Annotated in this window: 58 protein-coding genes; 24 read left to right on the top strand and 34 right to left on the bottom strand. The window is 49.9% G+C overall.

All coding sequences use genetic code 11. The annotated features are described in order from the left end of the window. The 7 genes from HZB31_08165 to HZB31_08135 all read right to left on the bottom strand — a co-directional run. Positions 1-3,139: hypothetical protein (locus HZB31_08165; protein MBI5847908.1), on the bottom strand; the 3,139-nt coding region annotated here is incomplete at its 3' end. A gap of 377 nt (positions 3,140-3,516) precedes the next feature. Then, the gene (locus tag HZB31_08160) at positions 3,517-3,795 is read right to left on the bottom strand and encodes a helix-turn-helix transcriptional regulator (protein MBI5847907.1); all 279 of its coding nucleotides are present in this window, start codon (positions 3,793-3,795) and stop codon (positions 3,517-3,519) included. A gap of 9 nt (positions 3,796-3,804) precedes the next feature. After that, a complete protein-coding gene (locus HZB31_08155) occupies positions 3,805-4,077 on the bottom strand; it encodes a type II toxin-antitoxin system mRNA interferase toxin, RelE/StbE family (protein ID MBI5847906.1) in 273 nt (90 codons plus the stop codon). A gap of 207 nt (positions 4,078-4,284) precedes the next feature. Next, entirely contained in the window at positions 4,285-4,953 is a 669-nt protein-coding gene (locus tag HZB31_08150; GenBank protein ID MBI5847905.1) for a CPBP family intramembrane metalloprotease, read from the bottom strand. A 54-nt stretch (positions 4,954-5,007) separates the two neighbouring features. Continuing rightward, positions 5,008-5,319 (bottom strand): type II toxin-antitoxin system PemK/MazF family toxin, encoded by a 312-nt coding sequence (locus tag HZB31_08145; protein MBI5847904.1) that lies wholly within the window; start codon positions 5,317-5,319, stop codon positions 5,008-5,010. Position 5,320: 1 nt separating this feature from the next. Continuing rightward, on the bottom strand, positions 5,321-5,569 hold the full coding sequence (locus HZB31_08140) for an AbrB/MazE/SpoVT family DNA-binding domain-containing protein (protein ID MBI5847903.1): 249 nt from the start codon (positions 5,567-5,569) through the stop codon (positions 5,321-5,323). Positions 5,570-5,681: 112 nt separating this feature from the next. Beyond that, positions 5,682-7,175 carry a hypothetical protein gene (locus HZB31_08135; protein ID MBI5847902.1) on the bottom strand — a complete coding sequence of 498 codons (1,494 nt, stop codon included), beginning with the start codon at positions 7,173-7,175 and terminating at the stop codon, positions 5,682-5,684. Between the two features lie 207 nt (positions 7,176-7,382). On the opposite strand from HZB31_08135, the gene HZB31_08130 reads away from it, so the two are divergent. Beyond that, positions 7,383-9,131 (top strand): FAD-dependent oxidoreductase, encoded by a 1,749-nt coding sequence (locus tag HZB31_08130; protein MBI5847901.1) that lies wholly within the window; start codon positions 7,383-7,385, stop codon positions 9,129-9,131. Between the two features lie 122 nt (positions 9,132-9,253). On the opposite strand, the gene HZB31_08125 is transcribed toward HZB31_08130, so the two are convergent. Continuing rightward, positions 9,254-9,727 (bottom strand): VOC family protein, encoded by a 474-nt coding sequence (locus HZB31_08125; GenBank protein MBI5847900.1) that lies wholly within the window; start codon positions 9,725-9,727, stop codon positions 9,254-9,256. Positions 9,728-9,905: 178 nt separating this feature from the next. Here HZB31_08125 and HZB31_08120 point away from each other — a divergent pair, with 178 nt between their 5' ends. Next, positions 9,906-10,379: a response regulator gene (locus HZB31_08120; protein MBI5847899.1), complete on the top strand. Its 474-nt coding sequence runs from the start codon at positions 9,906-9,908 to the stop codon at positions 10,377-10,379. Positions 10,380-10,490: 111 nt separating this feature from the next. On the opposite strand, the gene HZB31_08115 is transcribed toward HZB31_08120, so the two are convergent. After that, on the bottom strand, positions 10,491-11,141 hold the full coding sequence (locus HZB31_08115) for a LysE family transporter (GenBank protein ID MBI5847898.1): 651 nt from the start codon (positions 11,139-11,141) through the stop codon (positions 10,491-10,493). A gap of 251 nt (positions 11,142-11,392) precedes the next feature. Between HZB31_08115 and HZB31_08110 the strand changes: the two genes are divergently transcribed. Together HZB31_08110 and HZB31_08105 are read left to right on the top strand one after the other, a co-directional pair. Then, positions 11,393-11,911 carry a hypothetical protein gene (locus HZB31_08110; GenBank protein MBI5847897.1) on the top strand — a complete coding sequence of 173 codons (519 nt, stop codon included), beginning with the start codon at positions 11,393-11,395 and terminating at the stop codon, positions 11,909-11,911. After that, positions 11,905-12,552: a TPM domain-containing protein gene (locus HZB31_08105; protein MBI5847896.1), complete on the top strand. Its 648-nt coding sequence runs from the start codon at positions 11,905-11,907 to the stop codon at positions 12,550-12,552. The genes HZB31_08110 and HZB31_08105 overlap by 7 nt, the downstream gene beginning before the upstream one ends. A 31-nt stretch (positions 12,553-12,583) precedes the next feature. Here the strand turns inward: HZB31_08105 and HZB31_08100 are convergent, their stop codons facing one another. The 8 genes from HZB31_08100 to HZB31_08065 all read right to left on the bottom strand — a co-directional run bounded on the left by HZB31_08100 (position 12,584) and on the right by HZB31_08065 (position 19,845). After that, positions 12,584-13,495, bottom strand: coding sequence for a nitroreductase family protein (locus HZB31_08100; protein MBI5847895.1), 912 nt, complete (start codon positions 13,493-13,495; stop codon positions 12,584-12,586). 17 nt (positions 13,496-13,512) lie between these two features. After that, the gene (locus HZB31_08095; GenBank protein ID MBI5847894.1) at positions 13,513-14,166 is read right to left on the bottom strand and encodes a SagB/ThcOx family dehydrogenase; all 654 of its coding nucleotides are present in this window, start codon (positions 14,164-14,166) and stop codon (positions 13,513-13,515) included. Next, positions 14,163-14,342: a hypothetical protein gene (locus HZB31_08090; protein MBI5847893.1), complete on the bottom strand. Its 180-nt coding sequence runs from the start codon at positions 14,340-14,342 to the stop codon at positions 14,163-14,165. Before HZB31_08090 ends, HZB31_08095 begins: the two co-directional genes overlap by 4 nt. A gap of 72 nt (positions 14,343-14,414) precedes the next feature. Then, positions 14,415-16,145: a PAS domain-containing protein gene (locus HZB31_08085; GenBank protein ID MBI5847892.1), complete on the bottom strand. Its 1,731-nt coding sequence runs from the start codon at positions 16,143-16,145 to the stop codon at positions 14,415-14,417. Then, positions 16,142-16,840 (bottom strand): response regulator, encoded by a 699-nt coding sequence (locus HZB31_08080; GenBank protein ID MBI5847891.1) that lies wholly within the window; start codon positions 16,838-16,840, stop codon positions 16,142-16,144. The genes HZB31_08085 and HZB31_08080 overlap by 4 nt, the downstream gene beginning before the upstream one ends. A gap of 126 nt (positions 16,841-16,966) precedes the next feature. Beyond that, positions 16,967-18,040 carry a 3-methyl-2-oxobutanoate dehydrogenase subunit VorB gene (locus HZB31_08075; protein MBI5847890.1) on the bottom strand — a complete coding sequence of 358 codons (1,074 nt, stop codon included), beginning with the start codon at positions 18,038-18,040 and terminating at the stop codon, positions 16,967-16,969. A 93-nt stretch (positions 18,041-18,133) separates the two neighbouring features. Beyond that, entirely contained in the window at positions 18,134-19,303 is a 1,170-nt protein-coding gene (locus HZB31_08070; protein ID MBI5847889.1) for a class I SAM-dependent rRNA methyltransferase, read from the bottom strand. Between the two features lie 2 nt (positions 19,304-19,305). Beyond that, positions 19,306-19,845 carry a DUF4337 domain-containing protein gene (locus HZB31_08065; protein MBI5847888.1) on the bottom strand — a complete coding sequence of 180 codons (540 nt, stop codon included), beginning with the start codon at positions 19,843-19,845 and terminating at the stop codon, positions 19,306-19,308. A gap of 170 nt (positions 19,846-20,015) precedes the next feature. Here HZB31_08065 and HZB31_08060 point away from each other — a divergent pair, with 170 nt between their 5' ends. Further along, positions 20,016-20,876 carry a cytochrome c3 family protein gene (locus HZB31_08060; GenBank protein ID MBI5847887.1) on the top strand — a complete coding sequence of 287 codons (861 nt, stop codon included), beginning with the start codon at positions 20,016-20,018 and terminating at the stop codon, positions 20,874-20,876. A gap of 18 nt (positions 20,877-20,894) precedes the next feature. Continuing rightward, entirely contained in the window at positions 20,895-21,356 is a 462-nt protein-coding gene (locus HZB31_08055; protein MBI5847886.1) for a hypothetical protein, read from the top strand. A gap of 68 nt (positions 21,357-21,424) precedes the next feature. On the opposite strand, the gene HZB31_08050 is transcribed toward HZB31_08055, so the two are convergent. The 5 genes from HZB31_08050 to HZB31_08030 all read right to left on the bottom strand — a co-directional run bounded on the left by HZB31_08050 (position 21,425) and on the right by HZB31_08030 (position 23,926). Continuing rightward, on the bottom strand, positions 21,425-21,940 hold the full coding sequence (locus HZB31_08050; GenBank protein ID MBI5847885.1) for a redoxin domain-containing protein: 516 nt from the start codon (positions 21,938-21,940) through the stop codon (positions 21,425-21,427). After that, on the bottom strand, positions 21,940-22,113 hold the full coding sequence (locus HZB31_08045) for a hypothetical protein (protein MBI5847884.1): 174 nt from the start codon (positions 22,111-22,113) through the stop codon (positions 21,940-21,942). The genes HZB31_08050 and HZB31_08045 overlap by 1 nt, the downstream gene beginning before the upstream one ends. Before the next feature lie 48 nt (positions 22,114-22,161). Further along, positions 22,162-22,308, bottom strand: a complete 147-nt coding sequence (locus tag HZB31_08040; protein MBI5847883.1) for a hypothetical protein — start codon at positions 22,306-22,308, stop codon at positions 22,162-22,164. A gap of 195 nt (positions 22,309-22,503) precedes the next feature. Further along, positions 22,504-22,782 (bottom strand): rhodanese-like domain-containing protein, encoded by a 279-nt coding sequence (locus tag HZB31_08035; GenBank protein MBI5847882.1) that lies wholly within the window; start codon positions 22,780-22,782, stop codon positions 22,504-22,506. A gap of 85 nt (positions 22,783-22,867) precedes the next feature. Further along, on the bottom strand, positions 22,868-23,926 hold the full coding sequence (locus HZB31_08030) for an amidohydrolase family protein (GenBank protein MBI5847881.1): 1,059 nt from the start codon (positions 23,924-23,926) through the stop codon (positions 22,868-22,870). A 343-nt stretch (positions 23,927-24,269) separates the two neighbouring features. Here HZB31_08030 and HZB31_08025 point away from each other — a divergent pair, with 343 nt between their 5' ends. The 5 genes from HZB31_08025 to HZB31_08005 all read left to right on the top strand — a co-directional run bounded on the left by HZB31_08025 (position 24,270) and on the right by HZB31_08005 (position 30,191). Continuing rightward, positions 24,270-25,727, top strand: a complete 1,458-nt coding sequence (locus HZB31_08025; GenBank protein MBI5847880.1) for a tetrathionate reductase family octaheme c-type cytochrome — start codon at positions 24,270-24,272, stop codon at positions 25,725-25,727. A 69-nt stretch (positions 25,728-25,796) separates the two neighbouring features. Further along, positions 25,797-26,114: a hypothetical protein gene (locus tag HZB31_08020; GenBank protein ID MBI5847879.1), complete on the top strand. Its 318-nt coding sequence runs from the start codon at positions 25,797-25,799 to the stop codon at positions 26,112-26,114. 61 nt (positions 26,115-26,175) lie between these two features. Beyond that, entirely contained in the window at positions 26,176-27,804 is a 1,629-nt protein-coding gene (locus HZB31_08015; GenBank protein ID MBI5847878.1) for a DUF3373 family protein, read from the top strand. A 170-nt stretch (positions 27,805-27,974) separates the two neighbouring features. Further along, positions 27,975-29,876 carry a molecular chaperone HtpG gene (gene htpG, locus HZB31_08010; GenBank protein ID MBI5847877.1) on the top strand — a complete coding sequence of 634 codons (1,902 nt, stop codon included), beginning with the start codon at positions 27,975-27,977 and terminating at the stop codon, positions 29,874-29,876. Between the two features lie 114 nt (positions 29,877-29,990). Further along, complete coding sequence (locus HZB31_08005; protein MBI5847876.1) at positions 29,991-30,191, top strand: cold-shock protein; 201 nt, start codon at positions 29,991-29,993, stop codon at positions 30,189-30,191. Positions 30,192-30,271: 80 nt separating this feature from the next. On the opposite strand, the gene HZB31_08000 is transcribed toward HZB31_08005, so the two are convergent. From HZB31_08000 to HZB31_07980, 5 genes are all read right to left on the bottom strand, one after another. Beyond that, positions 30,272-30,514, bottom strand: coding sequence for a hypothetical protein (locus HZB31_08000; GenBank protein ID MBI5847875.1), 243 nt, complete (start codon positions 30,512-30,514; stop codon positions 30,272-30,274). Between the two features lie 87 nt (positions 30,515-30,601). Beyond that, positions 30,602-30,979 (bottom strand): hypothetical protein, encoded by a 378-nt coding sequence (locus tag HZB31_07995; GenBank protein MBI5847874.1) that lies wholly within the window; start codon positions 30,977-30,979, stop codon positions 30,602-30,604. Positions 30,980-31,112: 133 nt separating this feature from the next. Further along, positions 31,113-31,568 (bottom strand): hypothetical protein, encoded by a 456-nt coding sequence (locus tag HZB31_07990; protein ID MBI5847873.1) that lies wholly within the window; start codon positions 31,566-31,568, stop codon positions 31,113-31,115. A 55-nt stretch (positions 31,569-31,623) separates the two neighbouring features. After that, positions 31,624-32,214 (bottom strand): UbiX family flavin prenyltransferase, encoded by a 591-nt coding sequence (locus HZB31_07985; protein MBI5847872.1) that lies wholly within the window; start codon positions 32,212-32,214, stop codon positions 31,624-31,626. After that, positions 32,211-33,071: a UbiA family prenyltransferase gene (locus tag HZB31_07980; protein ID MBI5847871.1), complete on the bottom strand. Its 861-nt coding sequence runs from the start codon at positions 33,069-33,071 to the stop codon at positions 32,211-32,213. Before HZB31_07980 ends, HZB31_07985 begins: the two co-directional genes overlap by 4 nt. Before the next feature lie 48 nt (positions 33,072-33,119). Here HZB31_07980 and uvrA point away from each other — a divergent pair, with 48 nt between their 5' ends. From uvrA to dapB, 6 genes are read left to right on the top strand one after another with little or no spacing between them, the layout of a single operon-like run. Then, positions 33,120-35,630, top strand: coding sequence for an excinuclease ABC subunit UvrA (gene uvrA / locus HZB31_07975; GenBank protein ID MBI5847870.1), 2,511 nt, complete (start codon positions 33,120-33,122; stop codon positions 35,628-35,630). A 31-nt stretch (positions 35,631-35,661) separates the two neighbouring features. Further along, a complete protein-coding gene (locus tag HZB31_07970; protein ID MBI5847869.1) occupies positions 35,662-36,696 on the top strand; it encodes an FAD:protein FMN transferase in 1,035 nt (344 codons plus the stop codon). Beyond that, on the top strand, positions 36,680-37,057 hold the full coding sequence (locus tag HZB31_07965; GenBank protein ID MBI5847868.1) for a NusG domain II-containing protein: 378 nt from the start codon (positions 36,680-36,682) through the stop codon (positions 37,055-37,057). Before HZB31_07970 ends, HZB31_07965 begins: the two co-directional genes overlap by 17 nt. Further along, positions 37,041-37,574, top strand: a complete 534-nt coding sequence (locus tag HZB31_07960; protein MBI5847867.1) for a Gx transporter family protein — start codon at positions 37,041-37,043, stop codon at positions 37,572-37,574. The genes HZB31_07965 and HZB31_07960 overlap by 17 nt, the downstream gene beginning before the upstream one ends. Before the next feature lies 1 nt (position 37,575). Continuing rightward, positions 37,576-37,764: a DNA gyrase inhibitor YacG gene (locus HZB31_07955; protein MBI5847866.1), complete on the top strand. Its 189-nt coding sequence runs from the start codon at positions 37,576-37,578 to the stop codon at positions 37,762-37,764. Beyond that, complete coding sequence (gene dapB, locus HZB31_07950; protein MBI5847865.1) at positions 37,761-38,564, top strand: 4-hydroxy-tetrahydrodipicolinate reductase; 804 nt, start codon at positions 37,761-37,763, stop codon at positions 38,562-38,564. Before HZB31_07955 ends, dapB begins: the two co-directional genes overlap by 4 nt. A 114-nt stretch (positions 38,565-38,678) precedes the next feature. Here the strand turns inward: dapB and HZB31_07945 are convergent, their stop codons facing one another. Continuing rightward, positions 38,679-38,837: a rubredoxin gene (locus tag HZB31_07945; protein ID MBI5847864.1), complete on the bottom strand. Its 159-nt coding sequence runs from the start codon at positions 38,835-38,837 to the stop codon at positions 38,679-38,681. Positions 38,838-38,986: 149 nt separating this feature from the next. On the opposite strand from HZB31_07945, the gene scpB reads away from it, so the two are divergent. The 4 genes from scpB to HZB31_07925 all read left to right on the top strand — a co-directional run bounded on the left by scpB (position 38,987) and on the right by HZB31_07925 (position 41,519). Then, complete coding sequence (gene scpB / locus HZB31_07940) at positions 38,987-39,517, top strand: SMC-Scp complex subunit ScpB (protein MBI5847863.1); 531 nt, start codon at positions 38,987-38,989, stop codon at positions 39,515-39,517. Continuing rightward, entirely contained in the window at positions 39,517-40,710 is a 1,194-nt protein-coding gene (locus HZB31_07935; GenBank protein MBI5847862.1) for a LysM peptidoglycan-binding domain-containing protein, read from the top strand. Before scpB ends, HZB31_07935 begins: the two co-directional genes overlap by 1 nt. A gap of 97 nt (positions 40,711-40,807) precedes the next feature. Next, positions 40,808-41,182 (top strand): fluoride efflux transporter CrcB, encoded by a 375-nt coding sequence (gene crcB / locus HZB31_07930; protein ID MBI5847861.1) that lies wholly within the window; start codon positions 40,808-40,810, stop codon positions 41,180-41,182. A 10-nt stretch (positions 41,183-41,192) separates the two neighbouring features. Continuing rightward, on the top strand, positions 41,193-41,519 hold the full coding sequence (locus tag HZB31_07925) for a DUF190 domain-containing protein (protein MBI5847860.1): 327 nt from the start codon (positions 41,193-41,195) through the stop codon (positions 41,517-41,519). Positions 41,520-41,543: 24 nt separating this feature from the next. Here HZB31_07925 and HZB31_07920 read toward each other — a convergent pair whose 3' ends face one another. The 5 genes from HZB31_07920 to HZB31_07900 are packed head-to-tail and all read right to left on the bottom strand — an operon-like array spanning position 41,544 to position 44,654. Then, positions 41,544-42,155, bottom strand: coding sequence for a GIY-YIG nuclease family protein (locus HZB31_07920; protein MBI5847859.1), 612 nt, complete (start codon positions 42,153-42,155; stop codon positions 41,544-41,546). A gap of 27 nt (positions 42,156-42,182) precedes the next feature. Further along, a complete protein-coding gene (locus HZB31_07915) occupies positions 42,183-42,350 on the bottom strand; it encodes a hypothetical protein (GenBank protein MBI5847858.1) in 168 nt (55 codons plus the stop codon). After that, complete coding sequence (locus tag HZB31_07910) at positions 42,347-43,810, bottom strand: M48 family metalloprotease (protein MBI5847857.1); 1,464 nt, start codon at positions 43,808-43,810, stop codon at positions 42,347-42,349. The genes HZB31_07915 and HZB31_07910 overlap by 4 nt, the downstream gene beginning before the upstream one ends. Positions 43,811-43,838: 28 nt before the next feature. Next, positions 43,839-44,396: a LemA family protein gene (locus tag HZB31_07905; protein ID MBI5847856.1), complete on the bottom strand. Its 558-nt coding sequence runs from the start codon at positions 44,394-44,396 to the stop codon at positions 43,839-43,841. A gap of 9 nt (positions 44,397-44,405) precedes the next feature. Next, positions 44,406-44,654, bottom strand: a complete 249-nt coding sequence (locus HZB31_07900; GenBank protein MBI5847855.1) for a hypothetical protein — start codon at positions 44,652-44,654, stop codon at positions 44,406-44,408. A 234-nt stretch (positions 44,655-44,888) separates the two neighbouring features. Between HZB31_07900 and HZB31_07895 the strand changes: the two genes are divergently transcribed. From HZB31_07895 to priA, 3 genes are all read left to right on the top strand, one after another. Further along, positions 44,889-45,089 (top strand): cold-shock protein, encoded by a 201-nt coding sequence (locus HZB31_07895; GenBank protein MBI5847854.1) that lies wholly within the window; start codon positions 44,889-44,891, stop codon positions 45,087-45,089. 140 nt (positions 45,090-45,229) lie between these two features. Next, positions 45,230-45,547, top strand: a complete 318-nt coding sequence (locus tag HZB31_07890; protein ID MBI5847853.1) for a pyrimidine/purine nucleoside phosphorylase — start codon at positions 45,230-45,232, stop codon at positions 45,545-45,547. 38 nt (positions 45,548-45,585) lie between these two features. After that, positions 45,586-47,490: a primosomal protein N' gene (gene priA / locus HZB31_07885; GenBank protein MBI5847852.1), complete on the top strand. Its 1,905-nt coding sequence runs from the start codon at positions 45,586-45,588 to the stop codon at positions 47,488-47,490. Between the two features lie 62 nt (positions 47,491-47,552). Here priA and HZB31_07880 read toward each other — a convergent pair whose 3' ends face one another. Further along, positions 47,553-49,769 (bottom strand): DUF3365 domain-containing protein, encoded by a 2,217-nt coding sequence (locus HZB31_07880; protein ID MBI5847851.1) that lies wholly within the window; start codon positions 49,767-49,769, stop codon positions 47,553-47,555. Positions 49,770-49,974: the final 205 nt, after the last annotated feature.

Below are 49,974 nucleotides of genomic sequence, written 5' to 3'. Positions count from 1 at the left end.
TCCCAAAATCGGATACTTTCGCAAACGTCGGGCCTACATTATCAGAGCTCGTGACTGCATAGACAATTTTCAAAGCCTCATCTTCAGCTGAACGCAACCACCGCAAACGTTCCGCCACTTGAACAAAATGCTCGCCGTCTCGCCAAAGCTGTCGCAATGATCGGAATTGTTTGTCGCCTTCAACTGGACGGCCACACTGAAATAAAAGAATAGCGTAATCAAGCCTTAATTGCGGCGTAATCCGGTAATTTGTCGCATTCAACTGCTCAATCAATTCCAACTGTTGCCTAAATACGTAAGGATGATTCAAAGAAATTAGATCGTAACTCAGCCTAATAACCAGCATATTTCCTCTTCCCGCCGGATGTGCTAACACATGCAGAGCTCTCTCTCGATTCAGCTCTGAAACATCCGTTAAGGCCATTCCAGAAGCGAAGTCACTCCCTTCAGTAAGTTCCTTCCATGCCATAACCAAAACATCGATCGCATTTGCCGGTTCGACATCTCGAAGCGTCTGAGGGGTCTGCTTAAACAATATCGACAATGCCTGTTCGGAAAGACTCCCCAGCTGTGATCTGCGATATACAGCCTCATTCGAAATAAGTGTTGAAAAAAGAATTCCAAGCGCCTCTATGCAAAGTTCAATCGCAAGCCCAGTAGAATGTCGAGCGCTCTCCAATAGATTTTTTACATAGGTTTCTATGACGAATGAATTGGTCGGGCTCTCTGCATACGCTTTACGCGTAACATCATTCGCCAATTTACGCAATTCAATTATACGCTCGATCGGGGCTCCCTTCTCCGACTCAACCTCTGATAGATCCAGATAAGCGTTAGCAAGCGAATTAAACAAATTAACGTTCGATTCAAAACCTGACTCGTAATCGATGAAGTTAAGTGCATACTCGATGTCTGCAATTGCTCGGTTGAGAAGAGTTTCCCTATCATCAAGAGTTACGCCAAAGATTCTTTCGTCCAACTTCGCAATTCGACGTCGAGAGACAGCTGTGTGATGACGAAATACTCGACTTGTGTCGCAGAGTGAGCGCGGCATTTTATCAAGAGCTTCAAGTACCTCTCGCCAAATCGAGACAAAGCTGCCGTGCCCGTGATCAGGATCGATTTTAAAAATAGCCGTAGCGAAATCCTCTCCTATGGATCGATATGCGCGCTCCCCTAAAACAGGTTTTAATGAAACCTCCCGCAGTATCAAGAAACGTAAATGCTCGGCATCCTTAGCATCGGAAAAACCGAGATCCTCACGCATCTTAAAATCATAAAATAGTGCGTTAATCAGAAACCGGCCTAAAATATCATGAACAAGAGCCCAGTGTTTCTCTCCATTTGTAGATATTCGCACCAAACCCAACGCAGCAAGACTTGATTTATTGTCTTCAAGAAGATATGACACGGGCCACTTGCCCTTAGATGCCGGCAACAGCGCTTCAGGTAGCGGAAGCCGCTCTGAACTTAAGGCGGCAATTTCAAGAATAGCTTCCTGAATTGTTCGATCGACAGCATTTTCTTTGAAAGAGCGGTAAATCCACTGTTGAATTGATTCCGAAAGATCATATTGACCTTGAATCCAGAAAGATAATGTAACCCAAAATGAGGAGGTCCCTTCGAGATAGCGCACAGTATGGTCTCTGTAAAATTCATCCCACTGCCAATCATGGCGCTGCTTTCCATAAACGCGTAAAAACTGATTAAGATGACGACCAAGCTCATGAGCTTCGGGCTGATCCAGGGCATGATTCAGTTCTGCTAAGGGTTTGAAGATCGAAGAGGTGAGGTAGGGCAGGGAGCGCAGAGGTCCCGTGACAACGATGATGCAGACCGGACGCCCTGATTTTTCCATCTCATTTCGGAAACGAATAAGTTCACTATCTCGATACTGCCAGTGTAGACTGTCAAATACTATTAACCAAGGCGTCTCATAACGGCGTAAGGCAACTTCTCGCTTGTGCTCATGCGATTGATTAACATCAGGAATAGCTGTTGAAGCTGCATTGCGACTTAGCTGCATCTCAACAGTTTTATGCACGCGGCTCAGCAAATTCACTACAGCTAACGTTTCGGGCTCAAATGGTACTGATTTAGCCATTAAAACTGGATATCCTTCTCTCGCAAATTCCCAAGCAAGCATTCGTAAAAGCGTTGTTCCGCCGGCACCCGATTCGGATGAGATATATGCGACACAATTCTCCTCAGCCCCAACAGTATCAAGTTTCTTAAGACAATCACGTAATTTCAATCTACACTGCATATCGCGAATCCATGGCAAATTAGCGGCAAAAGGCCGCCAAGAAGCCTCAGGGTTTCGAAAAAATGCTATAAAATCTTCCTCGGAGAGTTCCTCAGGCATGAGTGGTATCAAATCTCGTTCCTCAATAAGAGAATAATGCTCTAAGATAGGCCGTTCAGGCTCATCCGTTTCGGTTATATCAACCTTGTGCAGGCCTCCGCTAACGTCGCGAATGCGAATGACATGTCGGGCCTCGGGATATGTAGTGCCATAACGGGACAGAATATCCTCAACGACAGGGATTACGGGCATATTGACAAGGTTTATTGCAAGATAGCTATCCGATTCTCCAAGCCACTCCTGCAACATGACAGCAGCATCCGGCACATTCGTGACAAAAGTAAGATACGAGCGAAACCCAGCAGACCAAAGATCTTGCAGCTCCACTGGAATTGGCTTTTCGTCAGCAGAAATGACAAGAATATCACGCACGGTAGACCTTCGCAATTCTTCCAGCATCGTCATTTGCCTCAACTTATCCGCGAAGCCCGAAGAGGCGGGAGCAGCCTGTCGGCCATTCAATAGATAGATAGGTAAGCATCTTTGTGGCAAGGGGATACGCGATGGATCACTATCAATAATTCGGATGAAGCCTCGTTTGCGTATCAGCGGCTTACCAGAGATTTCTCCTTCCTCCAAGGCTTCTATTAGCTCTGGGGAGTAGACCTCCGAGATAACCATACGCCATGGTAAACCCAGAAAAGCAACGAGAGCCTCTTTGCTGCGAAAATCTTTAGGCAAAGACCTAATCCAAAGCGCAACATCTCTACTTTCAAGCTTGGATAACAGGTTGTCAGAAATCCGATCAATAGATATTATTTTGTTTTTGATCACATCATCCCCCTGAGTAGTCAAACAGTTTCAATCTATCCTATCTAATTCGCACAAAATTAAAGGGCAAAAAGGGCATATTATCTTCATTAAAACAGCCTTGTTTGTATATAAATTTAATGAGGTAATATATCATGAGCTTAAAGGTTAATTCAGTTTTTCCGGCATTGAGATAAAACAAAGTAATCCTGTAAGTCTGCCGCTCCTTCGTATCCACAGGGCAGCCATATCGCCCACACGCTGCCAATACTCATTAAGGAAGAGTTACATTGGGGTCAGACTTGCCTATTGACATTTAAGCTCGTCGCCCATCTTTCTGCACTCCACAATTCAGCTTTTTAGTGTCCATAACCACAGTGCGGGTCACGAACTGTCCCGTGTCAGGCAGCTCTCTCAATCTCTGCGGCCTCATATTCCGGAAACATGATGATCGCGGGATGGACGCCGAATGCCTTTGCCAACTGCTCAACCCGCTTCTTGCCTATTTCTACCCGATTATTTTCCAGAAGGCTCAGGTTCGTTGCGCTGATGCCGGAACGTTTGGCAAGCTCCTCCTGGGTCCACCCCTTCAGGTCACGAAGCATCCGGATAACTTCGCCTGAAGTCAGTCCGCCATGCGGCTTGGCCGGGACGAACTCATCTTTCTTCTTCGCTTTCATATTTGCCTCCTAATAGTTGTGCGGCGTTATCTCAAGAACTTTCACGGTGACAATTTCCTTTTCCACGGTATAAATAACCCGGTATTGCAAGCTCAAGCGCGATGATCGCTCACCCTGGCGATCTCCTCTCAGTTTCTCGTCGTGAAATCCCGGGAATTCCTTCAGTTTCTCAGGTCCGTGCCGGAAGACAAGGTTTTTCCAGAGCTCGTATTTCTTAACAGTCTCACGCGGAAGCTTGCGGCATGTCTTTTCAATATCCCGATGCTCTCTTATCCGCCACATTATGGTTTATAATAACTTATTAATTTTAATAATACAAGAGTGTCTCGGCAGGTTCCGTACCAGCTCAATCTACCAGCATCTCTTTAATAATAGGAGAGAATCAGGGACATATCCCATTTTCTTGATCGTATCATCGTGGACACTTACCTCTCCCTTGTATTCACAACAACGGTCCTTGCGGCCATGTTGCCGCGCTGCCGCGACATATCACTTTACCCACTGCGCGACTGCCAAGCCCGAAAAATCAATGAACGCATGAGCGACGATGACCGGCCAGAGCGTTTCACGCTTCGCATACCAATAGCCAAAGATCAACCCTGTCGGAATAATCGCCATAATGCCGAGCGGCCCCTGATACAGATGATACAGAAGCCGGATGGCGACGCTCACGTTCACGGCATAGGTTATGTTCTTCATCCTCTTCAATGTTCCTATCACGTATCCGACGACAAGCAGTTCCTCGTAAAGCGGGTTGATTATCGAGACGGCCATAATATGAGCAAAACTGATCTCGCTGCTGGTGAGGGGTGTCTGACTGATGCTCTGCAGATACTCCGGCGATATGCTGTTGAGGACCAAGCAGAGCATGACATACGAGCCGTAGGCAAAGAGGGCCAGCAGAATGCCGGATGCAGTTGCGCGGACCGACGGCCGGATCTTGAAATCAGCGAACTCCCAGCCCCGCTCCTTCAGGAACCAGAGCACAAGGGCGAGCATCACCACCTCAACAACTGTCAACGACGCGAGATGATTTTGCGTGATTGGGGCAGTGTTGCGGGGCATGATGAAATAGATGATCGAGCTGAGAGAGAAATAGCCGAATGAAAAGACGGTGACCAGTATAAACTCGGCGCGTATTGATAAGGCCTTAATCATCTCTTATGCAGGTTAAAGAAACTGTCCACGAACATCAGCTGGTTCCGCACCGGCTCAATCTACCAGCAGCTCTTTGATAATCGCCTTAACTTTTTGAACCTTTTTTTTGTCTATCATACCGAGCCGTTTTACCAGCCGCTTCTTATCGACTGTTCTTATCTGATCCAGAACGATCCACCCGGTCTTATTCTGAAACGCCAGCTTTACCCTTGTCGGATAGTCATGGGATTTGGTCGTCATCGGCGCGATGATGACCGTCTGCAGATTATCGTTCAATTCATCAGGGGATATGATAAGGCAGGGCCTTGTCTTCTTTACATGGCCGATGGTCGGATCAAGGTTAATAAGATAAACGTCGTACTGCATGCTACCACTCCCAGTCCTTCATTTCGATATTCAAAGAATCATCGACAAGCAGCAGATCTTCTTTGCGTTCATGCATTTCCTTAAATGCCCTGGCCCACCCTTCCCTGACTTTTTTCTTTATCGGTTTTATCACAAGCGTATTATTCTCCACTTCAAGTTCAGCCGCTTCATTAAAATTACACTGCCCAAGTATGGACTTTGGAATTCTTATTCCCTTTGAGTTACCGATCGATACAATGCTTACCTTCATCCTGAACCTCCTGGATCTGCCAGACTGATGTAATTATATTGTAATTACAATACCAAAACGATCACCGCACCGTCTACCGAAAGAAATATCTATATGCCAAGCAGGGGTTAGCTTAGGGAAAAAGGGCTTCCTGATCTTTTCTGAGCCGGGCAAGACTTTCATTCACAATCGGGAACCTGCCTGAAAAGATCCTGTTCATCACCGCAGCAAGCTGCCGGAACTTATACGCATCATGATGGGAGTCTCCCTTCAGTTCAGAGGCCCGCCAACTCTGCTCGTCAGATATGCGCAGCTCCACCCCCAGCGTATGCTGCTGGGTCTTCTTGCTGACCCGGTCGCGAAAGGCATAGACCGGTGTGCCGGGTATCATGATCTCGTTTGTGTCGGCAGCATGGTGGATCGGCACAGAGTAGGCGAGCTTGCACTGAAACTTCCGATGTCCGATTGAGGAGTGCTGGTTCTTTGCAGCGTCAACACTTAGGGCCTCATAGAACGTCCGGGCATTGGCAAGCAGATCGCCTTCAGACGGCATTTCGTAGATACCGCCGGACTGAACCAGACTCTGCATCAGTCGGCTCACCGCCTCCTTCATGCTCTCGGGGCTGTCGAAAAGGGTCTGGGTGATCGAATAGGAGGCGGTGTTTTCCTGCAGGATCACGCCCCTCTTCTGGAGCGCGTGGAACAGCTTCAAGGTGTCATACATGTCCCTGAGGATAAAGGTTATTGCCAGGATGTCCCGTATATCATACGCCTCACCCTCCAGGTCCTTGCCGAGTTTAGTGAACATGCTCTCCGGGCTCTTCAGTCTGGCCTTGATCTGGGCGATAGGGACCAGGACACCATCCCCGCTGTTAAAGACGAGGCAGCCCTCGCTTTGATCGAATGCCAGCGATTCCTTCAGCTTATGGAAGAAAGTCGAGACCTTCACAAAGGCCGTCTGTGCAGGCTCGTTGTCAGGGATATGTTTCGGATTGTCCCAGTCATACTGGTACAGGTCGTCAAGGCTCTGGCCCTGAGCCTCAAGAAAGAAGCCGAGCTGGGCATAGTCGTTGATATCCTGGCTGTCCTCTTCAACCGACTTGATAAGATGCGCCATCTTGAGCATTGAACAGGCCATCTGCTGCCAGGCCCCCGGAACGTCGAAGTCTCTGCCCTCATGACCATAAAAGACATGCTGGTATCTCCGCGACGAGGCCATCAGAAAAAGATGGCGCGGGTCTGCGCGTACAAGCTGCCTGAACTCCGTATCCATCAATACCGCCTCGATCTCAGAGAGGGCATTCAGACATTGCCTATAGAGAGCATTGTTGGGGGACTGCAGTCCGGCGAGTCCATTGAGCTGCTTTTTCACAAAGGGGAAGAGCCAGTCGAGGAAATACCGGTACACACGGTCGATGTATCCGCCTGCCCGTTGCTTCTCACTCTCCTGCAGATCATTGGCATGGACAATGTCGAAGCCGCGGTTGCCCATAATCCTTGCAGCCTGCGCAAGGGCTGACACATACTCTTTTGCCGGCAGAAGAAGAAAAGGCGTCATCTCGGTCCTGTCGAGGACCGAACCGAAGATCTCGTGGTGAAGTTCGCTGCCGGATCGCGTTTCGTTCATCTGCATTATTGGGGTCAGTGCAGGCTATTGGCAACAAAATTCAGCCGGCATCTGAATAACCAGTCTCTATTATATCCTATCAGAACTTATTGCTGGATATGCCTGGCGGCCGCTTGACATGGCAGATACTTAATTCCTAAACTCAACAGCATCTTCCCGCAGGACTCGATTGGATGCGGGGAACTACTTGTTGGAGGGCCGGCAATCATGAAGAATTGGCTGGACTTACCGATTACGCGTCGTCAGGCAGTAAAACTTGTTGGTCAGGGCGGGCTTTACACCTTTATCCTCACCCAGTTGTCGGGCTGCGCTTCTTTCATGCCGAAAGGGACAAGCCAATTTCAAGACGCCTACAGAGATCCCCTCACCAATCCGGAAGGCCTCTGCTTTTCTCCGTTTGACCGGACGCTGGGCGATATCGCGCCGAAAGAGTTTGGAGGAGACCGCCCCGAAATCCCCCACGAATATTTGCTGAGCAAAGACAGGTCCGGGCTTAAAAGACTGGCCGATAGTATTAAGGAGGTAGAAAAGACCCGCGTGGTTGTCATTGGAGCCGGAATTGCGGGCATCACCGCTGCCTATGAACTGCGCGGTTATAACCCGGTTATGCTCGAGCAGGGGTCTCGTTTCGGCGGCAATGCGCAGGGCCAGTCATGGCGCGGCACTGACTATTCGACTGCGGCAGCCTATTTCTGCGGCCAGGATGCGGACAGCCCTATTCTTAAGTTCTATCAGGAAATCGGCATTGATAAAATCTGGCGGACCAAGAAAGAAGAAGACCCCGTTTTGCTTAAGGGCAGGCGGTACACCAATTTCTGGAATGGCGAAACAGCACCGGAGGCCAAGGCGCAGTTTTTAAAGCTCAGGAAATACTTTGAAGACGTAAATGAAGAAAAAGAGGGACAGATATATCCTGAAATCCCGCCGACCAATGAGGAAGTCCTGCAGCAGCTCAAGCAATTGGACCGGATGACCTTCAGGAAGCATCTGGAAGAGGTGCTCGGCTCAAAACTCCATCCGCATATAGAGACCGCGCTTGAGCATTATTGCTGGTCTACCTTTGCCTGCACCCTTGATCAAATGAGCGCAGCAGGCGGAATGAACGCGTATGCCGCCGAATTCGGCGATATCTATGTCATGCCCGGAGGCAACGGTGCGATAGCCGAAGCAGCGCTCAGGAAGATGACCGAAACCGTGCCGCTGAGTCAGTTCAGGCCGCGCGCGCTGGTATTCGATCTGCAGGTCAGCAGGCAGGGCGTGCTGGTCTCCTATATCAATCATCTCGGGAAGGCGGTCAAGATCCAGGCTGAAGCGGCCATTGTCGGCTGCCCGAAGTTTGTGGTCAGGAAAATCCTTCGCGATATTGAGCCCGAGCGTATGCAGGCCTTTGAGCATCTCAAATACAATGCCTATCTGGTGGCCAATGTCCTGGTAAACCAACCCTATAAAGAAGATGAATTTTATGATTACTATCTGCTGGGCAACGGCACCGTCGACAACCCCAACATCGAAAAGGCGACTGATGAGCAGGGCATTACCGATGTTATTTATGGAAGCTACGCGCGTCCGGATATAACTGCAAAGGGCCGCCCCGGCCACACCGTTTTAACGCTCTATCGGGGCTTCCCCTATCGTGAAGGACGCAGCAATCTCTACCTAGACAATGCGTTCGACAAATATTACCAACAATTTGAGAGCCAGATCAGGCAGGAGATTCTGCCTCAGCTTAAGCTGGAGCCGTCAAACATCGTGGATATCAGGATTGCGCGATGGGGCCACCCCATGCCGATCCAGAGCCCGGGGTTGATACGCCATGGCATCATTGACAGCCTGCGCAAGCCCTTTAAAGAGCGCGTTTTCTTTGTCCAGCAGGACAACTGGATGTATGCGGCAATCGAAACCTCGATACAGGAAGGCCTGATCTGGGCAAAAGAGGCCAGGGAAAAACTGGGCTGATTCCCCGGCCTCTCAGGCAGAGGCAAAATGCGCTGCGCTATTCCTCAGCCAGGACCTGGAACATACGCTCCCTATCAAAGGGCATTCCCTTAGGAATCATCCGTCCAGGACAATCTGACGCTCTATTTCTTGGCCATAGCCGCGAACATGGCACTGGCACCCTCCTGTATTTCCTGATCTGTCAGGTCCCTCGTATGCGTTGCGAGGCCCCAATTGTACCCGAAGGGATCATTCAGTGAGCCGAAGCGGTCTCCCCAGAACATATCCTGAACAGGCATCTTAACAACGCAGCCTGCATCAAGCGCCTTCTGAAAGGCGTTGTCCACATCTTCAATATACAGATAGAAACTGACCGGTGAACCTCCCGCGGTCTCGGCGCTCTTACAGGGCTCATTCGGACTTTCTTCCCCCATCATGATAATCGAATCGCCGATCAGGATCTCGGCATGCATCACCCCTTTTCCGTCCGGCCCGGGCATAATGTATCGCTCCACAGCGCCAAAGGCCCGCTTATAAAACTCGATGGCCTTGCGTGCATCTTTCAATACGAGCATTGGTGTAACGCTCTGATATCCCTCTGGTCTTGCCTTTATCATTGCTGCCTCCCTGATTAAAATGGGACTCTTTTTTTGAACCGTAAAACGGTTGCTTGTAGCTCTCATTCTATCAGATAATTTCTTTCAATCAAATACGCCGGGAGATTTCTGGGGCTAAAAATCAGCAGCAGGGAACACAGGGCATTGCAGATTGCGGAGCTATTTGATAAGATGGGCTATGAGAAAACCGAGAGCTATCGTATGTGATGATGAGGCCATAATTCTGGATATGTTTCGCACCGTACTTGAAAGAATGGGGTATGAAGTCTTGACTGCAGCTACTCCCATGACATGTTCGTATTATCGTGAACATGCGGAGAGCTGCCCGCAGCATAACCGCTGTGCCGATATTCTCATAACAGATCACAGAATGCCTGCCATGACCGGGCTGCAATTGCTTGAGATGCAGCAGAAGAGCGGATGCAAACTCAGCAGCAGGAACAAGGCGTTGATTACCGGAAATGACCTTTCCGAGCTTAAACTTCAGACAGAGCTTTTGGGCTGCCGGTTTATGCTGAAACCAATGAGAATCTCTGCCATTACCGAGTGGGTCAAGGAGTGTGAAAAACGCTTTGACCTGTCAGAGCCGCTTGCCACAGATCTGTACATGCCGGCTACAGGAAAGCAGCTCTGTGTCTTAAATTCCAAATAGGAGGTTCAAAAATCTCAATTTGGCCGCAGCCTTTCTTCCTGCAGCCCTTCTCTTTGCAGATGCATACGAGTCTCTGACTGAAGGCAAGCCCCTTCGCACAATAAATCAAAGCTAGCAGATATGTAGCAGGGAATGGCAGGAGGTATAGAGGAAATAAAGTGCGGTAAGGATGAGCAGGAGGCCGAAGAAGAGATTGACCCTCCTGAGCGCTTTCGCGGAGATGAACTTCTTGGCCCAGTAGATAAAGAGCGAGAGGGCCGAGAGATAGGAGGCAAGCCCGAGACTGCCGGCTGCAAGAAACGACAGGGCAATCTCGGTATTTAATTCCGTGATCAATCCGACATCCTTAAAAACACGCGCACCCGATAGCCACCAGAGCACCATCACCGGGTTTGTGGCCGAAAGCGTCAGCCCGGACAGAAAAGCCCAGCGTTTTCTCCCGAGATGTGCAGGGGCCTCGACCGTCTCCTGGTCCTTTAATCCGTGCAGAAGACTGAGTATGCCGAGCAGTCCCAGGATTAGACCCCCTGCCAGCCAGAAGACTGCCATGATCCTGTCATTTTCGAGAAAAGGCGCGATCCCGAAAAAGGCGATGATACCGTAAGACAGATCAGCAAAAAAAGCGCCGAACACAACCATGAACGAGGCCTTCAGGTTGCCGTTTATCGACCGCCTTAAGACTTCGATCTGCACGGGACCGGCAGGCACTGCAGCCAGACAGCCCAGACAAAATGCCGCTATAAGAAAGAGAGTGTAGTGCATGATTAAGAAGTTTTTTATTATAACCTAAAGACCCAGGAGGGGATATCTTTGCAAAGCAGTATTTGTATTCTGGGCTGAGCTATAAGCTCTGTCTGACTTGCTGTCTTATCAATTCATATATTCTTTTCAGAAGCAGCGTCTTGTGATATTATGTGCAAAAAAGAGCAAGCCGGAAGTTAGCATACGCTTTTTAACTGCGACATAGTATAACTACTGGCATTAACAGCAAATGCATTCTAAAGGGGACGACGATGAGAATCAGGGAAACGGCAGCAAAGCCGAAAGGAGCGCTTGTCCTCAGTTCGAAGACAGACACGTCCGCACCTGGCGCCGCAGCCCTAAGAAATGCAGACAGCGTCCAACCCAACAGAAAGAACTCACTGACGAACGCAAAGCCTCTGTCGGTCAGAATCAAGGACTTCCTGTTTGCGCCTCCTGAGGAAGGAAAGCTTTCGAATCTTACCGCACTAGTTCTTCTTTCGATCCTGATTGGCGGGATAGTCTTGGTGTATGGCTATATCATCTGGCTTCTCTCTGCATCACCCGGGACGTTTCGAACTATGCTCAAGTTTCTATTGTTCGTTGGCCTTCCCATCCTGCTGCTGTCCCTTTTTGAAACCGGCCGAAAAATTCTCAAAGGTCTGTTTATTGTCCTGCAGGTGCTGCTGTGTGTTCTTGATATGGTCAGCAGTATCAGTGGAGGACGCAGCAGAGGCTTTTCAGGTGGTAGCGGAGAATTTGGGGGGGGAGGAGCCTCAGGTAAATGGTAATGCATAAGGCTGATCGACTTTTCAAAGAAGAGCAGAAGCAGAAGATTGTCCAGGCAACCCGTGAAGCCGAGACGCGTACAACCGGAGAGATCGTGGTAATCGTGGCCAACACCAGCGGAAACTATTACGATCTCAAGGCAGCATCTGCACTGGGATTAAGCGCTGTAATGTCTCTGCTGGTCTGTGTATCCTTATTGCACGTCTCGCTATGGAATTTGCTGACACTGACTGCAGTATTTTTCCCGCTCTCTTTCCTTTATTTTTCGCGAGCCCAGGCAGTGACACTCGACTTGGCGCCGACTCGCCGCATCGAAGGGGCCGTGCGGAATGCTGCCCTGCGGGAGTTTTACGAACACGGGATAGATGAGACAAAGGGACACACAGGCGTGCTATTTTATATTTCGCTGCTCGAGCGGAGAGTGTTCGTGTTGGCTGACAAGGGAATTTACGAGAAGATCACGCAGCAGGTGCTTGATCGTTATGTCTCTGAGGTAGCAACAGGTATCAAGGCTGGTCGAGCCTGCGAGGCATTAATTAAAGCAATTGCCGGAATTGGAGAATTACTTGCTGCCCATTTCCCGGGGCTACCTGACGATAGTAATGAACTTCCCGATTCTGTTCTGAGTGACACCGACCAGTAAAAAGACTTCTTTGAATCCTTTGTCCCGGACCTTAGCACTCGAAATATCGCTGAATGGGGTTCTTGCGTCCGGTTGTGCGCTGATATACTTCGTCGGAATAACCAAGGGCAACGACTGCATGAATCTGCTCTTCAGGCGGAATGCCAAGTGACTGCACAAGAGATGGATCTCTCTTCATTGCGGCAACGGCAAATCCGATAAGGCAGGAACTGAGTCCCATGCTGTGTGCAGCTAGCAGGATATTCTGTGTTGCAAGCAGGGCGTCCTCAGCCGGGCAGCTTGCACCGGGCCTGGAGCCAACAACAATTGCAGCAGTGGATCCATGAAAGAGATGTTCCTTGCCTTCAGTCTGCCACTGTTCAAGCGCCCTCTTCACCTTCCGGTAATAGCCGCGGTAATAGGCATCAAGCTCTCCCTTTCCAATCAGCCTGAGGAAGAGCCGGAGCAGGGTATTGTCTGCCGTGCTGTTTAGTTTTCGGTAATAGGAAGCGACATGTCCGGCAAGGGAAGTCACTGCCTTCCTTGTAGGCAGGACCGTGAAGGTCCAGGCCTGACTGTTTGTACCGGACGGCGCTGTGATACCGATCTTTACAAGGTCTTCGAGCATTGCCAGATCTATCGGTCTGTCAGTAAAGCTTCGGCAGGAGCGGCGTGAGGCCATAAGCTGAACCAGTTCGGATGTGTTATATTTTCCGGGAGCGAGCCACTCTTTCTCTGCAGTAAAGGTCTTATAGCGAGACATCTCTTCATCGATCCCCGCAACACGGATCGCCGTTTGGGGACAGACTGCCTCACAATGTCCGCAGGAGATACAATCCATTCCTGTGACAGCCGCCTTTCCGTCAACGAGCGAGATGGTGCGTGAGGGGCATACGCTGACGCATGCGCCGCAGCCGCTGCAGAGCTCCCGGCCAATTTCTAATCTGTCTTCAGGTATCACCATCTTCTCCGGGAGCGTTTCTACTTTCTGGCATGTCCTACTGATTGCGCCAGGATGATCTTCTGGTCAGGCCGCAGATTCATCGTCCTGGCCAGCGTCTGCCTGTCGACCAGACCTCGCACAACCGTAGCCAGTCTTTCGGAGGCGCAATACAGATAGACGTTCTGGCTGATAAAACCGGTATCTGCAGCCGAGAAGAGTTCCTTCTCCTCTTTCTGTATATTGCCCATCCTTGAGAAGTCAGCCACATAGATAAGGCTGGCATAGGCGTCCTTCACGTAATCCTGCCTGCCGGTCAAGGCGCGGATATCATCTGACTTTATCAGTTTCAATGACTGACTCCCTGCCTCATACAGATAGAGACCTTCAGCCGTAGCAACATAGATGTCGATTTCCTGATGGTCCATTGCTGAGGGGGCAGTACGTTTTCCTGCGGGGCGGTTTATGCCGAAGGCAGCCCAAAGGAGATTGGAAAGCGTCTGTGCAGAAAGCTTTTCCTGACTGAATGAACGGGAAGAGCTCCGGTCCTTCAGCACCTGCATAAGAGGTCTGCCGCCATCTGTCTGCGGCTTGGGCAGCAGGAGAAGCCTGATCTCTTCAGCAGAAATCGGGGGCGCACAGAACAAGGATATTGCAAATACAAGAAACGTGACAAAACAGAATGCCCTTTTCATTGCCGGCCTCCCTTCATCTTCAAGGTCGCATCTGTCAGTCTCTTTTCGACCGCACAATAGATGCCGCCTTCATGGACAGGCGGAATGCATATCATGCCTTCCCAGGTCGCAGACCGGACAGAGCGGGTATCAAACGTCAACCCATTGATTGTTGTTCTTTCAAATTGATCTTTCATACATATCCTCAGAATAATTAATTTTTGCAGCCATACTTCAGACCCGGTGCTGCAGTGCAGCAGGCATCACGGTCAGATAAAGATCCTGATCTTCGTTCCCCTGCCCTGGACGCTCTCTACCTGCATGGACCAGCCATGCGCTTTTACCAGATGCTTGACGATCGCAAGACCGAGACCCGTGCCGCCCATCGTGCGTGAGCGGCCGGGGTCAACCCGAAAGAACCGCTCGCCGAGCCTTGATACGAATTTTTCTGGAACGCCAATACCGGTGTCTTCAACAAACAGACAGGGCCTTCCGTCATCACGGTCAATGCCGAAGGTAACACCGCCCTTTTCGGTAAACTTTATCGCATTGTCTACCAGGTTGGTCAATATCTGGAGCAGGCGGTTTCTGTCCGCAGAGATCTGGAGCAGTTCAGGTCCTGGGTCAACCTCCAGGGTCAGCCCCTTTGCCAAAGCCCTGCCACTAAACATCTCCATCACATTCTCAAAGACATCCCCAATATCGATCAGTGTCTTTTCGACCCTGATCACGCCGAGTTCGATCTTGGAAATGGTCATCAGGTCATCAACAAGGCTGTTTATACGCTCGCTGTTGGCCTTAATGGTCTGAATAAACCTTGCTGCATTGTCACGGTCATCAAGGGCGCCTTCAAGAAGCGTATCGGCAAATCCCCTGATCGCCGTGATCGGTGTCTTCAACTCATGCGATACGTTGGCGACAAAGTCCTTTCTGACCTGTTCGAGCTTCTCGACCTGCGTGATGTCATGGAAGATCGCCACTAAACCGGAGAGCTCATGCTCATGATAAAAGAGCGGCGAAACCCTGACGCTCAAATACTTTTCAGACGGAACATCGATCCTGAAGACCGTCATACCCGGCGCCAAAGTCCTGCGCACCTCGTCCATGATATCAGAAAAAGCATGGTTTCGCACAACCTCCACAAACGGCAGCCCGCTCATGGGAACGTCACCAAAGAATTCACGCGCAGAGGCGCTCGAAAGCGTAATGAACCCCTTGGCATCGATGATCAGAAGGGCGTCCGGCACGCTCCGCAGGATGACATTCAGACGGTTTCTCTCCTCTTCGCTTTCGGCCATCGTGCCCTGCAGTTTTATCGACATTGACGTAAGGTTGTCCGCGATCTCATTAAACTCTCCGGCGTTTTTGAGAAAGAGCCTCTTGTCGATCTCGCCCCGCGAAAGCGACTTCGAAAAATCGGTAATCTGCATAAGCAGCCTGCGCAGATGGTCGGTCTGCCAGACCGAAAAGATCCAGGTCGCAAGGAAGACGGCCAGAACACTGAGGAAGATCTTCATCCTGAGCAGGTTCACGGCATTGTCCACCGCCCCCAGAGGAACTGCCAGGCGTATGAAGCCCTGCCGCTGCCCCTGCGACACCTTTTTTGCCAGATACAGGAAGTCGTGGTCTGTGGTGCCGCTGTGGCGGACTGCCATGCCGGTTTCAAACAGAAGCGCCTGTTCTATCTCAGTGCGGTCAAGATGGTTGTCCATGACAGAAGAATCCGTATCCGAATCTCCTATGACCCTGCCGTCAGGACCGATGATCGTGACCCGCGCGCCGGTATCCTTCTTCAGTTCCCTGCAGAGGCTGTCGAGGTTCGTCCGGTCAAAGGAAATATTCTTTGCAATAAGTCCTGCCTGCACCGCGAGGCTGGCCCTGAGCGTTTCCCGGTAATTGTCTCTTACCGCAGAAGCGATGAAGATCTCGACAAAGGCAACGGCCATTATCATCACAACGGCATAGAGAATAAATATCCGCCTGAACAGGCCCTTTCTCACAGGTCAGCGTCCATATAATATCCTATGCCCCTTCGTGTCCTGATATACCGGGGATCAGAAGGATCATCTTCGATGTGCGTACGAAGGCGTCTGATATGCACGTCCACGGTCCTCGGCTCCACAAACGCTTCGTCCTTCCAGGCTGCATCGAGCAGCTGGTCCCTGCTGAATATCCGGCCTCTTCTTTCAGCAAGGTAGAGCAGAAGCCTGAATTCCGTGGAACTGAGCGCCACAGGCAGATTATTTTTCAAAACCGTGTAGGTTTCCCGGTTGATCTGGAGCTCCCCGACACGGATTGTGCCGTCCGAAGCCATCCTTTCGCCGGCCCGGCGCAGGACAGCCCTGATGCGTGCTGCGAGTTCCCTGGGACTGAACGGTTTTGTCATGTAGTCGTCGGCGCCAGTCTCAAGACCGATGATCCGGTCAACCTCTTCGGACTTTGCCGTCAACATGATTACCGGGATATGTCTGGTTTTAGGATTATTTCTGATGATACGGCATAGTTCCATGCCCTGGATCCCCGGCAGCATAAGGTCGAGGATCAGGCAATCGAAATGGTTTTTTTTGATGCTGGCCAGAGCTTCTTCTCCGTCCGATGCAGAGGAAACTTCAAACCCCTCTTTCTTCAGATTATAGGATACCAGTTCCAGAATATCGGGTTCATCATCTACAACAAGGACTTTCTTTGCTCCCATAAACCTATATTACCTAGCCCCAGCCTGCCGTGCAAGCGTTAAAAAATGCTCGGAACATGCTCGTCTGAGGAGGTCCCGCAACTGCTATCTCACGGATATGAGCAGACATTATGGATTAATGAAGGACTATTGTTTTGCCTGCATTCTGAATGCGGCCCTGAACTTGTCGTACAGCTCTTCGGGGTCAAAGACCGCACCGCCGGGCCGGCCATAAAAAAGAACCTTTGATGTTCCGTTTACGGCAAGTCTTACGTCCTCAACCATCTGGCCGGCGTTCATCTCGACAACCATAAACCGCTTTGCTTTTCCCGAAAGAGAGGCGAGCTGCTTTTCAGGGAATGGAAACAGGGTAACCGGTCTGAAGAGGCCTATCTTCTTTCCTTCCCTGCGAAGCTCCTTGACTGCAGAAAGCGCTATCCGTGCCGCAATGCCATAGGCAACGACGATGAGTTTCGCATCGCTGGTATCATATTCATCAAACATGACCTCTTTTTCCTTCAGAAGGTCATATTTTTTCTGGAGACTGATGTTCCTCTGCTCAAGCTCTCCCTGTCCCATGTAGAGAGTGCGGATAACACGCGGTTTCCTTCCCTTTGCGCCGTCAAGCATCCAGGTTTTTTTCGGAAGCTTCGGTTTTTTGTATGCAGTCGGATGAAAGGGTTCCATCATCTGACCGACAACGCCATCGCCGAGGATCATGACAGGAGTCCTGTACTGATCTGCCTTATCAAAGGCGCGAAGAGTAAGGTCCCACATTTCCTGCAGGCTGAACGGCGAATAGACGAGACACCGGTAGTCACCATGACCGCCGCCCTTTACTGCCTGAAAATAGTCACCCTGGCTTGCCGCAATATTTCCGAGTCCCGGCCCGCCCCTCTGGATGTTCACGATTACCGCCGGAAGCTCAGCACCCGCAAGAAAAGAGATGGCCTCCTGCTTGAGACTCAAACCGGGGCCGCTCGATGAGGTCATGGCACGTGCTCCGGCCGCAGCAGCTCCGTATACCATGTTGATCGCAGCGATCTCCGACTCTGCCTGGATGAAGATCCCAGCGACTTCCGGCATTCTCCGGGACAGATACTCAGGGATCTCGTTCTGGGGCGTTATGGGGTAGCCGGCATAGAACCTGCACCCAGCCGTGACGGCCGCCTCGGCCAACGCTTCATTCCCTTTCATCAGGAGCATATTTTTTTTAGGCATCGTCCATCCTTATGGCGCTCAATGTGGTGAATTATAGCATACGCAGCCGGGCCCATGAGCGCATCCGGCATCTCCTGAGGAGCGCAGCCGCGGTCAGTCAACAAGAAGAAAGGCACACTTGAGATATGCAGTTTCCGGCATAGAAAGGAGCACGGGATGATCAGGTGCCTGAGAACGCAGTTCGATCAGCCTCAGGCTGCGGCGGGCATTCTTTGCGGCAGTGTTCAGCGTATCGACAAACAGCTCTCTGCCCATATGATACGAGCAGGAAGATGAGGCGAGCATGCCGCCAGGTCTGATAAGCCTCATGCAGATCTCATTGACCTCACGATAGGCTTTTGCCGCTTCTTTCAGCTTGCCTGCGCTCTTTACAAAGGCAGGAGGATCAAGGACGATGAAATCGTATCTTCTCTCTCCCTTTCCGAGTTCCTTTTCAAGATAGGCAAAAACGTCTTCAACCGCGTAATCGATCCTGCTGCCGAGATTATTCAGTTCAGCGTTTCGCCGGGCGTGGGCAATCGCCCTGTCTGAGGAATCGACACAGGTAATTTCCGCTCCGGCAGATGCGAGGTGCATTGACCAGCCGCCGTTATAGCAGAAGAGGTCCAGACCCTTCCCTTCCCTGATGTATCGTTTCAGGGAGACCCTGTTGTCCCGCTGGTCAAGGAAAAAACCGGTCTTCTGGCCTTCATAGGGATCGATCTCAAAAGATATGTCGTCCTCACGGACCACCGGAAGACTCTCAAGACTGCCTTTTACAACCTCTTTGTACCGGTCCAGACCCTCAAGAGATCGAACCCGGCCTTCGTTCCTAAGGACAATAATTTCTGGCTTGATAAGTTCATCGAACAGTTCGATTACCAGATCTTTCATGGCTTCCATGCCGCAGGTAAGAAACTGCAGAACAAGGCACGTTCCATAGAGATCGGCAATAAGACCGGGCAGGTAATCGCCTTCGCTGAATACGAGCCGGCAGGCGTCACTGCCGACTGTCAGTCTTTTTCTCAGGGCAATGGCAGCCTGAATCCGCACTCTCAAAAAATCCTTGTCGATGTTCTTTCTTTCGCGCGTAAGAAGCCTGACGGCGATAAGACTGTTGGGGTTGATATATCCGGTACCGAGGAAATCCCCGCGCATGTCATACACTTCGACAAGGGAACCCGGTGTATAGTTTTTGGGGCTCTCATGCAGTTCATTCGAAAAGACCCAGAGATGACCGCCAAGCAGCCGTTTTGTTCTGGTAAGATGGACCTTCTGCATCATGCTTACTTCATGAACAGGAGAAAACCATTGGCAAAATAGACCAGGCCCGCAACGCCGGCGCCGAGACTCACCAGCCAGAGCGGCTTCTTCTTCAGAAGCGCTGCAACCGATGACAGCAGAATCGCGATCTGAAGGAATATGACCGCAACTCCGAAGGCCTGCTGGTGCTTCTGCGCAGTGTCCCTCTTTTCCTCAAAGGCCTTTGCGTCGGCCTGTATCTTCTCCTTCTCGCCTTCATACTTCTTTATTTTATCTCCATAGGAGACGATCTTCTTTGCAAACTCATCCCTCATCACCGGAGTAACCCTGGCGCCCTGCGCCTTCAGCTGAAGTTCCAGCTCCTCCTTCTGGAGTTCATAGAGATAGCCTTTAATGCTCTTTGACTGGTAATAGGCCCACTGGTCTGACGCCATGGTCTGGCTCAGCACGGCCTTTGTGGAATGGCCGCCTCCCTTGAATGTAGAAAGCGTTGCGCAGACCGCAAATATAACGGTTGTAAGTGCAAGGTAATTGAGCCAGCGTTCTTTCTTCTCTTCTGCCATACATACCTCCAGTCGTCTTCGTGAATCCGGAATTTAAGATTATATCGATCTTTTTTGGGTTAAGGCAATCGTTTATGAAATAAACCTCATGCAGAGTTCACCCTGTTTTCATCTTCAACAGCAACAATAGGGCCGCATTCCACCTAAATCCTTATACATGGAGGCAGCGAATGAAAGCAGCAGCGTATGGATGGATGCGGCACATTACTTTTTCTCCAATTCTCCTGTCAGCGTTTCTTCTCTGCGCTGCAAGCGGAAGTGAAGCAGTTCAGGAGGCCATTGATCAGTATCATACTGACTGCATTATGTGCCACCGGACATCTACGCCGGCTTATGACGCGGCAGCAGCAGTGGCACCTGAGCTGGACATGTCCTCAGTCTGCATGGATTGCCACCACTATGGCGAAACCCATCACCCGGTACAATTTACCCCTGACAGGGACATAGACAGCAGGTTTCCGCTGATAGACGGTGAGATGCAGTGTCTTACCTGTCATGAGGCTCACGGGACGAACCTGCTCTCCAACCCCAAACTGCTGCGCGGTGCACCTTATGCTGACCGAAGGGAGATATGCTCACGATGCCATACACTCGATCTTGATCTGAGCTTTAATCCCCATGTCATGAAAGAACCTGACGGGTCCATTCGGACCATTAACAACGGACCGGTCTGCCTCGTCTGTCATGCCGTAGTCCCTGATCAACAAAGCACCCGCATACAGGTCATATTCAGGGCTGATGTGGCATTCATCTGCTGGCGGTGTCATCCGCCAATGCCTGCCGGTTTCTTTAATGCTCATTTTCAGGCCAAGCCGCGCCGCCAGACGCTGGCATTCATGAAGCAGCATGCCAAAGATGAAGGCGTACTGCTTCCGCTGCTCAACAGGGGCAGGATCACCTGTTCAACCTGTCATAATCCTCATCAGGCAGGTATCATCGTAAAAAGCTCTGCTGCAGTCGGCGCAGACACGTACAAGAAACTGCGGCTCAGCAAAGGGCGTATCTGCACAGGCTGTCATCTAAACAAATAACAATACAAGGAGAAAAGCATGAAACAGAGACCTGTGATGATCCTTATGTGGCTGATATTGTTATTGTCACTGCCGCTTATACCGGCCTTTTCAGCTGATCTGCCCGATGGATGGAGAGCACTCAGGGATGATCTGCATATAAACGAAAAGACCGTCACCCGCCTCGACGGTGCTACGGTGAGCGCCTGGCTTTATCTGTTTCCGCACAGGGGTTCTGACGTATTTCAGGCTGCAGAGCAGCAGTTGAAGGGAATGAGGAAAAACAGCAGCGATCTCGAATATATCGGATACCTCTCTGAGATAGACTGCAGGATGAGCCGTTACAGAAGCATTACAACGATATTCTTCAGGGATGACAGCAACATTATCGCTTCACGCCACCGCTCCAGGGCTGACTGGCGGAATATAGAGGACAAAAGCATCTATTATGATATGTATCAATCGGTCTGTAACGAAGAAAAAACGGCTGCCATGTTCTGAAATGGAAAAGGACCGCTGCTTTGCCACTGAAGCGGAGTGAGGATACGGCACTTCAGAAGGCATACCATTCAGCGGGTATGGTGTTCCTTTACCAAAGCACCCACCTTATCTTTTATCTCCTTATCCTGAAAATCCTGTGTACCGACAAAGATATCCCTTACAACGCCCTTCCTGTCTATCATAATTGTTGTCGGCAGGCCCATCGCTGCATATTTTTTTATAAAGACCTCACCTTTGGTATCAAGGAGTACCGGGAAGGTGATACCAGCCTTCTTTGCAGCAGCCCCGGCTTCTTCGGCGCTTCTGTCGACTGTCACGCCAAGCACCGCAAGCCCCTGTCTGCTGAACTGTTCATAGAGACTGTTCAGCGACGGCATTTCGGTAATACATTCCTTGCACCAGCTTGCCCAGAAGTTGATCAGAACTGCTTTTCCCTGATAATCAGAAAGCATATGCCTTCTGCCCTGAAGGTCGGAAAGCTCAAATGCCGGGGCTGCTTCACCGCTACTGACCGAACAGGCCGGCGAGGGGGAAAAGATCACGGCACCGATAAGCAGAACAAGGACAGAGGAGAGCTGCCGCATTATTGACGGGCCCCCTTCCTCTTTTTCTCAACGGCAGAGAGTATTTCATCGGCATCATATCCCCTGATGACGATTCCCTCAACATCGATGACCGGTACCATACTCGAGCCGCCCGTCAGCTTCTTCATTTCCTTTTTTTTTGCTTCGTCCTTTTCAACGTCGTATTCAACCAGATTTACGCCTAATCTCTTAAGGTCCTCACGGGCCTTTCTACAGTACGTTCACCAGGTTGTCATGTAAACGACAACTCTTACATCTCCTGTCTGCCTTTCAACGCGGTCAGCAGTCCCGGCTGCTCTGCCATCACCGGCATACGCAGACGCGCTGAACAACAAAAGAAACATTAACAGAATACCTGTTCGCCTCATGGTCTCCTCCCCTACTCTATCGTTACAGATTTCTTAACAGCAAATAGCAGCTGCAGACGACAATGGCCCACGCAGTAATTATCTGGTCACTGTCTTATAACCCTTTGCAGTCCATTCAGGATAGCCGCCCTGGAAGACCTGCAGATTATGGTATCCTGCTTTCTCGGCTGCGACCGCAGCCTGCGTGGAAAGGCCTCAGCCCGCTCCCCTGCAATAAAACACAAGGGGGACATTTTTGCTCTTTGGTAGCAGCGTGTTGATAGCATTTACTTTCTCGGGCGGGATATTTATCGCTTTCGGTAGGTGTCCCTGTGCAAACTCCTGCTCTGTGCGGGTATCTACGACCACGATCTGCTTCTTTGCATCCATCAGCTTCTTGAGCTCGTCTGCACTGACAATTTTGAAGCCCTCGGCAGAAGCCAGCGTGCAGCTGAACATAAGCAATCCGATCAGCAGGAAAAAGTTCTTTTTCATGGTATATCTCCTTTTGACAGTTTCAATTTTCCTTGACTATTATCGTAACAGATATGCTGCCTATTTTGGCAGTGCCGGACGCCCGCTACTGCAGGAACCGGCCACGAATAACGACATGCGCAACAGACAGGCCGTCAAGCAGCACGAAATCAGCAGGAACACCTTCGGTCAGGACCGAGGCTGCGGAGGAGCGTATCACCTCTTCAAAAGGGATACCGGCTCTGAGAAAGAGCCTGAGTTCCTCGATATAGGCACTGCCATACGGTATGAACTTTGGTCCAGAGTCGCTGCCGGGCAGCAGCCGAACCCTGTGGTTAAATGCCCTGCTGACAGCAGACAGATGGGCATCGACTGTTTTGTCTATGTTCTTTCTTGCAGCGTCGGTCTTTGCGATGGCGTGCAGGCACTGAAATGCATGGACAGTCGGGATGAATGCCACGTTTTTCTCTGCCATTTCGGCAAAGGCTTCATCACTCGTATACAGGCCGTGCACGATGGCCGCTACGCCTGCATCAACCGCCTCCTTCACCGCCTTTTCACCATTGGCATGACAATAGACATCAAGACCTTTTCCCCTTGCATAATCCACGATTCTCATCAGCTCTGCCGCCTCAAAGCCGCCTGCAGAAATCTGGCCTGAGTCGGGTTCGTAAAGGCCGGAATGGATGACCTTGATATAATCAACCGACAAGTCATGGAGTTCATCAATCATCATAAAGGCTTCCTCAACACCATCAACACCCCTGCCGATGGCGGTGCCATATCCTCCCTTCTTAAATATGGCATAGCCTGCAGACCTGATTTCAGGTCTGCCCTTACGCATATCTCTGACCGCTAGCCCATGACATGCTTTATCACCACCTTCAAACGCCCTGCCTATGCCATGTCTGAGGAGCTGCTTTCCTGCGTCTTCTGGCTGGCCCGCTGATTCGCGGGAAAAATGCAGGTGGTAATCACAAAAAAGCGGCGCAATAATACACTGACCGAAATCTTCAATCTCAATGCCGGATCCAGGATTCTGTTCTGCTGAAAAGGACCAGATTATCCCACTACGGATGCTCAGAAGCTGGGCCGATAGATCAATGACATCTGACCTCAATATACCCCTGACTTTGCATATTCTTATCTTTTCTTTCTGTTTCATTCTCACCGGATTTTACCATAGACAGCGTTGTCGGACGCATTGTCTGCTGAGTTTGGCCTTATCAGTCAGAGATCAGGAACGAAACTGCCACACACTATAATTATAAACATCATATATGCTATATCTTACAGTTAATAAACTTATTGACTTCTCAATTACCAGTATGGCAGAGTACAACTGATGAAAAAGTATTCATCAGGAGAATGCATATCTGTTGCAGCAGACAATCCTGTTCCTGCGAATATTCATTCAACATTCCCCTCCTCAGCCGCTGCCAAACAGACAACCATTCATTTCTTATTAACGCATTGTTCGTTGAATGCCCATTGGGCAGGAGGTCTGCATGAAAACTACAGTTCTCGGCATAGTATCAGCGGTTATCATCACCATCTGCATGAATTCCGCTATCTCGCATGCTGTTGACCACGCGCAGTATCTGAAGGGCCCCTTCAAATCTGGCGAGGATGTAACAAAAACCTGCCTGCAGTGCCATGCCAAACAGGCAGAGGATTTCATGAAAACACCTCACTGGAAATGGAAGGGGCTCCCTAAAACGATCAAAGGAATGGAAAACAGCAGGGAAGAATACGGCAAGCTGAACATGATCAACAATTTCTGCATCTCCATACAGGGCGGTGAAAAGTGCGCGAACGAAGAGTTTTGCGCCAAATGCCATCCGAGCTATGGCTGGGTGGATAATACCTTCTCCTTCACGGACAAGACCAAGATAGACTGCCTTATCTGCCATGCAAAGGAGGGAAACTATCGAAAAGGTCTTGCCGGAGAACCTGACCGCAAGCTCATGGAGCAGGGCAAAATGTCACTCACAAAGGCAGCCCAGAGCGTTGCCTCACCAAACCGGGATAACTGCGGCGTCTGCCACTTCTATGGCGGAGGCGGGGATGCGGTCAAACACGGCGACCTGGATTCGACCATGGCAAAACCGACGCGCGACCATGACGTTCATATGGGCGGCATCACAGACATGTCCTGTCAGGGCTGTCACACGGTCAAGGAACATAAGATTGCAGGAGCTTCGACTTTTCTCGCCACCAACGACGGCAGGGTAAGCTGCGAAGACTGCCACAGAGACCCGCACAAGGACTCGGCATCGAAAAAAATCCTCACCCAACATACGCTGACAGTCGCCTGCCAGACATGCCATATACCGGCTTTCGCAAGGGGACAGGCAACCAAGATGCGTTGGGATTGGTCTACCCTCGGCAAAGACATAGAGCCGGAAGAACAGTTCGGCAAAGAGACCTACGCAAAACATAAAGGTAATTTTATCTGGGCAATGAATGTGATCCCGACCTATGCCTGGTATGACGGCAAGATAGAGCGGTATATGAAAGGCGACAAGATCAAAGATCCGGCAAAGATATTATACATATCAAGACCGACCGGAAGCATAACAGACCGCAACGCAAAGATCTACCCCTTTAAAGTTCATACCGGAAAGCAGCCTATGGACAGTCAGTTCAATTATCTTCTCATTCCGCAGACCTATAAGGGCATTTGGGATCATTTTAACTGGGAAAAGGGTCTTATTGACGGAGCCAAGGGCTCGGGACTTCCCTATAGCGGCAAGCATCAATTCGTTGAAACTGCCTTCTACGGGAGCATTAATCATGAGGTAGCCCCAAAGGATCAGGCACTAAAATGCAAAGACTGCCACATGGAAGGCAGACGTCTCGACTGGAAAACCCTCGGCTATGATGGCGATCCAATGAAGGTAGGTATCAGGACCTTCAACGAGTCGTCTTCAATAACCGGGAAGAAAACAGCGGCCCGCAAATAGCGTAATTTTAAAAGGGGTCGGCGGAGAGATTCGCCCTCCCCTTTCCCCATAGAGGGAAAAGGAGGACAGATGAAAGCAAAGCAGTTGTTGACGGTTGCAGTGATGGCGGTATTCTGCATTGGCCTGTTCGCAGGGTTTTCGTTCGCAGAGGAGAAACTAAGCATTAAGGGCAAGATCAAGGACTATGACCTTGAGGCAAAAACGCTTCTCATCAAGACCGAGGACGGCAAAGAGATGAACTTTGTGATTAAGAACGAGAAGGCACTGATAAAGCTCGATGACCGCCTCTTTAAGGATGATGAGGTAAAGATCAGATATACCGTAAAAGACGGCAAAAACGTCATTGACGGTGCAAACGACCTGAAAGGTACAAAGCCCGGCTGTTAGGCAACAGACCAGGCACCCGGGCCGATAATACGGATCGGGCAATATATAATGGAGGTGTAGCATGAGATTATTTTTTGCAGCAATGATCGCTCTGGCCCTTCTGGTCCCTCACCCTGCTTTTGCTCTTGACCAGGCAGACCTCATTAAAAAGATTGAGGATCTGACCAGGGAACTGGACAAGGTAAAACAGCAGATGCAGGAGATCCAGAAAAAGGACGACGTAAAAGAGCAGAGGATTACCAAGGTCGAGAAGAAGACAGATGAGGCAAAGAAGCCTTCCTGGCTCGAGATCGGCGGCGACTATCGCTTCAGACTCGACTCTTTGAAGGGTGATGTACACGATTATATGCAGTATGATCCCACGACCCAGTATGGCCCCCTGCCCTCGCCGATTCCCGGCGTAGCCATGTACACATATTCAAGGCCCGTAAGCAGCTACGAGCCGAAAAACGACACGCTCATGACAAACCGTTTCGGACTGAACCTCAGGGCAAGGGCTACAGAAGATATCACGGTCAAGGCCAGACTGCTCATGTATAAGACCTTTGGCGGAAGCGACTCAAGCGCAGTCTCTGACCAGTTCTTCTCTCCTGAGAAGTCCGGTGTGTTTGACGGCAACGTAAGTCACATCCCCCAGGACAGTGTGCTGCGGGTTGATCAGGCCTTTGCAACCTGGAGCAACATTGCCAACCAGCCGATCTGGTTCTCTGTCGGCAGAAGACCCTCTACCGGCGGAGTTCCCTCCAATCTCAGGCAGAACAGGGAATACAGCGGAAATTCCGGAGTCCCAGCTCTGCTTGTAGACTACGCCTTTGACGGCATGACGCTCGGCGTTGCACCTGACATTGATATCCTTCCAGGCGCCTATGCTAAGCTCTTCTACGGCAGGGGTTTCGACAGTGGCATGAGGCCGATGAACAACGGATTGAAAGATACTGACCTTATTGGCCTGAACGTTGTTCCGTATGACACGGAAAATCTCCGCGTTGAGCTGCAGTGGAACAGGGCCTTTAATATGATGAGCAACCCGCCGATAGCTGCCTGGGGAAATGTGCAGGCAAACGTCGGAGATATAGACCAGTTCGGCAGCCTCGTAATGGGTAAGGTCAATAATATTGGGCCCGGAGACCTAAACCTTTTCGCATCGGCAGCCATGAGCAGGTCCCATCCCAGCGGCAAGACGTATTCTATGCCTTTTGGCTATATGGATATGAACGGAAACGCCATATTCGATGCAGCAGATATGCAGTTTTCCGGTGATTATGGTCTTTTAAACGACGGAACGTCGAAAGAGAACCATACCGGCTCAGCGTTTTATCTCGGCGCACGGTATGATGTCAAAGCCACCGGCACCAAGATCGGACTGGAATACAACCATGGCTCCAAATACTGGATCGCCTTTGCTCCTGCGGCAGATGATATGTGGGCAAGCAAACTCGGCACTAGGGGCGATGTGTATGAGGCCTACCTGATCCAGGAGATCAAGAGCAAGCCGATCTCAAAGCTGGGCAAGGCCTTTGTAAGACTCGGATTTCAGCACTATAATTTCAACTATACCGGCAGCAACGGGTGGCTTGGAGAACCGAGAAAAATCAGCGACTTAAATACCATGAATCCTATGGACACGCAGATGTATCCAACTCTGAGGAAAGCAAACAACATCTATCTTACCTTTGATGTAGAATTCTGAGACATCTGGAGGGGCCGCACAGGCCCCTCCAGCCTTTCCCCTGATCCGCTGAAATCTTTTCACTGTTTCAATCGCATTATCCTTGACATGACAAATTACTTTGTAATATAAATAAGTTAGCACTCAGAGCCGAAGAGTGCTAATAAACATAAAGAAAGAGGTTATGACAGATGACAACCGAGAAGTTCGAATTCAAGACAGAAGTCAACCAGTTGCTGGATCTTATGATCCACTCATTGTATTCCCACAAGGAAATAAGCATCCGGGAACTGCTCTCCAATGCCTCTGACGCCATAGACAAGGCAAGATATGAGTCGCTTACCAATGCTGATATTCTTGAGCAGAAAGGGCAGTGGAAGATCAGGATATCTGCGGACAAGGATGCTGCAACCCTGACGATCAGCGACAACGGCATAGGCATGACCAGGGACGAGGCGATCAAGGCTCTGGGGACCATAGCCCACTCGGGAACAAAAGAATTTCTCGCCACACTGAAGGAAAAGGCGATCAAGGACAGCCCTGACCTGATCGGCCAGTTCGGCGTCGGCTTCTACTCTGCGTATATGATCTGCGACCGCGTCACGCTGCTTTCGCGGAAGGCCGGCTCAAAGGACATGACCGGGATAAAGTGGGAGTCCACAGCCGACGGAACATTCACGGTTGAGGAATTCACAAAAGAGACGCCCGGTACAGACGTCATCCTGCATATTAAGCAGGACGAAAAGGCATACCTGGACGAATGGCAGATCAGGGACGTGGTAAGGAAATACTCCGATTATATCGAATATCCCATCATGCTTGAGGTAGAGAGGGAAGAAGAATCGGCTCTCGACAAGACCCTGAAGGTAAAAGTAAAGAAAGAGGAACAGATCAATACAGGCAAGGCGATCTGGCTCAGGGACAAAGCGGAAATCACCGACAGCGAGCATAGCGAATTTTACAAGCACCTGTCCCATGATTTCTCTGATCCTCTCAAGACCATCCACTATAAGGCTGAAGGCACATCAGAATTCACCTGTCTGCTCTACTTGCCGTCGCATGCGCCGCTCGACATTTTCTACAAAGAGTTCAAGGTAGGACCTGCCCTGTATGTCAGAAAAGTCCAGATCATGGACCACTGTGAAGAGCTTATCCCTTCCTATCTGAGGTTCGTAAAGGGCGTAGTCGATTCGTCAGACCTGCCGCTCAATGTTTCGCGCGAGATCCTCCAAAACAACCGGCAGATTACAGTCATAAAAAACAATATCACGAAGAAAATTCTCGATACCCTCGCTGAAATGAAACAGGCCGATTATGACAAATTCCTAAAATTCTACAATGAGTTCGGCAGAGTAATGAAAGAAGGCCTGCACCTGGACTTCGCAAAGAAAGAGAGCATTGCCGACCTTCTCCTGTTCAGCTCCTCAAAGACAGAGGAGGGCAAATTCAGAACTCTTGATGAATATATTTCTGCCATGAAAGAAGGCCAGACCGATATCTACTTCATAACCGGCCCTTCGCTGCAGGAAATGAAGGCATCGCCGTACCTCGAGGTCTTTGCCGATAAGGACTTTGAAGTGCTCTACATGGCCGATGATATCGATGATTTCATCTTCAGCAGCTTTGAATATAGGGGCAAAAAGTTCAAATCAGTGCTCAAGGGCGACATAAGCCTTGACAAGTCGGCTGATCATGAAGCGGAGAAGAAACAGTTCGGCAAGCTCATGGACTTTATCAGGGAACAGGTAAAGGAGGATGTAAAGGATGTTCGCCTTTCAGGGAGACTTAAAGATTCACCCTGCTGCCTTGTTGGTGACGAAGGCGATCTTGATCCGCGCATGGAAAAAATGCTGAAAGCGATGGGGCAGGAAGTGCCTGAACATAAGAAGGTCCTCGAGATCAATCCGGCCCACCCGCTCTTTGCCTCTATGAACCGCATCTTCGATAAGGACAGCAGCGCACCTGTCCTTGCCCAATACACGTCGCTTCTCCTTGATCAGGCGCTCCTGCTTTCAGGACTGAAGCCGAAGGACCCTGCCCTCTTTGCAAAAAATATCTCGCGCCTCATGGTTGACAGTGCAGAACACTTTTAGGGTAATTACGCTTGATTTCTCCAAAATTCCTGTGCAATAATTTACATCAGGTTTCGGACGTCTCTTAGAATATCGATCCGGAGCCCAAAAATTATCTCAGGAGGAACAAGCAGCATGCAGAAAGGAAAAGTTAAGTGGTTCAACGAGTCCAAGGGTTTCGGGTTCATCACCGGTGAGGATGGAGTGGATGTTTTCGTGCATTTTTCAGAGATCCAGTCCAACGGCTTTAAGACCCTTGCAGAGGGACAGGAAGTCAATTTTGAGGTTGCTGACGGCCCCAAGGGCCCAAAGGCAGTCAACGTAACAGCAGCCTGATATTCGCCTAATATAACTTAAAGCCCCTTCAGATCCTGAAGGGGCTTTGCTTTTTTCACCTTCTTATCTTGCTGCGCTTACTACTTTGTCATTGCCTTCATAAGCCGCTCGTATTTCTCTGCTCCGACACATTCTTTTGCCGCAGGGCACCATGCAATGCAGGAAGGCTTCATGTCGCGTGAAATCTGTTTGCCGCAATTCTTGCACTTCATCTCAGACTCGTCAGACCATATCTCATTTCTGGCATCACACCAGAAGCAGATAATATCCTCCGGTGACGGGCTCCGTATCTCTGCGCTTCCTGGGCATCCTTCCTTGAACATATATCTATTTTACCAGACCACAGGAAAAAGACTATGAGATATATCATATAAAAAAATGACCAGTGATGGTTCGAAGTGATTGCAGCCTCAACGGTCGGGACGGACAAAGCCATCCAGTACGGTTACCAGCAGCTTTCCATCAATGGTCTCCAGAACAGCCTTTTCATGGGTGATGGTCTTCATCTCCCTGTCGCGAAGAACGATGCGTTCCCGTATGTCCGTCTCGACGGTCGCTACCTTGCCGTCATCCCGAATGCTGATTGCCGTATTTTCACGTCTGTACTCATACTGAACGGCCTGAGCATACGTTTTTTCGAGTTCTGCCCGGTAATCGTCGCGGGAAAACTGAACGCTTCCCGGACCCTCCGGAGTCTGCATCGTGAGCGTTATGACAACAAAAGGGGCGAGATGTCTGATTACACCATCAATATCCCTGTTAACCGTAGCACTCTCGACCGCATCCATTACCCCTTTTATGTCGCTTTCAGTAATTTTGACCTGGGATACGGATCTATTGCATCCTGACAGCAGAAAAACCATCCAGAGGACGGCAATGGATACACTCCAGGACCGCAGCACAGTACAGGGGAACACAGCGCTAAAGCTTATCCGGAATAAGCGGCCCGACCGGCGCTTTTTTGCGGGCTTCAATGCCAGAGACAGAGGTCTTCACATTTCCTGAGGAATCGAGTTCAATGACATAGGTCACGGGGATGATATCTGTCTTGCCGCTGTTCTGGATCGAAACATTGCCGGCGCACGTTCTCTTACCGGAGCCTTGATCAAATCCCTGCTCCCGCATATTATCCACGGTAATAACCATCCCCGCCCTGAACATCCTCCATTCCTCATCCGACAATTCAGGACCCGAGATTCCGGCCACTCCGCTCAGGTCCTTTCTGATGTCCTGCCCGACGGCATAAATGACAGCATCAACCGCTTTACTGCCTTCGCACTTGGGAACGGATTGCGAGCAGGAAGATAATAATAGCATCATAAGTGCAATACAAAAAAGGATTACCAGGGTGTGTGACATACTGACGTTTTTTCTCATTTTCCCCCTCCATTCGGGCCATTCAAATGACCGATTGAGTGATTATAAAAAATGCTCAGCTCCAGCGTTTATAAATGTTGTGGTCAATACCCATGGCATCAAGGATCTTGCCTGCCATAAAATCAATTATATCATCGATCGTGCGGGGTGCATGGTAAAAACCCGGGACTGGCGGGGCGATCTTGACCCCAAGCCGGGAAAGCTTCAGCATATTTTCGAGATGGATAGCACTAAACGGCATCTCCCTGGGTGAAAGCAGCAGAGGCCTTTCCTCCTTTATCGTAACGTCCGCAGCACGCTGTATCAGATTTTCAGTATACCCCTGAGCAACCCCGGACAGGGTCTTCATGGAGCAGGGAACAATGAACATGCCGTCATGTCTGAACGAACCGCTTGATATTGGTGCTGACATATTCTGCTCGTTGCAGTAATGGATCTTCTTTGACTTCAAGGATGCACGGATCTTCTTTTCAATGGCCTCATCGGTAGATGCCTGCCAATCCATACCTGCCTCATCCCTGATCATCGAAAAAGATGCGGAGGAAATAATCAGATATATCTCTGACGACCTGACAAGCTCCCGAAGTACCCTTATGCCTATGATGGAGCCAGAGGCGCCGCTAATCGCAAAGACAAACCTCTTCATATCAGAAAGTCCGCAAGCGTAAACAGAAATACGGTCATGCTGATATAGCCGTTCATATTAAAAAATGCCATGTCGAGCCTGCTTAAATCATCTTTATTAACAAGTGAATGTTCGTAGAGAAATAGACCGGCGACGATGATCATGCCTGCCCAGTAGAGAACGCCCAATCCAAAGAGTAAACCATTGAGGACAAGAAGCACGTACGCCGCCGCATGAAATGTCCGGGCCAGAATAAGCGATCTGCCGACGCCGAATTTCTGCGGGATCGAAAAAAGGCCATACTGCCGATCAAATTTCAGGTCCTGAAGCGCATAGAGCACATCAAAGCCCGCCAGCCAGAAAATCACCGCAACGGCAAGCGGGATGACCGTCGGATCAAATGTTCCTCTGACCGCCACCCAGGCGCCAAGGGGGGCGGCCGAGATCGCCAGACCAAGGACAAAGTGCGCTGTCCAGGTAAATCTCTTTGTATAGGAGTAAAGGAAAAGAACGCCGAGGGCAACGGGTGAGAGCATCAGACAGAGAGGGTTCAACATAAAGGCGGCAACGATCATGCATCCGAAAGACAATACGACAAAACCGACAGCCTCAGTAACCTTGATAACTCCTTTCGGGATCTCCCGTGCTGCCGTTCGTGGATTGTCCCTGTCAATCGTGCGGTCGATGATCCTGTTTAGGCCCATGGCACCCGAGCGTGCACCGACCATGGCAACCGTGATCCAGAATATCCGGCCCGCCGGGGGAATTCCTGATGCTGCTATCAGCGCTGCGGTAAAGGCAAACGGGAGGGCAAAGATCGAATGTGAAAACTTGATCATTTTGAGATAAAGGGATACTTTCTGAATAACTGCACTCATGTCTCATTATAAACAATACCGGTGTTTCAGTTATACTAAAGTTTAACCATGCAGACGTTAATCAAGATAAAGGGCGCCAGAGAGCACAACCTCAAGAATCTGGAACTCTCCATCCCGAGGGATGCCATAACAGTCATCACCGGGCCTTCAGGATCCGGCAAATCCTCTCTCGCCATAGATACCATTTATGCAGAAGGCCAGAGGAGATATGTCGAGAGCCTCTCGCCCTATTCCCGGCAGTTCCTTGAACAGATGCAGAAGCCCGATGTCGATTCCATCGAGGGTCTTTCTCCGTCTGTTGCAATTGACCAAAAGACCGTAAGCAGAAGTCCGCGGTCGACGCTCGGCACGATAACCGAGATCTATGACTACCTCCGTGTGCTCTACACAAGACTCGGCACTGCCTTCTGTTACCGGTGCAATGTGGAGATATCAACACAGGAGGCAGAGAATATTATTCATGCCGTGCTATCTCTGGCAGAGGGGACAAGGATACAGCGCCTCTCACCGATTATCAGGGACCGGAAAGGGAATTACCGCAAGGAACTTCAGGAGATGAGAAGCGAGGGGTTTGTAAGGGCCCGCATTGACGGAGAGATGAAGGACCTCACGCAGAACATTATCCTCGCAAAACAGAAGCGCCACACGATCGAGATCGTTATCGACAGACTGATCGTCAAAAGGGGCATCGAGCGTCAATTAAACGATTCCGTTGAGACAGCCTTCAAATACGCAGACTCCCTGGTCGTGAACCTGGTTAATGGTAATAAAGACATTCTCTTTTCGAAGACAGCCGCCTGCCCGAAATGCGGCATCAGCTATCCCGATATTGTACCCCGCTTCTTCTCATTCAACAGCACTGCCGGCGCCTGCCCAACCTGCAGCGGCCTCGGCTTTGAGAATGTCCTGGAGGAGGCTGTCGATCTGGATGAACAAAAGCTCTGCAGGGAATGCCACGGTCTCAGGCTGAAGAAGGAATCACTGAGCGTCAGGTTCCATGGCCTTAATATTGCCGAGTTCTGCAGGATGTCCGTAGATCAGGCCCTTACATTTTTGGGGAAATTGAAGTTCACCGAGAGGGAAAAGACCATTGCTTCAAGGATATTGAAGGAGATCAGTGACCGTCTCTTTTTCCTCTCAAAAGTCGGCATCGGGTATCTCACCCTCGACAGGCCATCAGTGACTCTGTCAGGCGGCGAATCGCAGAGAGTGCGGCTGGCAACACAGATGGGCTCATCCCTGACCGGCGTGCTGTACGTTCTGGACGAGCCGAGTATTGGACTCCATCCGAGGGACTGCGGAAAGCTCCTTGAAAGTCTCAGCGCTGTCAGGAATGCCGGCAATACGGTCATTGTTGTAGAACATGATGAAGAGACGATCCGGTGGGCAGACCATATCGTGGACATGGGCCCCGGTGCAGGAAGCCACGGCGGATGGGTCGTAGCAGCCGGCACACCTGCAGAGATTGAGCGTAACAGCGATTCGCCCACCGGCAGATACCTGAGCGGCGCCAGCAGGATCGAAATACCAAAAGAACGAAGAACGTCAACAGAATTCATCGTTATTCAGGGAGCCTCGGAGCATAATCTGAAACAGATTGATATCCGTATACCGCTCAAGAGCTTCACCTGCGTTACCGGCGTCTCTGGCTCTGGCAAAAGCACACTCGTATTTGATATCCTCCAGCGAGCTGCAGAAAAGGTCTTTTCCAGGGGGCAGTCAGGACTACGTGCAGCAGGAGCGCATCATAAAATCATTGGCCTTGAAAAAATCGACAAAGTCATAAGCGTTGATCAGTCGCCGATAGGCAGGACGCCGCGTTCTAACCCCGCAACGTATACCGGGTTCTTCGGCCTGATGAGAGATATATTTGCATTGGCGCCTGAGGCGAAAAAACGCGGCTATTCTGCTTCCCGCTTCAGCTTCAATGTCGAAGGCGGCAGATGTGAAACGTGCCGGGGCAACGGCCTGATCAAGGTCGAGATGCACTTTCTTCCTGACGTGTACGTGCGGTGTGATAAGTGCAAAGGTGAACGGTACAACGACGAAACACTCGAAATCCGGTACCGCAACAAAAACATTGCAGAACTGCTTGATATGACCGTATCGGACGCCCTGCTTTTCTTTGAAAACATCCCGCTGCTGCGCAGGAAGCTCGAAATGCTCGAAGAGATCGGACTTGGCTATATCCAGTTGGGCCAGTCCGCAACAACGCTTTCAGGCGGAGAATCCCAGAGGATACGGCTCTCAAAAGAACTCGGCAAGCGGGCAACTGGCAATACGCTCTATATCCTCGACGAGCCGACAACGGGTCTGCATTTCGTAGACATACAGCGCCTGCTCGACGTCGTTACCCTGCTGGTCGACAGGGGCAACACTGTTGTGGTGATAGAGCACAACCTGGACGTCATCAAGTCTGCAGACTTCATTATCGATCTCGGGCCTGAAGGAGGCGACCAGGGGGGCGAAATTCTTGCCACAGGAACACCCGAACAAGTAAGCAGGGTCCCTGAGTCCTATACCGGCAGGTTTTTGCGGGAACGCCTTGGCGTCTGTTAGGCCTTTCCGTGACATGCGGCTTTAATCTAAAATGAAACGTATTATGTTCATGAATAGATCTCAAACCAGGCGACTCTTCATCCTTCTCCTGCTGACTGCTGTCGTATCCTGCTTCCCGGGAAAAGAATCTGTCTTTAAAAAAACCCTGCCGCTCATGGACACGATCGTGAGCGTCACGGTTGTCACTGACTCAAGGGAAGCCGCTGAAAAAGCCGTTGAAAAGACCTTTGCAGAGATAGGCCGGTTCGGCGACCTTATCAATTTCTATTCAGATACGAGTGAGCTTTCCCAGATCAACAGAAATGCGGGTATCCGTGCGGTAAGAGTCTCCCCGGAAACCCTTGATATTATCGAAAAAGCGGTCTATACGGCAGAAAGGTCGGGTGGGGCATTCGATCCTACAATCGGGCCGATCGTTGCGCTTTGGGATTTTCTGCATAAAAAGAAACCGACGGAAATGGAGATCAGACGCGCTTTACCTCTCGTGAACTACAAAGATATACTTATTGACAGAGCAGAGGCCACCGTGTACCTCAAACGTAAAGGCATGATGCTCGACCTCGGAGGCATTGCAAAGGGATATGCAGCAGACCTCGCAGTGGATTTGCTGAAAAAGGAGGGTATCCTGTCTGGCCTTGTTTCGATTGCCGGGGACATCAGGACCTTTGGCATGAAGCCGGACAAAAGTCCATGGACCATAGGCTTAAAGAACCCCCGACAGGAGAGCGGAAAGGACGAGATCATCGCAAAGATCAGGTTGAAGGATCAAGCCATATCAACCGCAGGGGATTATGAAAGATTTTTCCTCGGCGACGGAAAGAGATATCACCATCTTCTTGACCCTAAGACCGGGTATCCGGCAGAACTCAGCAGAAGCGTAAGCGTGATCGCCCGTAAAGGCGTCATTTCTGATGGATTCGATAATGCCGTTTTTATCCTAGGCCCTGAAAAGGGGATGAAGCTTGTCAGGGAAATGGGCGTTGATGCCATGATCATCGACAGCAACGGAACGATTCATATGACCGATGCCATAAAGGAATATATCACCCTTGAAAACAGCCATTAGGAACACAACGATAGCGGACCGGATCCTTTTCCTTTTCCTGCTCGTCGCCTCCTTTGCAGGACTTATATACACACGGGAAGCGTTGTCACTCGGATCTGATGTCGTGGTCGAAATAAGCGGCAAGCCTGTTTACACCCTTTCCCTTGATACTGACAGAGAGATTGCCATAGAGGCAACGCATGGCAGGACCGTTATCGAGATAAAGGACAGCAGGGTGCGCATGAAGGAAGCTCACTGCGACAATCAGACCTGTGTAAGGCAGGGATGGGTGTCGCACGGTACAATCGTCTGCCTGCCAAATCATATCGTGGTCATCGTCGGCAGCGGAGCGAAGAAGGATATCGATGCAATTACAGGATAAACACCGCATTGCCATCCTGTCAGCCTATGCACTTGCCCTTCACGGGTTCGAAGCAATGCTGCCGAGCCCCCTGCCATGGCTCAGATTCGGGATCTCAAATATCATCACCCTTACCGCTCTTGTACTGTTTGGGTTCAGGACTGCGATGATGATCACACTCATCAGGGTCGTGCTTGGCTCCATCTTCGCCGGCACCTTTTTGGGGCCTGCCTTTATCTTGAGCCTTGGCGGCGGTCTTGCCGGAACAATTGCAATGGGGGCCGTCTATGGCATCAGCAGAAATATCTTCGGCCCCGTCGGCCTCAGCCTTATTGGGGCGCTCTTTCATAATGCTGCGCAGCTCTTTTTTGCCTATCTGCTCTTCATCCGGAGAATCGAGGCCGTACTGTTTATCAGCCCTGTCATCTTACTCATAGGGACACTGACCGGTTTTGCCAACGGTCTTGTAGCGGATATCCTGATAAAGAACCTGTTGAAAAAAGAACAGGACTCGATACAAAATGTAGCCCGGGCCTGAAATGCAGATCATCTGTCGCATATGCAAAAAAACAACGACCTGGGAGGAGAACCCATACAGGCCATTTTGCTCTGCACGCTGTAAGGCGATTGATCTGGGCGCCTGGGCAGCGGAAGAGTATCGCGTAGAAGGCAAGAAAGACGAAGACGAAGACGAAAGCGAAATTGATGACAGACAGGAGGAAGCATGATAAAGATCGGTGTAGCAGGAGCAGCTGGAAAGATGGGCAGCAGGATCTCGGCACTTTGCAGGGAATATGACGGGCTGCAGCTGGCAGGAGCATGTGAGAGGTCGGGACATATTGACATCGGCAAGGATATCGGCTTACTGATCGGCATCGGCGGGACAGGCGTCATACTTCAGGACAACATGGAAAAGGTCATGGACGCTGCGGACATTATTATTGATTTCACCTCAATTGAATCGACCAAGGCAAACCTGAAGATCGCAGCCGAAAAAGGAAAGGCAATGGTTATCGGCACAACCGGCCTTTCCAAAGACGACATAAAACAGATTGAACCTCTGCTCATAAAGATCCCCTGCGTAATGGCTTCAAATATGAGCCTTGGGGTTAACCTTCTGTTTAAGGTCCTGCAGGATGTGGCAAGTGCGCTTGGAGACGATTATGACGTCGAAATTGTTGAAGCACACCACAGACTGAAGAAAGACGCTCCGAGCGGCACTGCCCTGAAGATGGCCCAGGTTATCGCAGATGCTCTTAACAGGAACCTTGAAGAGGTCGGCATCTATGCAAGACATGGGATCATTGGCCAGAGGACAAAGAAAGAAATAGGAATTCAGACCGTCAGGGCCGGCGATATTATCGGAGAACATACGGTTATGTTTGGCGGCCTGGGAGAAAGAATCGAGATTACACACAAGGCTTCGAGCAGGGATACCTTTGCACGAGGTGCGCTCAAGGCTGCCCTTTGGCTGGCCGGAAAACCTGCAGGGCTTTATGATATGCAGGACGTCTTAAACATAAAGTAGATTCTCTGGAATATTATGTAACTATCAGCAATAAAAGAAAACTCTGCCATAAGAATCAGAGTTTTCTTTTATTGCCACGCATACCGTAATTACGATTAAACCTTTACATAAAGACTATACCTGCTCGAACGAATCCTTTGTTGCGCCACAGACAGGACATACCCATCCGTCAGGAATATCCTCGAACTTCGTTCCTGGAGCAATACCGCCATCACTGTCACCAAACTCCGGATCATAGACATAACCGCAAATAGTGCATCTCCATTTTCCCATTATTATTCACCTCTTTCAGTAATAAAATAATCGCCATAAAAATACTAACCTGTTTTGAGCTATTTTACAATATTTAGTTGGTTACGTCAGCGGCGTATCAGTTTTAATGAATTTTTTTTCACTATTTGCTATAATTACCGAACTTAGTTATGGCAGATAAGGAAAAGATATCCCTAATCGAGGCAATGCTCTTTATCTCAGGAGAGCCGGTAACGCTTTCGTCCCTGAAAGGCGTTATGGAAATGCCTGAGCCCGATATCAAGCTCGCTCTGGACGAACTGATTGCCGAGTATAAAGAGCGTGACCGCGGGATAATCATTCTTGAGATCGCAGAGGGATATCAGATGGTGACCAATCCGCTCTACGCAAAGCTTCTGCGCAAGTTCACCAATACAGCGGCTTCGAACAAACTTTCGATGCCGGCGCTTGAGACCCTTGCCATCGTGGCATACAAACAACCTCTCATCAGAGCTGAAGTTGAACAGATCCGGGGGGTAAACTCGGACGGTGTTATTAAGAGCCTGCTTGATAAAAGGCTCATCAAGATCGTTGGCCAAAAGGAAGCGCCGGGCAAGCCTATGCTGTACGGCACGACCAAGGAATTCCTTCAGTATTTCGGACTGAAGGACCTAACCGAGCTCCCCACACTGAGGGAGCTTACGCGGGAGGAGGCTGCATAATGAAAAAGATATCGATACTGTTGGCAATATTCACCCTGTTTCTCTTTGTTACGGGGGCCTCGGCAAAAACGGTATATACGATCAGGAAAGGCGATAACCTTCAGGACATTGCCAAAAAGTATCATGTAACAGTCAGGGACATCGAAAGCGTGAACAAGGTAAATCCGAAAAACCTGAAGCCCGGCACAAAAATTATCGTCCCGGTGGACAATTCGTCTGCCAAAACAGCAAAGAAAGAATCAAGAAAGGACAAGGCTACTACTACAACTTCAAAGACAACAACATCATCAAAGGTCGCAAAGGCCGAGACAGCTGCACCGACGAGGCCATCAAAACATGTAAAAACAGAAAGGGAAACCATTCAGCCTGTAAAAACAGCCGCTGACAGCAGTAAGTATCATGTCGTAAGAAAAGGCGACACCATCAGGTCAATCGCCAGGAAGTACCATGTATCCGAATCAGACGTCAAGGGCCTGAATGCCCTGCATTCGGCAAAACTCAAGGCCGGACAGAAGCTTCTCGTCAAATTGTCCGGCCCCAAGACCTACACGGTCAGAAAAGGCGACAACCTCTGGCAGATAGCAAAGAAGTTCGATATGGATTCTGATGACCTCATGGAAATTAACGAAATGTCGGCGCCTGCGCTCAAGGTTGGACAGAAGCTTTTTCTTGAGGAAAGGCCCGAGGTTGTCAATGTAGACCAGAAGTATGTTGTCATGGCAAAGAATATCGAAGATGAGTTGAAGAAGGTCCCGGAATCTCCGGAGTTTGCTGAAAAGACCTCTCCGGATAAACTGGTCACCTTCGCAAAAAAACTATTGAACATCCCCTATAAGTTCGGCGGAAACACGATCCTCGGCATCGACTGCTCCAGCTATGTAAAGAAGGTCTACGGCCTTATGGGTGTCAATCTTCCCAGAACTGCCCGCGAGCAGTTCAAGGAAGGCGCAGAGATAGAGAAGGAAGAGCTTTCGGTAGGCGATCTCGTTTTCTTCAGGACCTATGCATCATTCCCGTCACATGTCGGCATCTATCTTGGTAACAACCTCTTTATCCATGCCTCCTCCAGGGGCAAGAAAGTCACTATTGACAACCTTGAGACGCCCTATTACGTGAAGCGTTTTATCGGTGCCAAGAGGCTTATCTCGGCATCTGAAGAACAGGAAAAAGCGGCGACTGATCCGGCCAGCTAATCAATTTTTTTTCGGGCACCATATGAAGAAACCTGCGATTCTGTTCGCGGGTTTCTTCGTTTTTTCTGTCGCATATAGAGTAATATAACTCCGAGCCATGCAGAATGCTTTTATCATTGGATTAGGCGGTTTTTTTGGTGCTGTTGCACGCTATGCAATAGGCCTCTGGATCGGCCAGAAATGGGGCCGGACGTTTCCTCTCGGGACCTTCGTCATTAATATAAGCGGCAGTCTTCTTATCGGTTTTCTTATGACACTCTTCACGGAAAGACTCATGCTCAGCCCGCAGTGGAGGATGTTCTTTGTTATAGGGTTCCTTGGCGCCTACACCACCTTCTCTACCTTTGAATATGAAACAGGAGCACTCCTCAGGGACGGCGAGTGGCTCATCGCATCGCTGAATGTCGCTCTCAGCGTGATAATCGGCTTTGCCGCCCTCAAGCTTGGCGAAGGCGCAGCACGGCTGCTATAGGAGATAACCGATGAGAACAAAACCTGCCAGAAAGATCACGATTTATCTGGATGAGACAGACAGGGTGCACGGGAAACCGGTATACGAAGCCGTAATGGAACTATGCTATTTCAACAAAGTTGCCGGCGTTAGCGTTTTTCGCGGTGTTGCAGGGTACGGCGGACAGAGGGTTTTTCATACGGCAAAGATCCTTGAGCTATCAACCAGCCTTCCGGTCAAGATCGAGATCGTGGACTCGGAGGAAGCGGTAAGCAGGGTGCTGCCAGAAATCGCGGCGCTCATTACCAAAGGTCTGCTGGAGATCGGCGATACGACGATTATTGAAACAGGCGACTAAAAGAGGTTGCGGCAGAGAGCATTCCTAGGTCATCAGCCCAGGAGACAGATTGAGGGTATCGATCTTTTCGCTTCGTGAAAGCCTTTTAAGTTCATACTCGAGTTTTCGTGCCTCGCCTGCATTTCTGCAGGGTATCGTTTTAACCAACTCAAAAGGTCTCCACGATCTTACATATTTACTGCCCCTGCCCTGTTCATGAGCCTTAAGCCTTCTCTCAATATTATTGGTCATGCCTGTATACAGGGAATTGTTCCGGCACCTCAGAATATAGACGCACCATTGATCATTTTGCGCAAGATGAGCAGACACCGGCTCTGCTTTTTCGAACTCATCCATCCAGGTTCTTAATGCCTGCCCTGCCTTCTTGTCTACGAAGGAGAAGATACGACCGACAGCGTCGCAGGTATGTGCCCTGACATGTCCTTTCACCCAGACAACTTCGAAACCCAGGGCGTCGTGAAATTCGTAATATTCACGGTACAAGGAAGCGTTGTGGAGCGGACGCTTTGTTCTTCCGGAGAGGAAATTCCCGGATACCAGTCCCTGTTTTCTCTCCAGAAGACGTGAAACGCACTGGGAATCGGTATATACGCGGAGCTTTCCCGGTGATGCTGCCAGCTCCTGAACTGCCCACAAAACAGTCTGCAGTTCCAGTTTTGTCGACTAAGTGTCTTCAAACCTTCGCAGCGTTATCCGGTCCGCTATCTCCGCTTTGTCCAGGGGACAGGAAGTGGCCTTCAGAAAAGAAGCCGGAACAGCCAGATAGGCTCCCACGCCGATCCTGCGCCGGGGATCTACGCTCCCATCCGTAAAAAGCGCGATCTCCTTCATGAACCCTGGAGACCTGAACTGCTCTCGACCGGCACCGCAATCCTGTTTTCGATCAGACACTGGAGCATCTCAAGTTCATCTACATCAAACCAGGTAAGGCCGCAGACATTGCAGCGGTCTATCTCGATCAGATACGCACCGCTGTAAAAAGTCCTGAACATGACATTCCCGCATTTTAAACAGCGGTGGCCTGTCATTGATCTTTTGCCTGATTTCTTGAGGCGCCGGATGGCAGCGTCCCTTTGGTTATCGGCAAGCACGGCACGAGCCAGTACACGAACCCGTTCTGTACATGGACGCTCCCTCCGGGCTATGATCCGCACAATGCTGGCATTCTCAACCAGAATGCCGCGGCATGCATTGCACTGAAACACCACCGTGTCCTCATAGACTGTCTCATAAAGCACCTGTCTGCATTCAGGACAGATGAAAGAAGACGCAGGGCCTATCTGCCCGACATTGTTTCCTGGTATGACCTTCTCATCCTGCCTTTTTTCAAACTGGGTCAAGTTTGTGTGAGCCATCTTCAGGAGAAGATCGATGCGCTTCATGATTGGAGGATGAGTAGACATACGGTCAGCCCACCAGCTCTCTGTCTCATCCAGGGCAGTGTCAACAGGATTCACGATGCAGAGCATCTCCAGGCCGGTGCTTATCATACCTCCTCCGGTCCAGTTTCGTGAAAGGAAATGGAGCGCTTCAGCCATGGCAAGGGGATTTCTGGTCATGCGTACAGCGGCAGCGTCGGCCCGGTACTCACGTTCACGCGAGATGAACAGGCACAACAGGTCACTCAATTTCAAAAGAAGCCATAGCGGAAAGAAAGAGGGCTCAAGGCCTCCTCTTCTGTTGTCATCGGAAAGTGACTCCATGTTTTCAAGAATCGACACATACATGCCAAAGAGACTGGTAGCCAGTGTCGCCGCTTTGCAGTCGCCTGAAAGTATATGGTAAGCCTCGTGAGCGATCACCGCCTCAGTCTGATCGCGCGAAAGGCGTGAAAGCAGGCCCTCGGTTATGGCTATCACCGCCTCTCCCCTGAGGTCATCCGCAGCAAGAGCGTTGAGGGAAAGACTCGGAATTACAAGGCAGCGCATCTTTTTCCTGTTGCCTGATGCGATCCGTATCTCATCCATGATGTTCAGCAGTCTTCTATGTCTGCCGTCTCTGGGGTCAGGTGGCAAAGCAGCAAGGTTTCTCATGATAGTCGCGATAACATTCGTCGAGGAAAACCAGAAATGACATGCAGCAATAGAAAGAGAAAAGAAAAAAAGTGTGCTGACCGACAAAAGCGAAAGACCGAAAATGTGCCCTTGCCTGAGCAGCAAAGGAAAGAAGAAGACGGATATGCCAAGAAAGAGAGAAAGGGTCACAAAAAAATAGAGAACGATCAGGAAAATAAAAAGAAAGGCTATTTTCGAACTTTTCTCTCGTTCGATATCAATAAAAGTGATCGGCATGGGCTAAGGTAATCCCGCCATTTGGATTTTATTTCTCTGCAGAGACTCTCGGCAGCTCTCTGTCACGCGGCTCTGCAGAGAAATATTCGAAGGGAAGGAATGCAAAGGCAGAAGCGATCAGGGCATCCGGGAAGACCTCAAGCCGCGTCAGGTAGTTAGCCACGAGGTCATTATAAAGCTGGCGGGCAAAGGCTATACGATTTTCGGTTGATACAAGCTCTTCCTGAAGCTGCATGACATTCTGATTGGCCTTCAAGTCAGGATAGGCTTCCATAACGGCAAAAAGGCCCTTTAATTCAAGAGAGAGACCGTTTTCGGCAGCAGCCCTGTCTTTCACCTTCGCCGTTGATAAGGCCTTTACCCGTGCAGCCACGACATTTTCGATCACCTGTTTTTCATGCGTCAGATACCCTCTGACAGCAGCGACAAGATTCGGGATAAGATCATATCTGCGTTTTAGCTGCACATCTATCTGACCCCAGGCATTTTTTACGTCATTTTTTGCGGTGACAAGCCTGTTGAAAATGCAGATACCCCAGAGTACTACTAGCAGAAAAAACCCGGCGAAAAGCCAGACAATGATCATATATGCCGCCTATGCGCTTGTTTCTTCCGCCTTATCTACCTCAGTTTCTTCCGTCTCTTCCTCTTCATGTCCCTCCTCTTGCCCTTCACCGGCTTCACCGGAAAGAACAGCATCAGGATCGATCCCTTCAGGATTCTCATTCTCTCCTGATGGCTTAAGAAGGCCGCTCCGCCTCAATCTCTTCTCTTCCTGCTTCTTTTGCCTTTTCACTTCTTTTTTTCTCTTCTCACTTCTATATGCGCCTGCGCGTTTTGCCATATCAACCTCCCCCAAAAAAATATCAATAATTATACCATGATGCAGCGACTAATTACTTTCAGGATGTAGAGCAAAAAGGGAATTGACTTTTCATTATTACTCATGAGATTATTACACCTGAAGTTTCAGAAGTTTTTGTATATGAACCGGAAGCCACAAAGACTTTTAGCTTTGTGGCTTTTTTTATTGGCTGCGCTTCCTGAGACTTTAGTCTATAGGTAAGGAGGGATGAACATGGCTAAGGGAACAGTGAAGTGGTTCAACGAGTCAAAAGGCTTCGGCTTCATCACCAGTGAAGACGGCACTGATGTTTTTGTGCACTACTCATCCATCGCCGGCAATGGCTTCAAGTCACTTGCCGAAGGTGATTCAGTGAGCTTTGAAACCGAGAAGGGCCCGAAAGGCCTCAAGGCTGTCAACGTAGAGAAAGCCTGATTATTGAAAAGAAGAAGCTCCTGCAAAATAGGGAGCTTCTTCTTTTTCATCTGCCCTGATTTACTCACTTATTCCGCATCTGCTAAGATACGTCCTGTCTGCGCTGCTGACATACAATTTTATCCATGTGAGGTGTCTCTATGTCTGAATTCAAGGATGTAACAATCGTAAAAAAAGCGAACATTTATTTTAATGGCGGCGTAACGAGCAGGACAGTCATATTCCAGAATGGCGAGAAGAAGACCCTTGGCGTTATGCTGCCCGGCGAGTATGAGTTCAATACGGGAGACAGAGAGATCATGGAGATCCTTTCAGGCGAACTTGACCTGCTCTTACCCAACCAGAATTCATGGCAGACGATCAGGGGAGGAGAATCCTTCGAGGTCCCTGCAAATTCGAAATTCACCATGAAAGTGAAGACCGTCAGCGACTATTGCTGCTCTTTTATCAAGGCATAACAGTCGTCGCTGCAAGCACCATGCATGCAGGCTGAATAGTGAGCATACCATGCTTTGACATCATATTCCCCATTAACCTGGGGCCTCTCACATACCGCTGCCCTGAAAGCCTGGAACTTCTGGCTAAGCCGGGCATGATCGTTTCCGCACCGCTCAAGAAGAGTATGGCAAAGGGTCTCATTTATAGAATAAATACCATTCCTCCTGCCGGACGTCTTAAGGATATCACAGAGATCCACGGCAGCACGCCGGTCTACAGCGCTGCCGCGCTCAAACTGATTGCATGGATGTCAGAATACTTCCTTGCTCCTGAGGGCCTAGTCCTGAAACAGTCATTCCCAAGGGAAATCTTCAAAAAAACAAAGCGCAGGAATACCGATGAGCCGACTTCCGCTGAAATGGCGCCGTTGATCGACCTTCCGGAGGGTGACCTGTCTGAACTTCAGGCTGCTGTCGGCCAAAAGCATTACCAGACATCGCTCCTGTTTACCCCTACGGTTATCCATGAATACTCTGCCGCAGCATCCATGCTCCGGTCGCGCAGCAGTGTTATTGTCCTCTTCCCGGAGATCTCCCAGGCAGAGCTGTTCTACCAGGCAATCAGGGCCGAATACGGAGAAAGGGCCTGCATTCTTCACAGCGACATGGCAGCCGGCAGGCGTTCAGAGAGCATCGACAGCATTATAACCGGGAAACATGACATTATTATCGGCACCCGAATGGCACTCTTCGCCCCCGTGAAAGAACTGTCGCTTATCATGGTGATCGATGAACATTCGTCTTCGCATAAGTCTGAGGAAGGGATCAGGCTCAATGTCCGGGACACCGCAGTCATGAGGGGTTACCTGGAAGGGGTTCCCGTACTACTCATGTCACCGTCGCCGTCAATGGATTCATGGTTCAACGCTCAATCCGGCAAATATAATCTCATCAGGCTGAAGACAACAGCACCGACGCCGGCGATAAGGCTCGCCGACCTGCGGTTCGGAAAAAAACGCCGCGCTTATCTCTCCGATACGGTAATCGACAGGGCTCGCCGGGTTCTGCAGAAGAATGGACGGATACTCTTCATCATCAACAGAAGGGGTCATTCAACATTTCTTCACTGCGCAGACTGTAACAATACGGCATCATGCCCTGACTGCGGCATTCCCCTGGTGCTTCATAAAGACAGGAACCTCCTTGCATGTCACTACTGCGCCAAATCTCTTTCTGTTCCTGATGTATGCTCCAAATGCAGCAGTCCCAATATTGAACAGCTTGGGGCCGGGACACAGAGGATCGAAGAAGATCTCAGGGATCTTTTCAATATCGATCCCCTGCGCTTTGACAGTGACAGTGCGGGCAAAAAAACAGAAATAGAGGGTCTTTTGAAAAACATCGCCACTGATGATGCCCGGATCATTGTAGGCACAAAGATGCTGACAAAACGCCTCAACCCCAATAATAGTTTTTCTCTGGCTGCGCTTCTCAATGTTGACAACAGTCTCAATATTCCGGATTTTCGGGCACGTGAAAAGACATATCAGGAGATAGTCGCAGTTCGTGATCTTGTGTCAGCAAAAGGCGAGGTCATCGTCCAGACGCGCTTTCCCCAGGACCCGATGTTCCGGCATCTGCGAGACAATAATTATGAGGCGTTCGTTACAGAAGAACTTGCGATGAGGGCGGCGCTGCAGTTTCCGCCCTATTCAAAGATGCTAAACATCCTGGTCTATGGAAATGCAGAGCTTGCAGACAAGATCATGAAGATCATCAGAGAATCAAAAGAACCGGTTGAGATCCTCGGACCGACGGAGAAAAAGACAAGAAAAGGGATCGAGCACTCGTTCCTGCTCAAACACGCTGAAAGAAAGGTCCTGCATGCTGCAGCACGAGCGGTGGTATCACGATTCAAAAATACAAGAGACATCGAAATCAGGATCGACGCTGCCCCTTACTGACCCGCCTTTTCTGATGGGTGGGGATCATTGAAACGCTTCTTCCTCAGGCTGCGTTAATGCAATTATGCACGTTGCGCGGAAGGGGAGTCATCCTGGCTCCCGGGCTCCTTAAAAAACTGAGGGAACTCCTTTCTTGCGCATTCGCTGCAGATACCGTGACTGAATTGGGCATCCGTGCGTTTGCTGATATAGAGTTCCATCTGCGTCCATGCACCCTTGTCGTCCCTGATCTTCTTGCAATACGAACATATAGGCAGAATGCCTTGCAACGTTCTGATCTCGGCAAGTGCCTTTTGGAGCTCGTCAATCAGCGTTTCTCTCTCCTTCTCTATCTGCTTTCTCTCACTGATATCGCGAAAGGCCGTAATTGATGCAACAACCATTCCTTCTTCCATCAGGGGAGCTGAAATAATCGAGACAGGGAATGACGCTCCGTCTTTCCGAATAAAGATTTCATCGCTCGATATGAACCGCCTGCCTGTGCTGATGACTTTATGTATTGGACATTCCTTAAACGACAGAGGAGTCCCGTCCGAACTGCAGTTATGCACAACGTCATGGATATTTCTGTCGCAAAGTTCCTGCATGGTCCAGCCAAGCAGTTTCTCTGCCTCTGGATTCATGTAGGTAACATACCCTTCATTATCCAGAGAGTAGAGCCCTTCGCCCAAAGAAGATGCTATATCCTGAATCTTCTTCTCGCTCTTCATCAGCATACGCGTGGTCATAACATTTCGGACGGCTATGGCCGCCTGATTGGCGATATGTTGAAACATGTCGATTTCCCTCTGCGAGAATTCCCTGAGTCTCTTTGTATGTCCGATAAGTACGCCTATGATATCATCCTTTACCATCATCGGCACTGCAACCGCCGACCGGATACCCAGCTCAATGACAAGGGACGGCACCTCAAATCTGGTTTCCTGCTGGAAGTCATGCACTGTCCCGAACTGTTTCGTCCTAACTACATAGGTGGATAGCCCTTGCCCTTCCACCAGACTGAAATTCCCAATTATCGTTTCCGGAAATCCGAGACAGTCTGCAACAGTCAATACGGTCTTATCGTCTGAAAGAAGCATTAAAGATGAAAAATCAAAGGCAAGAAGCTCTTTCGCTGCAGATACAAATATTCGGTATAATCCTCTGATATCGGAAGTCAGTGTAACCTCACGGGAGATGAAAAGCAGTTTTTCGAGGTCTTTCGAGTGTTTCCTTCCAAGCTCTTCAGCCTTCTTAAGTTCGGTTATGTCACGCGCGGAATGGACTGATCCGTATAACGTCCCGTCATTACTGCAGATGGGGGAGACCGTAACATGAAAGCAACCCCCAAGTCTTGACTCGGTGATCTCTTCGGCATGAAACTTCCCATCTGATATCAATTTCACATGGGGACAAGATGCCGGTGGCTGCTTAGTGCCATGCACAGCTTCATAGCATGTCAACCCCTCTGCCTCCTTTACCGATACGCCCAGTCTGTCTGCAGTTGACTTGTTGGCCTTAATTATTTTGAAGTTTGTGTCAAGGATCATAATCGGATCCGTTATTGCATCGAAGGTGCGCTCCCATTCTTCTTTCGCATTCCTGATTGCCTCTTCTTTGACTTTTTCCTGTTCACGTATTTTTGTCGTCTGCCCTATGAGCTGTTTTGCACCGGTTCCTATCAGAACAAGGCCGATCAGCCAGAGAAAACCATAGGTTGCAAGACGTGAACGAAAGACTGCCATATCGACCTTCAGATAAGGCTCCATCGGCAATGAGATGCTGATGCCGCCCCTGACATCCCCTTCTTTGTATCCCTGAACGGCATGGCATTTAAGACAGGCTTTCTCTGTCTTAAGCGGCCGCATATACCGTAAATATTTCCGGCCATTTATCAGTTCTTCAGAGGAATGCTCTGTTGTCCCGCGCTCAAAATCCTGAAGAGCAGCCTTTTCCCACGAGTCAGCCTCATTTTCAGGCCGGATAGGGTTAAGGCTCGTAATATGGCCGAGAACACCGTTTTCCCTTGCGGCAATTTCATGCGCCTGTCTCGTCATATATGCCGGGTTCATAAGAGTCAGTTTCTTTCCCGTAGTGGTGGTGAGATCGCGCTCAGGAATGTTGGCAAGGTGGGGGTTAGGAGGGGTATTTTGCGTGACCGGCACATAAACTCCGCCATGTGACGTATTCCATCGTCTGTATATAAGGTCTTTCTCGAAAGCAGACGCTGCCTCACCTTTTGCCAGTTCCTGCATCTGCCGCTTATGGTTGACTTGATCACTGTACAGTAATCCAGACATAATAAGTGACCAGATTACAGCTGCCCCCCATGCATAGCTAGCGATTAATTTGCCCTGTTTTGACATAGCGATATACTCAAAGTATAGCAGTTTTTAATAACGCTGATACTGATACAGATCATACATATGACCACAAAAGAGATAATTTGTCATTGATCAGAAAAGACTACCAGGCAAAAAGGCATCTGGAGGTAAAACGGAATAC

The sequence above is a fragment of the Nitrospirota bacterium genome (assembly GCA_016235245.1).
Classification (GTDB): Bacteria; Nitrospirota; Thermodesulfovibrionia; order Thermodesulfovibrionales; family UBA6898; genus UBA6898.
This window is presented reverse-complemented; position numbering and strand designations above follow the sequence as displayed.

Excerpts from the sequence above, each read along its gene's own strand:
- HZB31_08075 (MBI5847890.1), bottom strand. The coding sequence starts at position 18,040 with ATGCCTAAAAAAAATATGCTCCTGATGAAAGGGAATGAAGCGTTGGCC.
- dapB (MBI5847865.1), top strand. The coding sequence starts at position 37,761 with ATGATAAAGATCGGTGTAGCAGGAGCAGCTGGAAAGATGGGCAGCAGG.
- HZB31_07890 (MBI5847853.1), top strand. The coding sequence starts at position 45,230 with ATGTCTGAATTCAAGGATGTAACAATCGTAAAAAAAGCGAACATTTAT.
- uvrA (MBI5847870.1), top strand. The coding sequence starts at position 33,120 with ATGCAGACGTTAATCAAGATAAAGGGCGCCAGAGAGCACAACCTCAAG.
- HZB31_08140 (MBI5847903.1), bottom strand. The coding sequence starts at position 5,569 with ATGAAGGTAAGCATTGTATCGATCGGTAACTCAAAGGGAATAAGAATT.
- HZB31_08040 (MBI5847883.1), bottom strand. The coding sequence starts at position 22,308 with ATGAGGCGAACAGGTATTCTGTTAATGTTTCTTTTGTTGTTCAGCGCG.
- htpG (MBI5847877.1), top strand. The coding sequence starts at position 27,975 with ATGACAACCGAGAAGTTCGAATTCAAGACAGAAGTCAACCAGTTGCTG.
- HZB31_08050 (MBI5847885.1), bottom strand. The coding sequence starts at position 21,940 with ATGCGGCAGCTCTCCTCTGTCCTTGTTCTGCTTATCGGTGCCGTGATC.
- HZB31_08065 (MBI5847888.1), bottom strand. The coding sequence starts at position 19,845 with ATGGCAGAAGAGAAGAAAGAACGCTGGCTCAATTACCTTGCACTTACA.
- HZB31_07980 (MBI5847871.1), bottom strand. The coding sequence starts at position 33,071 with ATGAGTGCAGTTATTCAGAAAGTATCCCTTTATCTCAAAATGATCAAG.
- HZB31_07925 (MBI5847860.1), top strand. The coding sequence starts at position 41,193 with ATGAGAACAAAACCTGCCAGAAAGATCACGATTTATCTGGATGAGACA.
- HZB31_08160 (MBI5847907.1), bottom strand. The coding sequence starts at position 3,795 with ATGAAAGCGAAGAAGAAAGATGAGTTCGTCCCGGCCAAGCCGCATGGC.
- HZB31_08025 (MBI5847880.1), top strand. The coding sequence starts at position 24,270 with ATGAAAACTACAGTTCTCGGCATAGTATCAGCGGTTATCATCACCATC.
- HZB31_08150 (MBI5847905.1), bottom strand. The coding sequence starts at position 4,953 with ATGATTAAGGCCTTATCAATACGCGCCGAGTTTATACTGGTCACCGTC.
- HZB31_08080 (MBI5847891.1), bottom strand. The coding sequence starts at position 16,840 with ATGGGAGCAAAGAAAGTCCTTGTTGTAGATGATGAACCCGATATTCTG.
- crcB (MBI5847861.1), top strand. The coding sequence starts at position 40,808 with ATGCAGAATGCTTTTATCATTGGATTAGGCGGTTTTTTTGGTGCTGTT.
- scpB (MBI5847863.1), top strand. The coding sequence starts at position 38,987 with ATGGCAGATAAGGAAAAGATATCCCTAATCGAGGCAATGCTCTTTATC.
- HZB31_07935 (MBI5847862.1), top strand. The coding sequence starts at position 39,517 with ATGAAAAAGATATCGATACTGTTGGCAATATTCACCCTGTTTCTCTTT.
- HZB31_08145 (MBI5847904.1), bottom strand. The coding sequence starts at position 5,319 with ATGCAGTACGACGTTTATCTTATTAACCTTGATCCGACCATCGGCCAT.
- HZB31_07910 (MBI5847857.1), bottom strand. The coding sequence starts at position 43,810 with ATGCCGATCACTTTTATTGATATCGAACGAGAGAAAAGTTCGAAAATA.
- HZB31_07985 (MBI5847872.1), bottom strand. The coding sequence starts at position 32,214 with ATGAAGAGGTTTGTCTTTGCGATTAGCGGCGCCTCTGGCTCCATCATA.
- HZB31_08030 (MBI5847881.1), bottom strand. The coding sequence starts at position 23,926 with ATGAAACAGAAAGAAAAGATAAGAATATGCAAAGTCAGGGGTATATTG.
- HZB31_08020 (MBI5847879.1), top strand. The coding sequence starts at position 25,797 with ATGAAAGCAAAGCAGTTGTTGACGGTTGCAGTGATGGCGGTATTCTGC.
- HZB31_07915 (MBI5847858.1), bottom strand. The coding sequence starts at position 42,350 with ATGAAGGAGATCGCGCTTTTTACGGATGGGAGCGTAGATCCCCGGCGC.
- HZB31_08055 (MBI5847886.1), top strand. The coding sequence starts at position 20,895 with ATGAAACAGAGACCTGTGATGATCCTTATGTGGCTGATATTGTTATTG.
- HZB31_08015 (MBI5847878.1), top strand. The coding sequence starts at position 26,176 with ATGAGATTATTTTTTGCAGCAATGATCGCTCTGGCCCTTCTGGTCCCT.
- HZB31_07955 (MBI5847866.1), top strand. The coding sequence starts at position 37,576 with ATGCAGATCATCTGTCGCATATGCAAAAAAACAACGACCTGGGAGGAG.
- HZB31_08125 (MBI5847900.1), bottom strand. The coding sequence starts at position 9,727 with ATGATAAAGGCAAGACCAGAGGGATATCAGAGCGTTACACCAATGCTC.
- HZB31_08105 (MBI5847896.1), top strand. The coding sequence starts at position 11,905 with ATGGTAATGCATAAGGCTGATCGACTTTTCAAAGAAGAGCAGAAGCAG.
- HZB31_08110 (MBI5847897.1), top strand. The coding sequence starts at position 11,393 with ATGAGAATCAGGGAAACGGCAGCAAAGCCGAAAGGAGCGCTTGTCCTC.
- HZB31_07970 (MBI5847869.1), top strand. The coding sequence starts at position 35,662 with ATGAAACGTATTATGTTCATGAATAGATCTCAAACCAGGCGACTCTTC.
- HZB31_07945 (MBI5847864.1), bottom strand. The coding sequence starts at position 38,837 with ATGGGAAAATGGAGATGCACTATTTGCGGTTATGTCTATGATCCGGAG.
- HZB31_08070 (MBI5847889.1), bottom strand. The coding sequence starts at position 19,303 with ATGATGCAGAAGGTCCATCTTACCAGAACAAAACGGCTGCTTGGCGGT.
- HZB31_08155 (MBI5847906.1), bottom strand. The coding sequence starts at position 4,077 with ATGTGGCGGATAAGAGAGCATCGGGATATTGAAAAGACATGCCGCAAG.
- HZB31_07895 (MBI5847854.1), top strand. The coding sequence starts at position 44,889 with ATGGCTAAGGGAACAGTGAAGTGGTTCAACGAGTCAAAAGGCTTCGGC.
- HZB31_08035 (MBI5847882.1), bottom strand. The coding sequence starts at position 22,782 with ATGAAAAAGAACTTTTTCCTGCTGATCGGATTGCTTATGTTCAGCTGC.
- HZB31_07960 (MBI5847867.1), top strand. The coding sequence starts at position 37,041 with ATGCAATTACAGGATAAACACCGCATTGCCATCCTGTCAGCCTATGCA.
- HZB31_08120 (MBI5847899.1), top strand. The coding sequence starts at position 9,906 with ATGAGAAAACCGAGAGCTATCGTATGTGATGATGAGGCCATAATTCTG.
- HZB31_08115 (MBI5847898.1), bottom strand. The coding sequence starts at position 11,141 with ATGCACTACACTCTCTTTCTTATAGCGGCATTTTGTCTGGGCTGTCTG.
- HZB31_07995 (MBI5847874.1), bottom strand. The coding sequence starts at position 30,979 with ATGGATGCGGTCGAGAGTGCTACGGTTAACAGGGATATTGATGGTGTA.
- HZB31_07900 (MBI5847855.1), bottom strand. The coding sequence starts at position 44,654 with ATGGCAAAACGCGCAGGCGCATATAGAAGTGAGAAGAGAAAAAAAGAA.
- HZB31_07990 (MBI5847873.1), bottom strand. The coding sequence starts at position 31,568 with ATGAGAAAAAACGTCAGTATGTCACACACCCTGGTAATCCTTTTTTGT.
- HZB31_08000 (MBI5847875.1), bottom strand. The coding sequence starts at position 30,514 with ATGTTCAAGGAAGGATGCCCAGGAAGCGCAGAGATACGGAGCCCGTCA.
- HZB31_08135 (MBI5847902.1), bottom strand. The coding sequence starts at position 7,175 with ATGAACGAAACGCGATCCGGCAGCGAACTTCACCACGAGATCTTCGGT.
- HZB31_08060 (MBI5847887.1), top strand. The coding sequence starts at position 20,016 with ATGAAAGCAGCAGCGTATGGATGGATGCGGCACATTACTTTTTCTCCA.
- HZB31_07905 (MBI5847856.1), bottom strand. The coding sequence starts at position 44,396 with ATGATCATTGTCTGGCTTTTCGCCGGGTTTTTTCTGCTAGTAGTACTC.
- HZB31_08005 (MBI5847876.1), top strand. The coding sequence starts at position 29,991 with ATGCAGAAAGGAAAAGTTAAGTGGTTCAACGAGTCCAAGGGTTTCGGG.
- HZB31_08100 (MBI5847895.1), bottom strand. The coding sequence starts at position 13,495 with ATGGTGATACCTGAAGACAGATTAGAAATTGGCCGGGAGCTCTGCAGC.
- HZB31_08095 (MBI5847894.1), bottom strand. The coding sequence starts at position 14,166 with ATGAAAAGGGCATTCTGTTTTGTCACGTTTCTTGTATTTGCAATATCC.
- HZB31_08130 (MBI5847901.1), top strand. The coding sequence starts at position 7,383 with ATGAAGAATTGGCTGGACTTACCGATTACGCGTCGTCAGGCAGTAAAA.
- HZB31_08090 (MBI5847893.1), bottom strand. The coding sequence starts at position 14,342 with ATGAAAGATCAATTTGAAAGAACAACAATCAATGGGTTGACGTTTGAT.
- HZB31_07880 (MBI5847851.1), bottom strand. The coding sequence starts at position 49,769 with ATGTCTGGATTACTGTACAGTGATCAAGTCAACCATAAGCGGCAGATG.